The organism is Streptomyces sp. NTD91 (assembly GCF_059510455.1).
The window spans coordinates 55,370-110,189 of sequence record NZ_JCAJZW010000026.1; the positions used below are offsets into that span (position 1 = coordinate 55,370).

A 54,820-nucleotide genomic window follows, 5' to 3' on the forward strand; every position below is an offset into this window, starting at 1 on the left:
CCGTACTGCGCGCCCTCGCCGCCGAAGGGCACGCGATCGTGCTGGCGACGCACGACGTGGAGCTGGCGGCGGAGATCGCGCACCGGGTGGTGCTGCTGGCGGAGGGTGAGGTCATCGCCGACGGGCCGACGGCGCAGATCGTCGTCTCCTCGCCGTCCTTCGCCCCGCAGGTGACGAAGATCCTCGCCCCGCAGCGGTGGCTCACCGTGGCCGAGGTCCGCGAGGCCCTGGCATGACCGCGCCCCCGCCCACCGACGGCCACCGTCCGGAGCCCCGCGCCGACGGCCGCAGGCGCACTCCCCGCCTGCACGCCATCCGGCTCGGCCCCCGTTCCCTCGCCGCGCTCCTCGTGGTCGGGGCCGTCGGGGTGGTCGCCTTCGGCTGGCCCTTCCTCGCTCCGCCGGCCTCGCGACTGAGCGCCCACGCCCAGGACGCGCCCTGGCTCTTCGCGGGGCTCCTGGCCCTCCTGGTCGCGGTGGTGGCGGCGACGATCTCCGAGTCCGATCTCGGGCCGAAGGCCGTGGCCATGCTGGGAGTGCTGGCCGCGACGGGCGCAGCACTGCGGCCGCTCGGCGCGGGTACGGCCGGGATCGAGCCGATGTTCTTCCTGATGGTGCTCAGCGGGCGCGTACTGGGCCCCGGCTTCGGCTTCACCCTCGGCTCGGTGACGATGTTCGCGTCCGCCCTGCTCACGGGCGGGGTCGGGCCGTGGCTGCCGTTCCAGATGCTGGCGATGGGCTGGTTCACGATGGGCGCCGGGCTCCTGCCGGGCGCGGTCCGGCTGCGCGGCCGTGCGGAGTCGGCGCTCCTCGCGGTCTACGGCTTCCTCGCCGCCTTCGCCTACGGCACCGTGATGAACCTGGCCGGCTGGCCGTTCCTGGGTGGCGCGGCCTCGAACATCGCCTTCGACGCCCATGCCTCCGTGGCGGCCAACCTGGCCCGTTTCGTCGCGTATTGCCTGGCCACCTCGCTCGGCTGGGACCTGGGCCGGGCCCTGTGCACGGTGGTGCTGACTCTCGCTCTGGGTCCGGCGGTGCTGCGCGCGCTGCGGCGGGCCACCCGGCGGGCCGCATTCGAGACCGCCGTCACATTCGAGGCCCCGGACCGCTCACCCACCGGATAGGCGGCTTCACCCGCTGGAACCGAGAAGGTGAAGCACCCCACATGACGCAGGTCACCTACGATACGAGGCCGTAGTCCTGAATGTCCGATACATCCCTTCGGACACCCGGCCTGACCTGCGGTGTGCGACCCAGGTCACACATTGGGCGATTCATTCCCATCCGGCCACAACTAGTAAAAGGGGTCATTGCGGACGGCTTTTCGGACTGCTTATCTGGACGACGTCGCCGGGCGCCACGGGCCCACACGGGCCGGGCGCCGACGCATGCCGGCCACAGCGCGTGGCCCGCCCCATGCGGGCGATCCCCTGTCCCCGACGCAAGAGGTACTCCGTGTCCGTCTCCTTCATCCGCCGCATCGCTTCCCCGAAGAAGGCCCTCACCACCGCCGCCGTGGCCGCCGCCACCGTCGGTCTGGCTCTGTCCGCGGCGCCCGCTCAGGCCGCGGCTCCCGCATCGGCCTCCTCCGCCCGGGCGATCGCGCACAAGATGATCCCGGACGCCGCGCAGTTCAACGCGTTCAGCAAGATCGTCTCGCACGAGAGCGGTTGGAACCCGTCCGCGACCAACTCCTCGTCCGGGGCCTACGGCCTGGTCCAGGCCCTGCCCGGCTCGAAGATGGGCTCCGCCGGCAGCGACTGGAAGACCAACCCGGCCACCCAGATCAAGTGGGGCCTGGACTACATGAACTCCCGCTACGGCAGCCCGGTCAAGGCCTGGAGCTTCTGGCAGACCAACGGCTGGTACTGAGCCGTCCACCCCTGCGCCCCCCGCAGCGCGGCCCATGGCCGCCGAAGGCGGCGGCCCCCGATCCCCGGGCCGCCGCCTTCGGCGTTCCCGTCCGTCCGCGTGGTCAACTGGGGCGGTGAGCACAGCGGATGACACAGCGCCGGAAGAGACGGACGCCCCGGAGGCACGCGGGCTGCGACTGGTGGTCGTCCTGCTGATCCTGACCGTGGTCAGCGGGATCGTCGACGCCGTCAGCTATCTGGGGCTCGGCCGTGTCTTCACGGCCAACATGACCGGCAACGTGGTCGTCCTGGGCTTCGCGGCGGCCGGCGCGCCCGGCTTCTCGGTGCCCCATACGGCGACCTCGCTCGGCTGCTTCCTGCTGGGCGCGGTGACCGGCGGCCGGCTCGCGGCCCGCGTCGGCACGGGCTCGCGCCGCACCTGGACCCGCCTCACCCTCACGGCGGAGGCCGTCCTGGTGGCCCTGTCGGCGGCGGTCGCCTTCACCTGGCCGCACGCCACCGGCACCGTCTACGCCCTCATCGCCCTCACCGGCTACGCGATGGGCCTGCGCAACGCCACCGTCCGCAAGCTGGGCGTCGCCGACCTCACCACCACCGTGCTGACCATGACCCTGACCGGTCTGGCCTCCGAGTCCCGCATCGGCGACGCCACCGGCCACCGTTCACCGCGCCGCACGGCCTCGGTCCTCGCCATGCTCGCCGGCGCCTGCCTGGGCGCATGGCTGGTCCTCCATCACGGCCTCGGCTTCCCGCTGCTGATCGCGGCGGTGGCGTCGGGCGCCCTGGCGGTCCTGGCCTCGGGCCGCGAGTGAGCGGCACGGACCTCGGGGGAGGCAGGAACAGGGCGTCGGGTGAGGGGTGTTCCTGCCTCCCTCGAGGTGGGCCGACCCGCCCGGGTCAGCCGGTGGTGACCTGAAGCTCCTTGACCCCGTTGATCCAGGCCGAGCGCAGCCGGCGCGGGGCGTCGGCCAGCCTGAGGCCCGGCATCGCGTCGGCGATCGCGTTGAAGATCAGGTCGATCTCCAGGATCGCCAGGGACTTGCCGAGGCAGTAGTGCGGACCGCCACCGCCGAAGCCGAGGTGGGGGTTCGGGTCGCGGGTGATGTCGAAGGAATCGGGATCGGTGAAGACCGCGGGGTCGTGGTTGGCGGAGGCGTAGAACAGTCCCACGCGATCACCCTTCCGGATCTTGGCCCTGCCCAGTTCGGTGTCCTGGGTGGCCGTCCGCTGGAAGGCGTTGACCGGGGTCGCCCAGCGCACGACCTCCTCGGCCGCCGTGGACGGCCGCTCACGTGTGAACAGCTCCCACTGCTCGGGGTGGGTGAGCAACGCGTGCATCCCGTGCGTGATGGCGTTCCGGGTGGTCTCGTTGCCGGCCACCGACAGCATCAGGACGAAGAAACCGAACTCGTCCGGGTCCAGGTTGCCCTCGTCCTCCGCCGCGACCAGGGTCGTGACGATGTCGTGGGCCGGGCACCTCTTCCGCTCGGCGGCCATGTTCATCGCGTAGGCGATGATCTCGGCGGCCGACTCCGCCCCGACCTCCTCGGTGATGGCGTACTCGGGGTCGTCGTAGGCGATCATCCGGTTGGACCAGTCGAAGATCTTGGACCGGTCCTGCTGCGGTACGCCGATCAGCTCCGCGATGGCCTGGAGCGGCAGTTCGCAGGCGACCTCGGTGACGAAGTCGAAGGGCCCGGAGCGTGCGCGGGCGGCCGCGACGATGGCCTCGGCACGCGCCCGGAGCCGTCCCTCGAGGGCACGGATGGAACGTGGCGTGAAGCCGCGCTGCACGATCTGCCGCACCCGCGTATGTTCCGGGGGATCCATGTTGAGCAGGATCAGCCGCTGTGCGTCGATCGCGTCGCGCTCGATGTGCTCGTTGAAGCGGATGATCGCGGTGTTGACGGTGGAGGAGAACAGTTCCGGATGCGTGGAGACGTGCTTGACGTCCGCGTGCCGGGTCACCGCCCAGTAGCCGGCGTCGGCGAAGCCCGCGACGCCGTACGGCTGCGGGATCCAGCGGACCGGCTCGGTACGGCGCAGCTCGGCGAACTCCGGGAGGGGCACGCGGTGGTGCAGCAGATCGGGGTCGGTGAAGTCGAACCCGTCGGGCAGCGCGGGGCAGTGCATCGGCGACTCCCGTCGTCCGGTCATGAGTTCCGTTCTGACGGCCCATCAGCGAGTGCCGTGAAGGTAGTAACGGGTTCTACAAGTAGCAAGGGGTACGGCGGCTCCGATCCGTCGGGAATTCGCGCAGATCGCGACTCCAGCACCTGCAAGACCCTTGCGGTGATGGACGTCGCGTCAGCACACTGCTGGACAGAACTAGAACGCGTACCAGTTCTGGAGGAGAGCCCTCTCGGAGAGGACCCGCACCCATGGCCGCCGAACCCGTGATCGTCGAAGCCGTACGCACCCCCATCGGCAAGCGCGGCGGCGCGCTCGCCAATCTGCACCCCGCCTATCTCCTGGGCGAGACCTACCGTGAACTCCTCGGCCGCGCCGGCATCCCCGCCGACGCGGTCGAGCAGATCGTCGGCGGCACGGTCACCCACGCCGGCGAACAGTCCATGAACCCCACGCGCACGGCCTGGCTGACCATGGGGCTGCCGTACGAGACCGCCGCCACGACCGTCGACTGCCAGTGCGGCTCCTCGCAGCAGGCCTCGCACATGGTGGCCAACATGATCGCGAGCGGCGTGATCGACGTCGGCATCAGCTGCGGTGTGGAGGCGATGAGCCGGGTGCCGCTGGGGTCGGGATCCAAGCACGGCCCGGGGAAGCCCTTCCCCGACGAGTGGAACGTCGACCTGCCCAACCAGTTCGAGGCGGCCGAACGCATCGCCCGTCACCGCGGGTTGACCAGGCCGGACGTGGACGCCCTGGGGCTGAGGTCGCAGGGGCGGGCCGCGCTCGCCTGGGCCGAGGAACGCTTCAAACGGGAGACGTTCGCGGTCCAGGTCCCGACCACCGAGGAGGAGCAGTATGCCGGTCAGGGCATGTGGCGGCTCGTGGACAAGGACGAGGGCCTGCGGGACACGTCCATGGAGGCGCTCGCGGGATTGAAGCCGGTGATGCCGACGGCCGTGCACACAGCGGGCAACTCGTCCCAGATCTCGGACGGGGCGGCGGCCGTCATGTGGGCGTCGAAGCGGATGGCCCGCGCCCTGAGGCTGAAGCCGAGGGCGAGGATCGTCGCCCAGGCGCTGGTCGGCGCCGACCCGCACTTCCATCTCGACGGCCCGATCGACGCGACGCGCGCGGTGCTGGGCAAGGCCGGGATGTCGCTGAAGGACATCGACCTGGTCGAGATCAACGAGGCCTTCGCGTCGGTGGTGTTGAGCTGGGCCCGGGTCTTCGAACAGGACCTGGACAAGGTCAACGTCAACGGCGGTGCGATCGCGTTGGGCCACCCGGTCGGCGCGACGGGCGCCCGCCTGATCACCACGGCCCTGCACGAACTCGAGCGCGCGGACAAGGAGTTCGCGCTCGTCACCATGTGCGCGGGCGGTGGGCTGGCGACCGGGACGATCATCCAGCGGTTGTAGGGGGGTCAGCGGCCTCGACGCGGCGGTCCTCCAGGACGGCGACCGGCAGACGGGCGGTGACCGGGCGGGCCCTCGGCAGGACCCTCACGCATCCGGCCCGACCGTCTCCCCGGCCCGTTCTGCCATCGCCTCGAGAACGGTCCGGCCCGTCGCTCACGCGGCGGGGCCAGTGCCCCGAGGTCCTCATGGGGCTGGGCGGGCGCCGCCCGCAGGGCGATGCTCCGGCCGGCCATCCGCGCCGGCGACTTGGCGCGCGACGAAGACGTCCGGATCGTCCATCCCGGCGGTCACCTCGGGTGGATGGATCTCGGGTCCACGTGGCCGGGGAACGCGTCGCGCAGGGCGAGCAGGACAGTGGTCTGATCGGGGCCGGGCAGGTCCCCGACGAACACGTGGCCGGACGCGGCGCCCGCGGAGACCGCGCGCCGTGCCTTCTCGTCCGTCACATGGCTCAGGACGAAGGCGGCCACGTCGTCGAAGAGGGCGGACGTGGCGAACCGAACGAGGTGCTCCCCGACTCGCCCGGGGGCAGCGACACGAGCTTGGTCACCGCTGCCCCTCCGGCACGGCGAGCGGGGCGGGGGACTCCTGGCGTGCCGCCGTCGCCGTGACGAGTTCGGCTCGCGGGCCCTGGAACAGGTACGACAGCCCGAACCCCGCGCTCACCACCATCGCGCCCCCCACCGCGTCCAGCACCCAGTGGTTGCCGGTGGCGATGATCGCCGAGACGGTGAGGAGAGGGTGCAGGAGGCCGAGGGCCTTCATCCACCGCTTCGGGGCGATGACCGCGACGACCAGTCCGCACCACAGGGCCCAGCCGAAGTGCAGCGAGGGCATCGCCGCGTACTGGTTGGTGAGCGCGGTCAGGGCGCCGTAGTCCGGCTTGGAGAAGTCCTGGACGCCGTGGACGGTGTCGATGATGCCGAGGGTCGGCATCAGGCGCGGCGGGGCCAGCGGGAAGGCCCAGAAGCCGATCAGGGCGAGGAAGGTGGCGAAGCCGAGGGAGGCGCGGGCCCAGCGGTAGTCGACGGGGCGGCGCCAGTAGAGGATGCCGAGGATCGTCAGCGGGACCACGAAGTGGAAGGACTCGTAGTAGAAGTCGAAGAAGTCCCGCAGCCAGCCGACCCGCACCACCGCGTGGTTGGCCCAGTGCTCGATGTCGATGTGCAGGAACCGCTCGGTGTCCAGCACGATGTGCCCGTGGTGCTCGGCGCGGGCCCGGCCGCCGGAGACGGTGCCGCCGGTCGCGGCGAGCCGCACCTGGGAGTAGGCGGCGTACACCACCCGGATCAGCAGCAGCTCCAGGAGGAGGTTGGGGCGGGTGAGGACCCGGCGGAGGAAGGGGAGCAGGGGGACGCGCCGGAAGCGGGCCGGCACCGGTGGCGCGTACTGCGTCGGGATCGGCCGCCGGTAGGTGGGGGACGTCCGGGACAGGAACGGCACGGACGTGGCCGCGGCCAGCGCCGCGAGGAGGACGAGGTTGTCGCGCAGCGGGTGCATCAGCGCCATGTTCGGCAGCATCATCTTCGCCGGGAGGGTCGTCACCAGGATCATCGCGACCGGCCAGACACAGCGGTCGGAGACCCGCCTGCCGACCCGGCCGACCATGGCGAGCAGCACCCACAGCAGCTGGTGCTGCCAGGCGGTCGGGGACACGGCGACGGCGGCGCAGCCGGTGATCGCCACGGCGAGCAGCAGCTGGCCGTCGTGGGCGTAGTGGACGGCGCGGCGCAGGGCGCGGGCGGCGACGACGGCGCCCAGCGAGAGGAAGAGCGCGATCTCCAGCGGGCCGGTCAGACCGAGTCGGAGCAGGGCGCCGTGCAGGGACTGGTTGCCGAGGGCGTCGGCCTTGCCGCCGAGGCCCACCCCGGCCATGTGGTGCACCCAGTAGGTGTACGAGTCGTGCGGCAGCGCCGCCCAGGCGAGCGCGGCACAGGCGGTGAAGGTGACGGCGGTGGCGGCGGTGGCCCGGCGCCGGCCGGTGAACCACAGCAGCGGGGCGAACAGCAGCAGGGCCGGTTGCAGCGCGGCGGCCAGGCCTATGCACACCCCGCTCCCGCGCTCCCCGCGCACGGCGAAGCAGCCGAGCAGGACGAGCAGCACCGGGATGATGCTGGTCTGGCCGAGCCACAGGGCGTTGCGCACCGGCAGGGACAGCATGAGCAGGCCGACCGCGACCGGCGCGGCCAGCAGGGAGGTGCGGCGGCCGACCGGCTGGGGCAGCGCGCGGGCGGCCACCAGGCCGAGGGCGACGACCAGCAGGAGGGTGCCGAAGGTCCAGCCCCAGCCGAGGGCGGCCTCGGCGGAGCGGGTGAGGGGTTTGAGGACCAGTCCGGCGAAGGGCGTGCCGGTGAACCGGGTGGAGTCGTAGAGCGAGCCCTTCACGTGCAGCACGCCGTGCGGACCGACCCAGGTCTCCAGGTCGGTCAGCCGTTCGCCGCTCGGTGTGGTGAGGACCACGGTCAGCTGCCGTACCGCGAGGATCGCGACCACCGCCCACAGGCCGAGCCGGGCCGCGCGCAGTCGCGCCTCCGCCGGGGCCCTGCCGAGGGTGTCCGCAGGTCGCCCGCTGTGCTCCACGTTCGCCACGCCTCGTCGGCCTCCCGCCCCGTCGGTCCCCGGCGCCGCGCACGCCGGGTGCTTCTGAGAACCCTATGAGGGTCCCAGCCTCCGGGAGAAGGACGCAGGCAACCGTGGCTTCACCTGACGTCCGCCCTCCTTTTGTCCGGAAGACGACAGTCAGGAGGGGGGTGGTTGCCCGGCCGCGGCGCGAGAAGGGTCACAGCGTCCGGCCGGATCGGCCGGCCATGAACGGGCGGACGTGCCTGCGTACGCACCGTTTGGATGCCCTGCGCAGCTGAGCGGCTGCGGGACGTGAGGGGCCACCATCCCCCTATGGTCGTTTTTCGGCCCGTTTCCCGGCAGCGCCGCCGCACGGGCCGCGCCCTGTCCCCGACGAAAGGTAGGCGAGCCCCGTTTTGGCGACCGTCACTGCCGTCACCCCGTCCCTGAGGACCCGGCGGGCCGGCACCGCCCGCGACGTCACCGTCACCGACCCCGCGCTGGTCAAGCGCGCCGTGAAGGCGGCCGCGCTCGGCAACGCGATGGAGTGGTTCGACTTCGGTGTCTACAGCTACATCGCCGTCACGCTGGGCAAGGTCTTCTTCCCGTCCGGCGACCCCACCGCGCAGTTGCTGTCGACATTCGGCGCTTTCGCGGCGGCCTTCCTGGTCCGGCCGCTGGGCGGCATGGTCTTCGGCCCGCTGGGCGACCGCGTGGGCCGCCAGAAGGTACTCGCCCTCACCATGATCATGATGGCGGCGGGCACGTTCGCGATCGGTCTGATCCCGTCGTACGGCTCGATCGGCGTCGGCGCGCCGCTGCTGCTGCTCGCCGCCCGGCTGGTGCAGGGCTTCTCGACCGGCGGTGAGTACGCGGGCGCCTCGACCTTCATCGCCGAGTACGCCCCCGACAAGAAGCGTGGTTTCTTCGGCAGTTGGCTGGAGTTCGGCACGCTGGCCGGTTACATCGGCGGCGCGGGTCTGGTCACCCTGATGACCGCGCTGCTGTCGTCGCAGGCTCTGCTGTCCTGGGGCTGGCGGGTCCCGTTCCTGATCGCGGGCCCGATGGGCGTCATCGGCCTGTACCTGCGGATGCGGCTGGAGGAGACCCCGGCGTTCGCGGCGGAGGTGGAGAAGGCGGAGGCCGCCCGGCCGAAGGTGCCGCTGCGCGAGATGGTCGCGGGCCAGTGGAAGGCGCTGCTGCTGTGCATGGGCCTGGTGCTGGTCTTCAACGTCACCGACTACATGCTGCTGTCGTACATGCCGAGCTACCTCACGAGTGAGCTGAGGTACGACGAGACGCACGGGCTGCTGGTCGTGCTGGGCGTGATGGCCCTGATGATGATCGTCCAGCCGTTCGCCGGGGCGCTGACCGACCGGGTCGGCCGCCGTCCGGTGATCGCCGTCGGCTGCGCCGGTTTCCTGTTCCTCTCCGTCCCCGCGCTGCTGCTGGTCCGCCAGGGCAGCCTGCTCGCCGTCGCGCTGGGCATGGGCGCGCTGGGTCTCCTGCTGGTCTGCTTCACGGCGGCCATGCCGGCCGCGCTGCCCGCGCTCTTCCCGACGCGGGTGCGGTACGGGTCGCTGTCCATCGGGTTCAACGTGTCGGTGTCCCTGTTCGGCGGGACGACACCGCTGGTCGTCACCGCGCTGATCGGGGCGACGGGGAACATGATGATGCCCGCCTATTACATGATGGCCGCGGCTGTCGTGGGCGGGTTCGCGGTGTGGCGGATGTCGGAGTCGGCGGGCCGGCCGTTGCCGGGTTCCGCCCCGGCGGTCGAGGGCCGGTAGGCGCCGCGAGGGCTCCTCACCCGAGCCGGGTGCGGGTCCGTCGTGGCCGGTCGCGCCCGCGCGGCGGCAGCCGCACGTCGGACACGGCCCGGCGCCCCCGGGGAGTGGCAGTCGCCGGCGTCGGAAGGCGGCGTGGTCTTCGCAGGCCGCCGCCACTCCCCTGCCGACGCCCTCGGCGCGCAGGCCGCCGGAAGGCCGTAGCCGACCGCCCTCACCCAGCGGTTCCCGACCCGGCCCGCAATTCCGGCGACGACGAGTTGCGCCGGGCGGCGGCCGGCACCCCGGTGCAGCAGGTGGTCCGCGAGGGCCGGCTGCGCGAGATCTGGGCCTCGGTGCCCACCATGGACCGCGCCCTCCCGGCGGCCCGCGCCGTCGCCGAGATGGCTCGTACGGCGCCCCGGCGGGCAGCAATTCCGCCGGTGATCACCCCGTCGGGGCGCCTCGGCTGAGACGATGGCGGGGAAGGGCAGGCACTCGGGAAAGGCAGCAGGACCATGAGCGACTCCCAGCTCTGGGACGACGTCGACGACTACTTCACCAGCCGCCTCGCGCCCGACGACGAGGCACTGCGGGCGGCCCGGCGGGAGAACGACGCGGCCGGGCTGCCGCACATCGCCGTCACGGCGGCACAGGGCAAGTTCCTCCAGCTGCTCGCCCAGGTGCAGGGCGCACGGCACATCCTGGAGATCGGCACACTCGGCGGTTACAGCACGATCTGGCTGGCCCGCGCCCTGCCGGAGGACGGCAGACTCGTGTCGCTCGAGTACAACGCCAAGCACGCCGAGGTGGCCGCCCGCAACATCGCCCGGGCCGGCCTGGACCGGATCGCCGAGGTACGGGTGGGCCCGGCCCTGGAGTCGCTGCCCAAGCTCGCCGACGAGAACCCGGCCCCGTTCGACCTGGTGTTCATCGACGCCGACAAGGCCAACAACGGGCACTACGTGGAGTGGGCGCTGCGGCTCACCCGCACCGGCAGCCTGATCGTCGTGGACAACGTGGTGCGCGGCGGCCGGGTCACCGACGCGGACAGCACCGAGCCCGACGTGGTGGGCACGCGCGCCGCGATCGAGCTGATCGCCACCCATCCGAGGCTGAGCGGCACGGCGATCCAGACGGTCGGCACCAAGGGCCACGACGGCTTCGCGCTGGCCCGCGTGCTGGACTGAGCCCTCCCCGGTGAGGCCCGGCCGGGCCTCAGACCTCGTGATAGAAGCCGACGTTGACGCTGCGCGCCGCGGTGCGGTCCTGGACGACGATCTCGCCGGACCCGCCGCGCGGCAGCGCCACGGTCGCGCCGTAGCCCACGGGCTGCGCGTACTCCCCGACACTCAGCCGTACTTCGGAGGCCGGGTCGGTCTGTGAGCCGCGCAGCCAGGTGAGATGCCAGCCACCGTCGGGAGCGCACGCGAACTCCAGATGGACCCGGGAGACGAACAGCCAGTCATCGGGAGTGACCAGCCGGCACACCGACGCGTCCCGGCCGACCCGGAGCACGGCGCCCGGCTCGCTCGGCGCCTCGGCCATCGTCATGCCGGCGGTGGCGCCCGCGTCCTCCCCGGAGACGGTGGCCATGGTGAGTTCGAGCACGTGCGTTTCCCCCTGTACGACCGACTGCACGACCATCGTGGCACGGCGGCCGGATCGGCGGACCGCCGCCGCATGATAAAACGCCCGGCGGCACCGCGTCCGGCACAATGGACTCATGACCGAGCGAAAGCCACCGGGTGTGCCGTTCGAGTCCTGGGTCGACAGGCAGATCCGCGACGCGCAGGGGCGCGGTGAGTTCGAGCGGCTGCCGGGGGCAGGTGAGCCGCTGCCCGCCGAGCTCGACTCCGCGTATGACGAACTGTGGTGGGTGAAACGGAAGTTGGCGCGCGAGGGACTGTCGGTCCTGCCGCCCTCCCTCGCCCTGCGCAAGGAGGCGGAGGACGCGCTCGCGGCGGCCTGCGCGGCGCCCTCCGAGCGGATCGCACGGAAGATCATCGAGGACGTCAACGTCAAGATCAAGGACATGATGTTCAAGCCGCCGCCCGGCCCCCCGCTGGGCAAGAAGCCCTACGACGTCGAGGAGGTCGTACGCGAGTGGCGGCAGCGCAGGGTTGCCGCCAGGGGGGAGCTGCCGGATCCTGGTGCCGCGTAGGCACGACGGATCCGATGCCGCGCGCGGCGGCGGGTCGGGGCGCCTCACAGGTGCAGCAACCGCCCGGCCAGTTCCCGGTAGTCGCGCAGGGCGAGCCTGAGCTGCTCGGTGTCGGCGTCCGTGCCCGGCCCCCGGTCCTCGGAGGCCTCCCAGGACCGCCGCAGCGTACGGCGGCGCCGCTCCACCGCCTCCTCGAACCGCCCCGCGATCTCCGCGAGCAGGTGATCGGCCTGCTCGACCGCCGTCCGGGGCTCGTCCACGAACCCCGTGGCCAGCCGCCGCATGCGCTGCTCCCACTGCTCGGTCTCCTCGTGCGGCAACAGCGGCGCACCCGCCCCGGAGGGTGCGGGCGCGGGCTCACCGACGGCGTCGGAAACGGCGGCGAAACGGCCGGTGCCGGCTGCGGACGCCGACTCGGGGGCGGTCGGCCCCCCGGCTTCGGCGGCGGGGGCCGTCGCCGCCCGGCCGCCCGGTGCGGTGGGCCAGGCGTCCGGCGCCGGGTACTCGGTCGTGTGCGCCTCGCGCGCGCCCATCTCACCGGAGGACGGCACCCCCAGCCCGTCGTCCGGCATGGGACTCTCGTATCCCGCCCGGCTCCCGGCGGACATCCCGCCCTCGCCCGGCACCGCGCCGTCTCCCGGTGTCCCGCTCCTCTCCGGGGCCGGCTCCATGCCCCGGCGGCGCGGTTGCCCGGTGCCCGCGCCGGTCGCCAGGGACTCCGTGCCCGGCATCAGGCCCTCCGAGCCGGGAGCGGGGGTGCGGTCGTCGGCGCTGAGGCCGTTCGTACCGGGGCCGGTCGAGCCCGGCGGCCGGGACAGCGGCGGCGGTTCGCCGGGGAGGCGGTCCTCCGGGTCCCTCGGGGTGTGGTGGTGCAGCGGCGCGTCCTCGGGGGTCCAGTCCTCGTCGGGCAGCGGCTGCGGGATGCGGCCGGCGCGAGGCGCGTCGCGCTCGTCGCCGGGACCGCTCGTCCTGTCCGTCATGACGCTCAGCTCTCCTTCGGACGGCTCCGGGCGAAGGCACGCGGTGTCTGGGCCGCGCGATGGCGGCCGCTCTCCCGGGCCGGGTGGGTCAGGTCGTCGAAGAGGGCGCGGGCGCCGACGAGCGCGGTGCGCATCTCTTCGGTGCCGGAACCGGCCTCGGTCAGTCCGTGGCTCGGCCCGGCATGCGCCACCCGGTGCACCCGCCGATAGCCGTCGACATGGTCGGCGTGGTGCACGGACAGCGCGGCGAGCTGCTCGTCGTACCGCCCGCCGTCCGGGTAGCCGCGCGCGGCGGCGAGTTCCGCGAGCAGCCGGTCGGCCTCGGCCACCGCCTGCCGCGGCGCGTCGACGAAGTGTTCCTGTACGGCCGTCCAGCGGGCCTCGAACTGCTCCCGCCCGGCCGGGTCCAGTGGCCGTTCCCGCAGGTCGCCGTGGCGTTGGACACGCTCGGTCAGTTCCTGTTCGGCGGCCTTGGTGTCACCGCCGTGCCGCGCGACCGCCCGTTCGTACTCGGGGCCGAAGCGCCGCTTCAGGCCGGGCCCGCCGGCCCGCCCGCGGCTGAACCGGGCCACGGCGAGGGCCGCGCCGACGACCAGGACCGCGACGATCACGATCAACACGATCAGGCCTGTGGACATGGTTGCCTTCCCATCCACGCCGGCCCTCTTGGCCGGCTCTCCTTCCGGGTCACCCGGAAGAACCGTCACAAACGGCGACCGGCCCATCCGAGCGGCGAACGCGGGGTACCCCGTGCCCCTCCCCGACGGCCCGCACCGGCGCCCGGCCGAAATTCGCTCGGCGGTGTCGTCACGGCCGCCGACAATGGGTGGCATGACGTGGACGATCACCCCGGAACCGCACGACTCGCCGGTCGCCGCCGCGCTGTGGCGGGCGTACTACACCGAGGTCAGCGACCGCTGGTACCTGCTGCACGAGGGCCGGCGCACCGACCCGGACGAGCTGGAGCGGGAGATCGCCGCCGGGGCCGGCGCCGGACTCGCCCCGCCGGCCGGGCGGTTGCTCGTGGGGTGGTACGGCGGCGAGCCGGGCGGTTCGGCGGGGGTACGCCTGCTGGAACCGGACACGGCGGAACTGACCCGGGTGTTCGTGCACACGCACCTGCGTGGCAGGGGCGGCGCCGCGCTCCTCGTGGCCGCCGCCGAGGGGGCCGCCCGCGCGCTGGGCGCCCGGCGGCTGATCCTGGACACCCGCGACGACCTGGTCGAGGCCCGCGCCCTGTACGCCCGGCTCGGCTACACCGAGACCGCCCCGCACAACGACGACGTGTACGCGGAGCGCTGGTTCCGCAAGGAACTGGCGGTCAGGCGGGCCTGACCCGCGCGGCCTCGTGCGGGCGTTCGCGGTCGGTGCCGCACAGTTCGGAGGTGAGTTCCGAGACGAGCCGGGTCAGGTCGGTCGAACGGCCGGGCGCCCACCAGTCGCCGAGGAGTTCCGCCAGGGACTCCTCGCGGGCCTTGGCGAGCCGTTCGGCGGCCGTCCGGCCGGATGCGGTCAAGTACAGGTCCAGGCCGTGGCGTTCGGCGAGGTGCCGCTCCTCGACCTGGCGGGCGGCGGCGAGGACGGCGTCGAGCGGTACGGGGCTGCGCTCGGCGAGCACGGCCGGTTCGACCGAGCCGTACTTGCGGACGCGCAGCAGCATCCAGCTGGCTGCGGGCAACAGGTCGTACCCGGCCCGTTCGGTGATCGTCCGGTAGATCTCACGGCGGCCCTCGCGGGTGCCGAGCAGGGACAGGGCCCGCGCGCACTCGTCGTAGGAGGACCGCTCGACCGGGTTGGGCGGGATGGTCTCGGAGGCGTCCGGCGCGGTGACCGAGCCGCGCAGCCGGTCCTCCCTCAGGAACCAGGCCAGCAGGAAGCCGAGGACGGCGACCGGGGCGGCGTAGAGGAAGACGTCGGTGATGGCGGACGCGTAGGCGTGCAGGGCCGCCGGGCGCAGGGCGGGCGGCAGGGCGGCGATGCCCCGTGGGTCGGCCTTGAGCGCGTTCGCGTTCGTGCCGGGCGGCAGACGGGCACCGCGGAAGGCGGCAGTGAGCTTGTCACCGAGACGGCTCGCGAACACCGTGCCGAAGATCGCCACGCCGAAGGAGGCGCCGATGGAGCGGAAGAAGGTCGCGCCGGAGGTGGCGACGCCCAGGTCCTCGTACGACACGGCGTTCTGCACGATGAGGATCAGCACCTGCATGACCAGGCCGAGTCCGAGGCCGAAGACGAAGAAGCAGGTGCTCATCTCCACCGTCGGGCTGTGCTCGTCGAGCCGGTGCAGCAGGAGCAGGCCGACGGCGGTGACGGCGGTGCCGGTGACCGGGAACACCTTCCAGCGGCCGGTACGGCTGACGATCTGCCCGGAGATCGTCGACGACAGCAGCAGACCGACGACCATGGGCAGCATGTGCACACCGGAAAGCGTCGGCGAGATGCCGTGCACGACCTGCAGGAACGTCGGCAGATAGGTCATCGCGCCGAACATGGCGAAGCCGACGATGAAGCTGATGACGGCGGCGAGCGTGAAGGTACGGATGCCGAACAGCTTCAGCGGCAGCACCGGTTCGGCGGCACGCCGCTCGACGGCGACGAACGCCACGGCGAACAGCGCACCCAGCACGGCCGACCCGATGAGCTGCGGTGAGCCCCAGGCCCAGGTGGTGCCGCCGAGGGAGGCGACCAGAACGAGGCAGATGGCGACGGAGGCGATCAGGAGGGTGCCGAGGTAGTCGATGACGTGGTGGGCGGTGCGGCGCGGGATGTGCAGGGCGGTGGCGACCACGGCGAGCGCGACGGCGCCGACGGGCAGATTGACGTAGAACACCCAGCGCCAGCTCAGATGCTGGGTGAGCAGCCCGCCGAGCAGCGGCCCGAGAACGCTGGCCGCCCCGAACACGGCCCCGAACAGCCCCTGGTAGCGGCCGCGTTCGCGCGGCGGCACGATGTCGCCGACGATCGCCATGGACAGCACCATCAGCCCGCCGCCGCCCAGGCCCTGCAGCGCGCGGAACGCGATCAGCTGCGGCATGTTCTGCGCCATGCCGCACAGCGCGGAGCCGATGAGGAAGATGACGATCGCGGTCTGGAAGAGCCGTTTGCGGCCGTACTGGTCGCCGAGTTTGCCCCACAGCGGGGTGGCGGCGGTCGAGGCCAGCAGATAGGCGGTGACCACCCAGGACAGATGCTCCAGACCGCCGAGGTCGCTGACGATGGTGGGCAGCGCGGTCGACACGATCGTCTGGTCGAGCGCGGCGAGCAACAGCCCGAGGAGCAGGGCGCCGATCGAGACGAACACGTTGCCGCAGACGTGCTCGGCGGCCTGTGTCTCCTTCTCCGCGCCGTGCGTGTCCAGGGCCATGGAGACCTCCCGGGGCTCGGGTACACCTCTTCCATCGTGGTCGGTGTCACCCTTTATGGCCTGTTGAGTCCCGCGTTTTTGGCGGCGCATGCGAAGAAGGTGCGCATAAGGTCTGTAGTTCGTGAGGGGAGGGCGAACACGTGACTGATTCCGAGGATTTCCTGGGCCACGCCTGCCCGGAGTGCGGGGCGCCGAGACGCCCGGACCGCAGCCCGTCCTGCGACTGCACCGCACGCGCGGCCGAGGCCCTGCGCGAGACGCGTACGGCCCAGGCGGCAGCGGTGGAGGACTTCGATCCCCTGCGCATACGACCGTACGTGGCCTTCGAGAGCTCCCTTCCGGCACCGAAGGTGACCGGCGCGTCACATGACGTGGAGGGGGCGGCCGAGGGCGCCGCGGGAACCGCGGCCCCCGACGACGGAGCCGAGCACGCGACGGACGGGACGGCCACGACGGCACCGCAGCCGGAGGACAACGCACCGCGCCCGCACCGGGGGAGCGCCCGTCGCGCCGTCCTGCTGTCGGTGGCCGGCGCCGCAGTGGCCGTCGTGGCCGCCGCCGGGCTGGCGAGCGGGCTGCTGTCGTATCACCCGCCGTCCCGGGACCGCGGGGCGCGGGAGGTGAGGGAGAGGGTGCCGGACGTGCGCGGCTCGGCCCCCGCGTCACCGACGGCACCCTTTTCGCCCGCGCCGCCCCGCTCCGCCGCCCCGGCGCGGTCCCCCTCGACCGCTCCGGCGAGCCCGTCGGCGACAGCGTCCGCGTCGCGGACCCCGTCCGCCTCCGCCGGTACGAGCCGCCCGGCCTCCCCCACCGCCTCGGCCACCCCGCGGAGCACCCCCGCCGCCACCCCGGTGCTGCAACTCGGCGACGAGGGCCCCGAGATCACCGAACTCCAGGAACGCCTGAGCCAGTTGAACCTCTACGGCGACGAGATCACCGGTGTCTTCACCCGCCCGCTGGAGGACGCCGTACGCAACTACCAACTGGCACGCGGCATCCGGGGCGACACCCTGGGCGTGTACGGGCCGGCGACACGCAAGAGCCTGGAGGCGGAGACTTCCGAGCCGTAGTCGAGCCCACGGCTCGGCAGAGCCCGGGGACGCAGACGGCGAAGGCCCCGGTGCAGCCCGTCCGGCGTCTGCGGACGAGGCCGTTCGGGCGACCGGGGTCAGGGGGCGGAGCCCGTGGCGGGGCGGGGCGGAGCCCCTGACGGAGGGAGACAGCGGGGGCGAACCGCCCATGACGCCCCCCGTGCCGGCGCGCGACCGGAACCCACGTCAGCCGATACGCGACCGGCACGCCGGCCGACGCCCCACCGCCACGTCAGCCGATGTGCACCCGCATCGCCCCGTCCCCCGTCGCCTCCACGCGCACCCGCGTGAGATCCCGCACCACCACGTCAGGCTCGTGCAGCCCCGCCCGCGGCCCGACACCCACCACGGTCATCCCCGCGGAGCGCCCGGCGGCGATCCCGGCCCCCGAGTCCTCGAAGACCACGCAGTCCGCCGGATCCACCCCCAGTTCGGCCGCGCCCTTCAGGAACCCCTCTGGATCGGGCTTGCTCGCGCCGACCGACTCCGCGGTGATGCGGACGTCCGGCATCGGCAGCCCGGCGGCGTGCATGCGCGCGGTGGACAGCGGCACGTCGGCGGAGGTCACCAGCGCGTGCGGGAGACCCCGCAGGGAGGTGAGGAAGGCAGAGGCGCCGGGGATCTCGACGACGCCCTCGGTGTCGGCGGTCTCCTCGGCGAGCATGCGCGCGTTGTCGGCGAGGTTGTGCTCCACGGGCCGGTCGGGGAGCAGGACTGCCATGGAGGCGTGTCCCTGCCGGCCGTGGACGACCTTCATCACCTCGTCGCCGTCCAGCCCGTGCCGCTCGGCCCAACGGCGCCAGATGCGCTCGACGACGGCGTTCGAGTTGACGAGGGTGCCGTCCATGTCGAGCAGGAGGGCGCGGGCAGTGAGGACGGTGGGCGTGGCGGTGGCCGTCATCGGCAGCTCCAGGAACGAAGAAGGCCCGAAGGGCGGGACGAGCCCGAAGGGGCAAAGGAGCCCCGCCCGCCGGTCAGGGAGAACGGGCGGGAGCCACTTTGTTTCTCCACGGTACAAAATCCGGCCGGATCCCGCCACCGCCTCCGGAAAGGTTTCACCGGGCGTTCAGCTCGGCCGGACTCAGCCGGCCACCGCCTCGTACAGGCCCCACACGCCGAGTCCCAGCATCAGCAGCGCCGCGATCCGCGTGATCAGCCGCAGCGGCACCCTCTTCATCAGCGCCTTCCCACCGACGATGCCGAGTCCGGCGACGGCCCACAGGCCGAGCACCGCGCCGAGCCCGACGGAGAGGGGGGCGTTGTAGCGGGCGGCGAGGTTGGCGGTCATGATCTGGGTGAGATCGCCGAACTCGGCGACGAGGATCAGCGTGAAGCCGGTGCCGGCGACCTTCCAGAAGGACTGGTCGGCCGGCTTCTTGATCTCCTCCTCGTCCTCGTGCTTCTGCAGCAGCAGCATCGCCGCGCCGCCGAGGAAGAGGACGCCGGTGATGGCGTGCACGATCCGCTGGGGCAGCAGGGTCAGCGCGCTGCCGGCCGCGACGGCCAGCACGACGTGCAGCAGGAAGGCGGCGGCGACACCCGCGAAGACGTAGCCGGCGCGGTAGCGGGTGCCGAGGACGAGGCCCGCGAGCGCGGTCTTGTCCGGCAGCTCGGCAAGGAAGATGACGCCGAAGACGAGCGCCGTCACGGTGATGCTGATCAAGGTCCCTCAATCGGTCGGGCTGCCCCGCCGAGAGTGCGGTACGTCGTGCGATGACACCTCGGCACGGCAGCACACTCGGCGCCCGTGCCGCGGGGACACGGGCGTGCACTGCTTGCCGAAGGTCTCGCTGGCGGCCTCGAAGAACTCGATGGCTCCGCCTCCGGGCGCCGGCTCAGGCTGGCTGAGCAGTATGTCGACGGTCCGGCGAAGAGCTACTCCCCTTCTGCGCCCCCCATCGTACGGGATGTGGAGGTTCGGCCGCGAACACCGCCGGATGCCTATGGTGACATGAACGCGTCATGCATGCCCGAGCGCTCGCTCGTCACCCACGCGGCCCTCGCGAGCACGCTCCCGGACCGGACACGGCCCCACACCCCCGGGACGCGGGGGTCAGGAAGCCGGGCGGCGCCGCATCAGGTACCCCGCCGCCGCGCCCGCCGCGCACAGGGCGACGAACGAGACGGCCGTGGCCAGCCAGGTCGCGCCGAGCCACTGGGCGCCGTAGTAGCCGAGGGCCACGCTGTAGGCGGCCCAGGAGAGGCCGGCCAGGGCGGACCAGGGGACGAAGTCGCGGGCGCGGCGGTGGGCGGCGCCCGCACAGAAGGAGACGACCGAGCGGCCGGCGGGGGCGAAGCGGGCGAGGACCACCAGCGCGCCGCCGCCCCGGGTCAGGGCGTCGCCGAGACGTTCCTGCGCGGCGGTCAGCCGCCGGGAGCGCGCTATGGCCCGGTCCAGCCGCTCGCCGCCCCGCCAGGCCAGGCGGTACGCCACCAGATCGCCGAGGACCGAGGCCGTCGCCGCGGAGAGGACCAGGACCAGGAGGTCCGGCACGTTGTGCGGGACCTGGCCGGTCGCCGCGCCCGACCCGGCCGCCGCCGCCGTACCCGCCGTGATGACGAGCACGCCGCTCGGCAGCACCGGCACGAACACGTCGAGCAGTACGGACACGACCACCGCGGCATAGATCCATGGCCCGGCGGCCAGTGACCCCACACTCTCGAACACGACGACTCCCCCGGCTCCCCCGTTGACAGCCGTACAGCGTACGCCGGTGGTGTGGCAGGAGGGCCTCCGGGGGCCGAGGGGGCTACTGAGAGTCGATGCGGTCGCTGCGCCGCGTCACCCGAACGGTGGCGGCTGTGCGGCGCGGCCGTGCCGTGTCCGTGGCAATGGAGACAGACCTGCACGGACCTCAGGCACACATCCGAGAACGGCGCATTGGCGCAGAAAAAGGTGCACATCATGGTGGCAGCCGTTTACGCGGGCGCTCTCGCCGCGGCCCTCATCGCGACCGGAACTTCGAGCACCGCGCATGGTTACTCCCTGGAGGCCTACGGCGCGTTCTCCCCGCCGGGCGGGTCGGCGAAGGCGAACGCGGTGACGTACGACAAGAAGCTCGTCCCGCCCGGCGCCCTGATCCTGGTCCGCCAGAACACGGCGGCGAACGGCGCCACGACCGTCGAGATGCGAGTGGCCGGCGTCAAGCCCAACCACCTCTTCGGGGTCCACGTCCATCAGAAGGCCTGCGGCGCCGACCCGGCCGCCGCAGGCAAGCACTACCAGAACAAGCCCGGCACGGACGCTGCCCACACCACCGAGGACAACGAGATCTGGCTGGACTTCAAGTCCGACGCGAACGGGATCGGCGGCGCCAGGGCCGAGCACTCCTGGTCCTTCCGCAAGGGAGAGGCCGGCTCGGTGCTGATTCACAACGAGCCCGGCATGAAGGGCGCCCGGGTGGCCTGCCTCACCGTGCCGTTCCGCGGGGGGTCGTGAACGGGGACCGGCCGCGGGAAAGGGGCGGCGCCCTTGCCCCCCTGTGGCGGGGAAGGGCGCCGTCGTCGTGTCAGGCGGCTATCGGGGTCTGCTCGGTGGTGGCCCGGCCGTCCGCGACGGCGCGGCGGGCGACGAGCCGGTCGAGCCCGAAGGCGCCGGAGCCGGTGAAGACCAGCAGGAAGAAGGACCAGCAGAACAGCACGGGCAGCTCGCCGCCGTTCTGGATGGGCCACAGCGCGAGGTGCTGGTGCACGTCGAAGTAGGCGTACGCCATCGAGCCCGAGGCGAGCAGCGCGGCCCCCCGGGTCCCGAGACCGAGGAGCACCAGGGCGCCGGCGACCAGCTGGATCACGGCCGCGTACCAGCCCGGCCAGGTGCCGGCCGGGATCGTGCCGCCCCGGGTGCCGACGGCGCCGCCGAGGACGCCGAAGAGGGACGCGGCGCCATGGACGGTGAAGAGCAGGCCCACGACGATGCGGAAGAGCCCGAGGACGTAGGGCTGAGCGGTATGGAGACGTGCGGTCATGAGCGGGGTTCTCCTCTTCGGTGTCGGTCGGGCCGGCCGGGGACGTTCGAGGGCCGGTCGTGGGGGCGGCGGTACCGAATGGAGCACCCAGGTTAGGAGTGCCTAATCAGTGCTTGGAAGTTCAACATTTGGCCATAGGTGAGCCCAAGCGCCGGCCGAGCGGCGCGGACGGGCCCGCAAGGGCCGCGCAGGGCCGTGCAGGTCTGTCAACTGGGCGTATGCGCGGACCAGTTGTCTCATGACGCGGCACCGGGTGCTACGGGGCGCTCCTGACCGACCGCCCCCGCACCTCCAGCCCCCCGAGCAGTTCCGCCGTGGCCTCGGCGACCGCCGCCACCGCACGGTCGAAGACCTCGCGGTTGTGCGCGGCGGGGGCCCTGAAGCCCGAGATCTTCCGCACGTACTGCAGTGCGGCGGCGTGGATGTCCTCCTCCGTGGCCTCACCAGGCAGCACGGGCGGACGCAGGGTCTTGATGCTCCGGCACATGCCCCCCAGTCTCACGCACCTCTGGCCGCGGTGCGATGATCCCGCCGAAGGCGGCCACCGACCCCCGGGGCCGACCGTCGAGAGGAAGAGCCTCATGGCGAACGCCTTGGCGAAAAAGAACACCGTGGCCGTACTCGGACCCGGCGGCGTCGGCGGCCTCCTGGCCGCTGTGCTGTCCCGCTCCGGACACCGGGTGATCTGCCTGGCCCAGGACAGTACGGCCGACACCCTGCGCCGTACCGGAATCACCGTCCGCAGCCCGCAGTTCGGCGTGTTCACCGCCCCCGTCGAGGCGGACACCGAGCTGCGCGAGCCGGTGGACGCCTGCCTGATCGCCGTCAAGCACACCGCGCTGGACGCCGCGCTCACCCGGCTACCGCCCGCCGCGCTGGGCGACGCCCTCGTCGTACCGCTCCTGAACGGCGTCGAACACCCCGCGGGCCTGCGCGCCCGGTACCGTCCCGACCGGGTCGCCCCGGCCGTGATCCGGGTGGAGTCGACGCGGACCGGCCCCGGCATGATCGAACACGGCAGCCCGTTCACGGAGATCGACCTGGCCGGGGACGCCGTACCCCGGCCCCGTCTCGACGAGCTGGCGGCCGCCCTGGCGTCCGCCGGTACGACCGCCCGTGCGGTCGAGGACGAAACGGCGGCCCTGTGGGCCAAGATGGCGTTCCTCGCTCCCTTCGCCCTGCTCACCACCCGGTACGGCCTCCCGCTCGGCGAGGCCCGCACCCGGCACCGGGACGAACTGGAGGCACTGGTGGCCGAGGCCGGCGCGGTCAGCCGCGCCTGCGGCGGCCCGGCGGACCCGGCCCGGGCGATGGCCCGCTACGACGCCTTCCCGCCCGGCGCGAAGTCCTCCATGCAGCGCGACGCCGAGGCGGGTCGGCCGCTCGAACTCGACGCCGTCGGAGGGGCGTTGCTGCGCGCGGCAGACCGGCACCGCGTACCGGTGCCGGTGACGGCCCGGCTGGTGGACGAGCTGCGGGCAGCCGGTCACTGACGACGGCACGGCCCTGCCACGGGTCCGGCGGGCGGGCCCCGCCCGCCGGACCACCCGTTCGGCTGAACCTCCCGCGGACCTCGCGAACGAGCTCGCCCCTCAAAATCGAACAGGCGTAGCATTGGCGTGTGGCTACGACCTATGAATTCCCCAGTGACCTCCTCGCCGGTCAGGAGGAGCTGCATCAGGTCCGGGCCGAGCTGTCGGCCCTGCTCAAGCGTCTGCCCTGGTCGGTCGAGCCGATGGACGGCTTCAGCGACGACACCGGCTGGCGCAAGGTGGAGCGTCCCGCGTCCCCGGGCTGGACGGCGGACGAGCAGGCCGAGGTGGAGAAGCTGCGCCGCCGCGAGCACGAACTCGCGGTGTTCGTCAGCACCCACCGTTTCTGGGCCGAGGTCGCGGCAGCCGACCGCATGGACGCCCGCTCCGTGCTCAAGCACGCCCACGAACAGCCCGACGAGGAGGAATGACGGCGCGATGACGAAAGCCCCCGGCCGCATGGGCCGGGGGCTCGCTGGTGGGCGCGGACGGTTTCGAACCGCCGACATCCTGCTTGTAAGGCAGGCGCTCTACCCCTGAGCTACGCACCCGGACGCCCGAGCACGCGCCCAGGACGATTCGACAGCCTACCTTGCCGGCACCGGTGCGCGGCAAACCCGTCGCGCCGGGTCCGGGGCCGTCCACGGGGGTTGACCCCACCCCCGACCGGGGAGCTGTCCGGATCACCGTTCTCACCTGGATCGTCTACGGTCGTCGCAGACCGTCCCAGGGGGGAGAACTTCTCATGACCCGTTCCGTTTCCGTCCGCGCCGCCTTACTGGCCGTGGGCACCGGGGTGCTCGCCGCCGGACTCAGCGCCTGTGGTGCCTCGGCCGATGACGACAGGCACCCGGCCCACCGTTCCTTCGCCCTCCACGGCCGGACGCTCACCGTCGACTCCGACGACGCGGCGATCGAGCTGGTCGCCTCCCGGAGGCACGAGGCGGGTCCGGTCCGGGTCACGCGGTGGTTCCAAGGATCGGTGGCCATCGGCAGCGGGCCGAAGCTCGGCTGGTCGCTCGACGGCAACCGGCTGGTGCTGCGGGAGCACTGCTCGGGGCTGCTCGCCGACTGCTCGGCCCGCTACCGCATCGAGGTGCCGGCCGGGATCGGCGTCAAGGTGGTCGACGGGAGCGGCAGCGTGCGGGCCAGCGGGTTCACGGCCGCACTCGGCATCCGTACGAGCAACGGCGATGTCCACGTCACCGACTCCACCGGGCCGGTGGACCTGGGATCCGACAACGGCACGGTCCGCGCGGACGTCACCTCCCGCCGGGTACGGGCCGACGTCGGCAACGGCACGGTGGACCTTCGCCTCGGCGCCGTACCCGACACGGTGAACGCCGGCAGCGACAACGGGAGCGTGACGGTCAGCCTGCCCCGCGCCGAGTACCACGTGACGGCCGAGTCGGACAACGGCCCGGTCTCGGTGGGGGTACCGCAGCGCGACCGGAGCCCGCACCGGGTGACCGCGGACTCCGCGAACGGGAAGGTCACGGTCCGTACCGCGAACTGACCGGCCCGTGTGTTCGTCTACAACGGGTGGGAGAATGACACCACCCACGGCGGACCACAGCACGGGAGAGGGATGTGACGGGGACACCGGGCACGCCAGCGACGCGGTCGTACCCGCCGTCGACCGCCGTACGGGCCCGGTCCACGGCCCTGCGCGACACCCTCGCCCTGATCGGCCTTCCGGTGCTGGCCGTGCTCACCCTGCCCGCCGCGTTCGCCGGCGGCGGCACCCGGCGCTGGTTCGGCGGCCGGGAGGGCCAGCGCGCCGAGGCACAGGCCGCGAGGGACGCCGCGGCAGCCGCGTTCTACGAACTCGACACCGCCCAGCGCGACCTGCGGATCTCCGTCGAGACCATCGCGGCCGTGGACGACTCCCCCGCTGCCCGGCGCGCCGCCGCCGACTACGCGGCGCTCGGGCAGCGCATCGACGAGGTCAGCCAGCGCTACATCCAGGCCGTCGACGCCCATGACCTGGACCGGGACGACCTGGAGGCCGCCACGGCGGCGCGGGCGCGCTCGGAGCTGACGTCCGCCAAGGACGAGCTGATCCGGGTCAAGCAGGAGCTGGACCGTTTCGGCAGCTCGCTGGGACCGCTGCTCGACAAGGCCGAGACCCGGCTGGCCCGGCTGGCGCCCGCCGTGGAGCGGGCCCGGCAGGCGCTGCTGGGCGCGAGCAACGCCCTGGACGCCGCACGGGCGAAGGGCCTGCGCGCCGACGACCTCGCCGCCCGGCTCGCCGCCCTGTCGCCCGAACTGACCAAGCTGAACCAGGGCGCCGGGCAGCACGGGGCGCAGCAGACCCTGGAGCGGGCCGAGCGGGTGCAGCGGGAGGCCGGGGCGATCCGCGCCGAGGCCGAGCGACTGCCGCAGAAGGCTGCCGAGATCGACCACCGGCTGGTCAGCCTGCGCACCCGCGCGCAGGCGCTGACCACCAGGGCCGGGCAGGTGGACCCCGTGCTCAGTGAGCTGCGGCGCCGGTTCGCGGCCGCCTGCTGGCAGGACCTGCAGCGCGTGCCCGAGCAGGCCGCGGAGAACGTACGGCAGGCCGAGCTGAAGCTCCGCGAGGCCCAGGCGGCGCGGGACGACCAGCGCTGGCCTGACGCGACCTCGCTGCTGTCGACGGTACGCGCCCTGCTGAACACCACCGACGAGGCCGTGTCGGCCGCGGGTGACCGGCTCCGGCGGCTGAACGAGGTGCAGAAGGATCCGCAGGGGGAGATCGAGCGGACCCGGTTCACGATCCGGGACGCCCAGCGGCTGGCCATGACGGGCCGTACGACCCCCGATCCCCGGCACGCCCGGTCGCTGGACGACGCGGTGGGGCGGTTGGAGCGGGCGATCGGCTCGCTGGAGGGCCGACACCCCGACTACTGGCACTTCCTGACCGAGACGGAGGCCGTCCGCCAGACGGCGGCCCGGGTGGTGGCCCGGATCCGCGAGGAGCGCGGGGGGCACTGAGGGCCGCTCGCGCGGGTGTGTGCCGGCTACCGGTCGCGGGTCGGTGGTCGGCGGCGTGGCGGGCGTGTGTTGCCGGGTGCGGTCGGGCAGGCGGATATTGGATGGACGGATGGCCTCCGCTAGCGCCCGAGGGAGGCGGACATGGCCACACACGCACCTGTGCACGCGAGGCCGCGGCGGCGGATCTCGTTCGACGAGCACCTGCCCGTCGACCACAAGCTGAACACGGTCTACCGGATCGGCGCGGGACTGATCGGCGCGTTCCTGGTCGTCTTCGGCATCCTGGGACTGATCAACCACATCGGCTTCTTCAGCCTCAGCGGTGACCGTGTCGCCGGACTGAACACCAACGGCACGCTGAGCGTGCTGTCGATCGCCGTCGGCGTGATCCTGCTGGCCGGCATGGTGGCGGGCGGGAACGTGGCGTCGACGCTGAACATGGTGTTCGGTGTGCTGTTCCTGCTGAACGGCTTCCTGTTCCTGGCCCTGCTGGACACCGACTACAACTTCCTGGCGTTCAGGATCCCGAACGTGTTCTTCAGCTTCATCGTGGGCCTGCTGCTGATGACCTTCGGCATGTACGGCCGGGTCGGCTCGACCCTCCCGCACGACAACCCGTACTGGCGGGCCCGCCATCCCGATCCGGGCACCGAACCGCCGGGGCGTGAGCACGAGACCGGTACGCCGCCGGTGACGATGCCGCTGCCCGGCGGGGAGCAGGAAGGGCCCGGGTCCGGCGGCGCCGGTTAACCTGTGCGCATGCCTCGCTACGAGTATCGGTGCCGTACCTGCGGCGACACCTTCGAACTGAACCGTCCGATGGCCGAGTCGGCCGCTCCCGCGTCATGCCCCGCGGGGCATGACGACACCGTGAAGCTGCTGTCGACGGTGGCTGTGGGCGGCACGGCCACCGCGGCCCCCGCCAGTGGCGGGGGCGGCGGTGGGAGCTGCTGTGGTGGGGGCTGTTGCGGTTAGGAGGTTGCCGCGCGCGTCGCCCTCAGGAACTCCCGTACGATCCGCTCCCCCGCCAGTACCCCCCGCTCCGGCAGTGCCGCGACGTCCGGGGCTGTCCAGCCCGTGTCGGCCAGTTCGCCGTGGCCGGGGCGCCAGCCTCGGTCGGCGGCGAGGAGGAGGTCGGCGTCCAGGAGGGAATCCCCGGCCGTGAGGGTGAGGTCGGCGCCCGTACGGCGGGCGATCTCACGGACGGCGGCGCTCTTGGTGAGCGGCCGGGGGACGGCGTAGATCTTGCGGCCCTGGAGCGAGACCGTCCAGCCGCGGTTCTCCGCCCACACCGCCAGCTCCTTGACCCACTCCTCGGGCAGCAGCTCGCGCTCGACGACGAGATAGGCGAACAGGTCCTCGGCGGCCCGGTGCTTGCGCAGCCAGGCCGGGTCGGCCGAGCGCAGCAGATGCTCGCCGACCTCGGCCGGCGGCGCGCACTCGGCGGCCAGGCGGGCCCGTACGCCCGCGTGCCAGTCGGCGTCGGTGACGCCGTCGACCAGCAGATGTCCGCCGTTGGCGCAGATCGCGTACTTCGGGGGCGGTCCGGGCAGGTTGATCCGCTGGTACTGCTTGCGCGTGCGGGTGGTCGTCGGCACGAAGACGGCCGCATCGCCGAGCTCGGTCAGCAGCTGGGCCGCCGTCTCCGTCATGTAGGACAGCGGCTTGCTCTCGTGCACCTCGACGCACAGCAGCCGGGGCGCCCGCGCGTCCGGCATGGTCAGGGCGAGGGCCGCCGAGGAGTAGATCAGCGTGCGGTCCAGGTCGCTCGCCACCAGCACCGGCATCAGACGCTCACCGCCTTGCCGTCGGCGCCCGTGGCGCCTCGCGTGTACTCGGGGTGGATCAACCCGACGCAGGTGTAAGGCAGCTCGCCGACCTCCTCGACGGGGACTCCCCTCTGCTCGGCGAGCAGCCGGACGTGGTCGAGGTCGGCGCCGGCTCCCACGCGCGCGAGGATCTTCCACGGCACCCGGCGCAGCAGCACCCGGGTGGTCTCGCCCACGCCGGGCTTGACGAGGTTCACGTCGTGGATGCCGTACTGCTCGCTGATCCGCTCCACCGCCTCCCAGCCGGCCCAGGTCGGGGTGCGGTCCTCGGCCATCAGCTCCTTCACCGCGGTGCCGACGGCGTCGGCGACCTCGGGGAAGCGGACGGAGACGGCGTCGAGGAAGGCCACGGAGACGTCCGCACCGGCGAGTTCGCGGTAGAACTTCGCGCCGTGGAAGTCGTCCGGGCCGACCAGGTCCGCGCGCAGGACGGTGCGGGAGATCAGTCCGGAGACGGTCGAGTTGAGGCACGCGGAGGGTATGAGGAAGTCCTCGCGGGTGCCGTAGGTGCGCACGCACGAGCCCGGGTCGGCGAGCACGGCGATCTCCGGGTCGAACCCGGTGATGCCCTCCTTCGCCTCGAACTCCTCGACGGCCTGGGTGAGTTCGCGGGTGATGGCGCCCTTGCCGGTCCAGCCGTCGACGAACACGACGTCGCGCGGGTCGTGGTGGGCGGCCAGCCAGCGCAGGGCGTTGGCGTCGATGCCCCGGCCGCGCACGATCGACACCGCGTAGTGCGGCAGGTCGAGGCCGTGCCGGAAACGGGCCCAGCGGCGCATCAGGATGCCGACCGGCGTGCCGGCGCGGGCGAGGGAGACCAGTACCGGGCGCGGTGACCGCTCGGCGACGACCGTCTCGGTCACCACGCCGACGGCCTGCGCGATCCGGGCCGCGGAGGCGTCCAGGGCCGCGTGGAACAGCTCCTGGTACTGCTCGCTGGGCTGGTACTCCACCGGCAGCGACTCGGCGTAGTGCGCGCCGCCGCTCTGGATGGCCTCCTCCCGCTCCTCGGTCGGCGCCTCCAGCGTGACGTCGGAGAGGTCCTGGAGCAGCCAGCCGACCTCCTCGGGCACGTAACTGGAGAATGCGGGGCCGCGGAGGGGCTCGGGCAGCATGGCCGGCCTTTCGGGAGCGTGCGGTACGTACGACGGGACGACCGCGAGCAGGACGTGCGGGGTGTGCGCGCCGAGCCGGGCCAGCAGGCCGTCGGGCGCGTGCAGGGCGGGGGTCTCGGCGACGGAGTCCACGACGGCGACGACGGCGTCGAAGCCTGCGCCCGCCACGTTGTAGGCGTAGCGCTCGCCGGGGCCGTCGGCCGGGCCGTCGTGCGCGGGGAAGACCAGCCGGGTGCGGATCGCGTATCCGGGGTCGTCCACGGCGAGGACGGGTGAGCGGGTGGTGGTCGAGAAGCGCACCTCCGCGTTCGTGACCTGCTCCAGCTCTCGGGCGAGGCGCAGGGGTGCGTACATCAGCTCCTCGCAGCCGAGCACGAGGACACGGCGGGCGCCGGGCGGCAGGGCGTCGGACACGCGGGCCGCCATCTTGGGCAGCGCGGCCTCCAGACGGGTCCGGTGGGCGGGCGTGAAACCGTGGCGACCGCCGTCGGGGAGGCCGGAGGGCCAGCGCAGGTCCACACGCACCACGTGCGCCGACCGCAGCGGCGGTTCGCAGGCGGGGGGCTGTGTCCGGTGTGCGGCCACCAGCCGCTGCCCCTTCTCCAGCACACCTTCCGGCAGCCGTACGGCCCCGGAGGCGGTGGCGACGAGATCCACCCGCGCCCCGATCTCCTCGGCGAACCGCTCCATCCGCGCTGCGTCCTCGGGGGAGCGCATGTCGACCAGGGCGACCACCACATACCGCTGCCGCGGGTGCCGCCCGTGCAGGTCCCGGATGGTGTTGAGGACCGTGTTGCCGGTGGAGAACTCGTCGTCGACCAGCACCAGCGGCCCCTGACCGGACAGCAGCTCCGGATCCTCGGGCAGCAGGAGATGCGACGTGGCGTGCGAGTGCGACTCCTCGAAGCCGCCCGCCGGGGCGACCCCGGCCACCGGCCGCCGCGTGGAGTGCAGATACGGCGCCGTACCGAGGCCGTCGGCCACGGCGTGGCCCAGTCCGGTCGCGGTCTCCGCGTACCCCAGGACGACCGCGGCGCGCGCCTCGGCCGCGGAGAGCAGCTCGGCGACCCGGCGGCCGAGCCGGTATCCATGGCCGTAGACGACCGCCGGCGACTGCGGCACATGCTTGCCGAGGACGTTCGACACCAGGAGATGGGCGCGCTTGGGATTGCGGCGCAGCGCGAGCCCCAGCAGGGACCGCAGTGCGTCGTCCCCCACGAGCTCGACCCCGAGCCGCTCGGCGGCCCAGCTGCCGGACCAGACGCCGTCGTTCACTGCGTTGCTCATGCGTTCATTCCCGCGGCGAGCAGCTCCACGAAACCGACGTCCTCGTGGGCGACCCCGAAGACCTCGGCGCGCAGCAGGGTCCGTTCGGCCCAGGCGCGGTGCGGCTTCACCTCGTTCATCTTGTTCGTGTAGGCCGACCGGAGTACGCCCCCGCCGCCGCGTTCCGGTCGGAGAATGTCCTGGGCGTCGCCGTACTCCTCGTGGCTGACCACGGACAGCGCGTGCACGGGCAGCACATGGGTGGGGTGGATGCAGGTCTTGCCCAGCAGGCCGTTGGCCTGGTCGAGGGAGATCTCCCGCAGCAGCCCGTCCATGGCGTGCTCGATCAGCTTCTCGCGCAGCTCGACGGCCTGCACCTCGAGGAAGGGGCTCTGCCTGAGCTGCGGTTTGAACATGCGCTCGGAGAGCCGGAAGTACTCCCAGACGGGCCCGGTCACGGTGAATCCGGTGCCGTCGGCCCGGCCCAGCATGTTCACGACGTCGGCGATCACCGAGGCGACGATCTGGACGTCGTAGGCGGTCATGTCGGGAGCGCGGCGCAGGCCGTAGGAGGAGCAGAAGTCGGTCACGCCGAGGCGCAGCGCCAGCACCCGGTCCCGGTACTTGTCGACCGCGCGGAAGATCCCCTCCAGGGTGTCCACGCGGGACTCGCGGTAGAGCAGTTCCGGGGACTCCAGGACCGGCATGGCGAACAGCCGGCGCCCGCACTCCGCCTCGGCGGCGGTCAGGGCCTCCAGGAAGGGTATGCCGCGCTCCTCGGTGAACTTGGGCAGCACGAATCCGGACAACAGCCGCACGGACGGCCCGAGCCGCCGCGCCAGGTCCGGGATCTGCTCGGGGGCGCGCACGCGGATGAAGAGCAGCGGCGGCTCGACGCCGGGCCGGGCGGCCAGGTCGGCGAACTGCCGGACGAGGTTCTCCTCGCCGGCCACGACGTCCGCGTCGTCGATCGAGTCCTCCAGGCACAGCACCATCGAGACCACGCCGTTCCCGGCCTGCTTGACGATGTCGTCGGCGAGCCGCGGCCGGGTGGCCGGGCTGTACAGGGTGGCGCCGAGGGCGGCGGCGAGCAACCGGGGCGAGGCGTCCGCGGTGAACGCGCACGGCTCCCGGTGGAAGAGGCGCTGCCGCACCTCGGGGGCGATGTGCCCGAAATGACGCATAGAACTCCCCCAGGGCGATGAGCCCGAGTCTCAGTGTTCGGTAAAGGGTGGCCGGTAATAGTACGTAGGGATCCATGTCGGAGGTTCCCCGCGGGCATGAATTTCCGGTGACTCGCCCGTGTCGGCGCTGTTGCGGACACTACCCCCCGCATTGTCGTGGCCAGGACCGAGAAGGCAGGATGACCGCATGACGCACGCGATGCTGAAGGGGTCGAACGTCCCGCTGGAAGCCGAGACGGTCCGCGCCGTGCTGCGCTGGGCGCCGGGGCAGGGAGTCCCGGACGTGGACGCGTCGGCACTGCTGCTGGGTCCCGACGGCCGTGTGCGCTCCGACGAGGACTTCGTCTTCTACAACCAGCCCCGGCACCCCTCCGGGAAGGTGTGGCGGCTGGGCAAGAAGCGGATCGCCGAGGGCCTGACCGACACGGTCCAGACCGACCTGCCCGGTGTCGAGCCGGACGTCGGCCGGATCCTGCTGGTCGCGTCCGCGGACGGCGTCACCTTCGACCGGGTGCCGTCGCTGTGCATCCTGCTGTACGACGCGGCGGTCGCCGACGCCGAGCCACTGGCCGTGTTCGACATCAAGCCGGAGACGGGCGCGGAGACGGCGCTGATCTGCGGTGAGCTGTACCGGCGCGGGGAGGCCTGGAAGTTCCGCGCGCTGGGCGAGGGGTATTCGAACGGGCTGAAGGGGCTGGCGACGGACTTCGGCATCTCGGTGGACGAGTCGGAGGCCGAGGCCCCGGTGGCTCCGCCGGAGCAGCCGACGTCGGCCGTGCCGCAGCAGCCGCCTGCCTACGGCTATCCGCAGCCGGTCTCGGCCCCACCCGCGTACGGATATCCCCAGCCGGTGCCGGCGGCCGTGGGGCCGGTGGATCCGAACTTCCGGCTGCCTCCGCAGGGGCCGCAGTTCATCGGGCAGTGAGGGAGCCGCCTCACCGCTCCACCTTGGTCTTGTAGCCCCGCCCCCACTGCAACCCCCACCCGTACAGCCGGTCCAGCTCGCCCTGGAAGCCGTACACGAACTTCACCTCGCGGCGGACGACCAGTTCGCCCTTCACGTTCTCGATCAGCACCACGGCGCAGGAGCGGGCCTGGGGGTGGCGTTCGTCGAGGCCTATCTCGATGTGGGGGCCGTTGCTCGGGTACAGGGTGACGATGGCGTGGGTGCGGTCGAAGGCCGGGGTCTGGTCGTAGATGTAGACGAAGACCAGCAGGCGCTTGATGGCGTCGCGGTGGTCGAGGTTGACGTACATCGTCTCGCCGGACGCCGAGCCGAACCGGTCGTCGCCGCTGAGCTTGATGTACGGCGGTGCGTTGACGTCGCCGAGATAGCCGCCCAGCGGCTGGACGACGCCCTTCGTGCCGTCGGTCAGTTCGTACAGGCAGCCCAGGTCGAGGTCGACGTTGACCATGCTCTGGCCGTGGCCGAGGACCTCCGGTGGCCTCAGAGCCTTGAAGGGGTGCCGCAGCAGGCTGGTGCGCTGGTTGGCGTCGAAGTCGGAGGTGCGCATCCGCCAGGTGAGGTTGATGCGCAGATGGCCGGTGGCCGCGCCCTGTTTGGTGAGGGACACCGTCTGGCGCCGCCCGGTGAGTTCGATGCTGTTCGTCGAGTTGCCCGCGTCGAAGTCGGCGGCGTTGGCGCCGCGCAGCCCGTCGAAGAAGCCCATTCCCGCCCCTGGTGTCCGTGTGCTCGTCGTCCATGACGCTGTCGGGGCGGCCGACCGCGTCGGCCGCCCCGATCCAGAGCGTTCCTCACCGTGCGGGGCGCCACACCCCGTCACCGCCCGGATCTGTCCCGTAGGGGAAGGGGATCACACCCCTGAGGAGATCTCGGCCTTCTCGTCGGCGCCCTCGCCGGCGGCCGCCAGGGCGCGGTTGCGGCGGACGGAGGACCAGAAGGACCAGGCGATCAGGACGACACCGACGAGACCGGTGACGACCTCGTTGATCTCGTACTGGATGGTGACCATGAGGATCACGGCCAGGGCGCCGATGGCGTAGTGGGCGCCGTGCTCCAGGTACACGTAGTCGTCGAGGGTGCCCTGGCGGACCAGGTAGACCGTGAGGGACCGGACGTACATGGCGCCGATGCCGAGGCCGAGGGCCATCATCACGATGTCGTTGGTGATGGCGAAGGCGCCGATCACACCGTCGAAGGAGAAGGACGCGTCCAGGACCTCCAGGTAGAGGAACATGAAGAACGCGGCCTGGCCGGCCAGGACGACCGCCGAGCGCTTCTTGCCGGTGCGGGCGGCCTCTTCCTCCTCCTCGTGCTCGCGCTCCTCCTCTTCCTCGAGCCGGTCCTCGAAGTAGCCCGAGAGACCTCCGACGATCATGTAGGTGATCAGGCCGGCGATGCCGGCGATCAGGACCGTCTGGGCCTTGTCGGCGTGCGCGCCACCGTGCTGGTGGGCGTGGGTGGCGAAGGTGAAGGAGGTGATCAGCAGGACGATCAGCGAGATGCAGACCGACAGCATGTCGACCTTGCCGAGCTTGGCCAGGGGCCGCTCGATCCAGCGCAGCCACTGGATGTCCCGCTCCTCGAAGATGAAGTCGAGGAAGATCATCAGCAGGAACATGCCGCCGAAGGCGGCGATGGCCGGGTGGGCGTCCGTGACCAGCTGCTGGTAGCGGTCCTTGTCGGTGAGGGCCAGGTGGACCGCGTCGTACGGGTTGAGCTTGGCGGTGATGGCGACGATGACGACGGGGAAGACCAGCCGCATGCCGAAGACCGCGATGAGAACGCCGACCGTGAGGAAGATCTTCTGCCAGAAGGCGTTCATCTTCTTCAGGATGCCGGCGTTGACCACGGCGTTGTCGAACGACAGGGAGATCTCGAGGACGGCCAGGATCGCGACGACCCCGAAGGCCTCCCACCCCCCGTAGAAGACCGCGGCGACCAGGCCGAGCGCGGTCACCGCGAACGACCAGCCGAAGGTTTTCAGAAGCACTGGCTACCCAATCGTGTGAGGGGGGCGCGCCTCCCCGCGAAATCCAGGAAGGGTCTCCCCCGCGCCGCACTCGGCTTTGCTAAACGTTGACCCGAGTCTAGAGGTGCACCCTACCGGCGGTACCACCGGCTACGAAACGTTCACCCCGAAGTCCAGGGCGATGCCGCGCAGGCCCGACGCGTAGCCCTGCCCGACCGCCCGGAACTTCCATTCGCCCTGGTAGCGGTAGAGCTCGCCGAAGATCATGGCGGTCTCGGTGGAGGCGTCCTCGCTCAGGTCGTAACGGGCCAGCTCCTGGCCGTCGGCCTGGTTCACGACGCGGATGAAGGCGTTGGAGACCTGGCCGAAGGTCTGGCCGCGCTCGTCGGCCATGTGGATGGAGACCGGGAAGACGATCTTCTCGCAGTGCGCGGGGACCTTGGCGAGGTCGACCAGGATCGTCTCGTCGTCGCCCTCGCCCTCACCGGTGAGGTTGTCACCCGTGTGCTCGACCGAGCCGTCGGGGCTCTTGAGCTGGTTGTAGAAGACGAACCACTCGTCGCCCAGCACCCGGTTGTTCGCGCCGCACAGCAGCGCGCTCGCGTCCAGGTCGAAGGGGGCGCCGGTGGTGGAACGCGCGTCCCAGCCGAGCCCGATCATGACGTTGGTGAGGTTCGGTGCGGCCTTGGAGAGGGAGACGTTGCCTCCCTTGGCGAGCGTGACGCCCATGATGCTGGTCCTCCCCTAATGGTGCTTCCCTGGTTGTCCTGCGCGTCCGGCGCCGCCCGTAAACGGTGCGGCGCCGGACGTGACAGGTGTCGGACCCCTGCCGGGATCAGACGTTGACGCCGAAGTCCTGGGCGATGCCGCGCAGGCCGGAGGCGTACCCCTGGCCGATGGCGCGGAACTTCCACTCCGCGCCGTGCCGGTACAGCTCGCCGAAGACCATGGCGGTCTCGGTGGAGGCGTCCTCGCTCAGGTCGTAGCGGGCGATCTCCTGCTGGTTGGCCTGGTTCACGACGCGGATGAAGGCGTTGCGGACCTGACCGAAGGACTGCTGGCGGTTCTCCGCGTCGTAGATCGACACCGGGAAGACGATCTTCTCGATGTCGGCCGGGACGGTGGACAGGCTGACCTTGATCTGCTCGTCGTCGCCCTCGCCCTCACCGGTGAGGTTGTCACCCGTGTGCTCGACCGAGCCGTCGGGGCTCTTGAGGTTGTTGAAAAAAACGAAGTGCTGGTCGCTGGCGACCTTGCCGGAGTTGTTCAGCAGCAGCGCGCTGGCGTCGAGGTCGAAGTCCGTGCCGGTCGTGGTGCGCACGTCCCACCCCAGGCCGACGATGACGGCGGTCAGGCCCGGGGCCTCCTTCGTCAGCGATACGTTGCCGCCCTTGCTGAGGCTGACTCCCACGGGTCCTCCATGTGGTGTCCAGGGGCGGGGAGCCCCGTCGTGCTTCGGATATGGGATCAACGAGCCGATCCTAGTGACGGGTTCCCGCACCCCGCAGGCCCTGGAACCGGAGCAGCGCGGGTGTCGGCCACGGTCGGCCTACAGGGTGTCGAGCGCCTTCACGTAGTCGTTCAGGTCGCGCGCGTCCGGCAGGCCGTTGAGCACGGTCCACCGCACGACGCCTTCCTTGTCGAGGATGAAGGTGCCCCGTACCGCGCACCCCTTGTCCTCGTCGAAGACGCCGTACGCGCGCGAGACGTTGCCGTGCGGCCAGAAGTCGCTGAGCAGCGGGTACTCCAGGCCCTCCTGCTCGGCGAAGACGCGCAGGGTGTGGATGGAGTCGTTGGAGACGGCGAGCACCTGCGTCTCGCGGTCGGAGAACTTCGGCAGGTTGTCGCGCAGCTCGCACAGCTCGCCGGTGCACACACCGGTGAAGGCGAAGGGGTAGAAGAGCAGGACCACGTTCTTCTCGCCGCGGAAGTCCGAGAGCTTCACGGTGCGGCCGTGGTTGTCCTTGAGCTCGAAGTCGGGCGCCTTGTCGCCGACCTGGATCGCCATCGTCGTGCATCCCTTCGGTGGGCTGTTCGGGTGAGCGCACAGCTGACGCTCGGGTCCACCCTACGCAGCGATCACCAGGGAGCTCAGGACGGGCCGGGGCGAAAACCGGCCCGTCCTCTCACACGGAGGAGATCACCTCTTGGACTTGGCGGCCTTCGGCGTGGCCAGGCGGCTTCCGCTCCAGTCCTTGCCCACGCTGACGCTCTTCGACGCCGTCAGGCCGGCCGTCGTGGCCGCGTCCTGGATGTCGCTCGGCTCCACGTACCCCGCACGGCCGGTCTTCGGCGTGAGAAGCAGGATCGCGCCGCCCTCTTCGATGTACGTGGTGGCATCCACCAGCGCATCCGTCAGGTCGCCGTCGTCGTCACGGAACCACAGCACAACGGCGTCGGCCACGTCGTCGAAGTCCTCGTCCATGAGGTCGCCCTCGATGGCTTCCTCGATGGCCTCGCGGAGCTCCTGATCGACGTCGTCGTCGTAGCCGATCTCCTGGACCACCTGCCCGGGCTGGAACCCCAGCCTGGCGGCAGGGTTCGTCCGCTCCTCCGCGTGGTCCGCGGTCGCGCTCACGGGTTGCCTCCTGATCATGTCTTGGTGAATATCTCAGCCACGCGCGTGCGCGAAGCATTGGCCGTAGTCCACACGGGCGGGGCGGATCGCGCAAGTACCCGGCCGTCCGGACCGCCGAAACGGTGACGATCCCGGCCGTGTCGACGCAACTCCTGGCACCGTATCCCGATTCTCGCCGACCCACATCACACCGATGTGCCCGGTTTGCCCTCTTCGAAATCCTCTCGGAATCATCCGGTGATACGCCCATCGAACAACTTTGCCAAGCACGTCACACCCCGGGCGTATCGTTGCGTTTTGACCGCTGGAGACAGTGTCGGGACACCGAGGAGATGACGTACGCCGTCCCGAGGTACACGATGGGGAACGGTGCAGGCACGAGTAAGAAATCGGCCCTCTGACAGGTAAGGAACAGCGTGGGTTCCGGATCCGATCGCAATCCGATCATCATTGGCGGCCTTCCGAGTCAGGTTCCTGACTTCGATCCCGAGGAGACCCAGGAGTGGCTCGCCTCCCTCGACGCCGCCGTCGACGAGCGCGGCCGGGAGCGGGCCCGCTATCTCATGCTGCGGCTGATCGAGCGCGCCCGCGAGCGACGTGTGGCCGTGCCCGAGATGCGCAGCACGGACTACGTCAACACCATCGCCACCAAGGACGAGCCGTTCTTCCCGGGGAACGAGGAGATCGAGCGCAAGATCCTCAACGCCACCCGCTGGAACGCCGCGGTGATGGTGTCACGCGCCCAGCGCCCCGGCGTCGGCGTCGGCGGCCACATCGCCACCTTCGCCTCCTCGGCCTCGCTGTACGACGTCGGGTTCAACCACTTCTTCCGCGGCAAGGACGAGGGCGACGGCGGCGACCAGGTCTTCTTCCAGGGCCACGCCTCCCCGGGCATCTACGCGCGCGCGTACCTGCTCGACCGGCTCACCGAGGACCAGCTGGACGGCTTCCGCCAGGAGAAGTCGAAGCACCCGAACGGCCTGTCCAGCTACCCCCACCCGCGCTCCATGCCGGACTTCTGGGAGTTCCCGACGGTCTCCATGGGCCTCGGCCCGCTCGCCGCGATCTTCCAGGCGCGGATGAACCGCTACATGCATGCGCGGGGGATCGCCGACACCGCCAAGTCCCATGTGTGGGCCTTCCTGGGCGACGGCGAGATGGACGAGCCGGAGTCGCTCGGCCAGCTGTCCATCGCCGCGCGGGAGAATCTGGACAACCTGACCTTCGTGGTCAACTGCAATCTGCAGCGGCTCGACGGCCCGGTGCGCGGCAACGGCAAGATCATCCAGGAGCTGGAGTCGATCTTCCGGGGCGCCGGCTGGAACGTGATCAAGCTGATCTGGGACCGCACCTGGGACCCGCTGCTCGCGCAGGACCGCGACGGCGTGCTGGTCAACAAGATGAACACCACGCCGGACGGCCAGTTCCAGACGTACGCCACCGAGTCGGGCGCGTACATCCGCGAGCACTTCTTCGGTGACGACGTACGGCTGCGCGCGATGGTCGAGAACATGACCGACCACCAGATCCTGATGCTGGGCCGCGGCGGTCACGACCACCGGAAGATCTACGCGGCGTACAAGGCGGCCCTGGAGCACAAGGGCCAGCCGACGGTCATCCTGGCCAAGACGGTCAAGGGCTGGACGCTGGGCCCGAACTTCGAGGGCCGCAACGCCACGCACCAGATGAAGAAGCTGACGGTCGACGACCTCAAGCGCTTCCGGGACCGGCTGCACCTGCCGATCTCCGACAAGGAGCTGGAGTCCGGCCTCCCGCCGTACTACCACCCGGGCCGCGGCACCGAAGAGATCCAGTACATGCACGACATGCGCAAGGCGTGCGACGGGTACGTCCCCACCCGCGTCGTGCGCTCGAAGCCGCTCGCACTGCCGGACGACAAGGCGTACGCGACGGTGAAGAAGGGCACGGGCCAGCAGTCCATCGCCACGACGATGGCATTCGTCCGGCTCCTGAAGGACCTCATGCGGGACAAGGAGATCGGCAAGCGGTTCGTGCTGATCGCGCCGGACGAGTACCGCACGTTCGGCATGGACTCCTTCTTCCCGAGCGCGAAGATCTACAACCCGCTCGGCCAGCAGTACGAGGCGGTCGACCGCGATCTGCTGCTCGCCTACAAGGAGTCGCCGACGGGCCAGATGCTGCACGACGGCATCTCCGAGGCGGGCTGCACGGCCTCCCTGATCGCCGCCGGCTCGGCCTACGCCACGCACGGCGAGCCGCTGATCCCGGTCTACGTCTTCTACTCGATGTTCGGTTTCCAGCGCACCGGCGACCAGTTCTGGCAGATGGCCGACCAGCTGGCGCGCGGTTTCGTCCTGGGCGCGACCGCCGGCCGTACGACCCTGACCGGCGAGGGTCTGCAGCACGCGGACGGCCACTCCCAGCTGCTCGCCTCCACCAATCCGGCGTGCGTGGCGTACGACCCGGCGTACGCGTACGAGATCGCGCACATCGTCAAGGACGGTCTGCGCCGCATGTACGGCGGCGACGCCGAGCACCCCCACGGCGAGGACGTCTTCTACTACCTGACCGTCTACAACGAGCCCATCCAGCACCCGGCCGAGCCGGCGAACGTGGACGTCGAGGGCATCCTCAAGGGCGTCCACAAGCTGAGCGACGGCACGACCGGCTCGATCCCGGCGCAGATCATGGCGTCGGGCGTCGCGGTGCCCTGGGCGCTGGAGGCGCAGCGCATCCTCGCCGACGACTGGAACGTGCGTGCCGACGTCTGGTCGGCCACCTCCTGGAACGAACTGCGCCGCGAGGCGGTGGCGTGCGAGGAGCACAATCTGCTGCACCCCGAGGAGGAGCAGCGGGTGCCGTACGTGACGCGCAAGCTCAGCGGCGCCGAGGGTCCGTTCGTGGCCGTGTCCGACTGGATGCGCTCGGTTCCGGACCAGATCGCACGTTGGGTGCCGGGCACCTACCAGTCGCTCGGCGCGGACGGCTTCGGCTTCGCCGACACGCGCGGTGCGGCGCGCCGCTTCTTCCACATCGACGCCCAGTCGATCGTGGTCGCGGTGCTGACCGAGTTGGCCCGTGAGGGCAAGGTCGACCGCTCGGTGCTGAAGCAGGCCATCGACCGGTACCGGCTGCTGGACGTGTCGGCGGCGCATCCGGGGGCGGCGGGCGGCGACGCCTAGAACCTGGCTGACCATGCGCGTCGTTGCCCGAAGGGCGGCCGCGCGGCGTCAGGTGGGTGCTCTCCGCGTGCCGGCCCCAGGCCCTCGTACTCGACGTACTCGGGTCCGGGGCCGGTGCGGCGAGTGGGGGCACCTCCCGCGCCCTTGAGGCAGTGGGGGAGCGTGCATGACGCCGCGCGGCAGACGGGAATCGTCGGACAGGCCCTGGGGCGTGTTTCGAAAGTCCCGTCTGGTCCGCGACGCCTGGCACGGCACCTCGCCGCGTTGTCGGGATCGTCCACGTACGCCCGGTACGAGGACGACCCTCCGCCCTGCGATGCACCGCACCAGACGCCGCGGACCCCGCCCTCCGGGCGGACGACGCCACTTTCGAAACACGCCCTAGAGAAGTCCGTGGCTCCACGTTGCCGCGCCCGCCAGGGCGACGATGGCCAGGAGCGTGTCTATCGCGCCCAGGACCAGCGCCACCAGGGCCGGGATGTCGCGGCCGTTGGACCAGGTGCGGCCCATGGACTGCCAGCCGCAGAACACCGCCACCGGGCCGAGGACGATGCCCAGGGCGAAGAAACCGGCCACGGCACAGATCGTGCCGATGATTCCGAGCGTCGCACGGTCCGGCCCGGTCCGGTGCCACGTCCGGCCACGTGACCGGGGGTACCCGCGCGTTCCGTGCCCGAAGCCTGCCATCATCAACTCCCTGCGGCCGTATGGACAGTTCGGCTTCGATGTGCGGGTACCCCGGTTCGCCGTCGGCAGACCTGCGCGCGCTGCCCCCCTCCTGGCAGCGCGCGACGCGGCCCGGCGTCCCCCCATGCCCTGCGGAGGACTTGACCCACTGTGACCCGCGGCGCGCGCCGGTGCGAGCGATCTTCAGCGGAGTCACCCTGATAGGGGAACTCCGCCCAAAGACCGCGGACGGCGCGGGAGGCAGCCGTCAGACGTGGCCCACGCCCACGCCCGCCTCCGCGTTCGCGCCTCGCTTGGTGAGCAGCGCGACGAAGACGGCGACCGCCGCCACGCCCGCCGCGACCAGGGAGGCGAGGCTCATGCCGGAGGTGAAGGTGTGGTGGGCGACCTCGGTGATCTTCGCGGCGATCTGCTCCGGCACGCCCTTCGGCACCGGGGCGACACCGACCTGCACCGCCTCGGAGGCCTGGTCCAGCTGACCGGGCGTCAGCCCGGGCAGACCCGCGCCCGTCCAGTTGCCCGGCAGGTCGCTGTCCACCTTGGAGGCCATCACGGCGCCCAGCACGGCCGTACCGAGGCTGCCGCCGATCTGCATGGCCGCCTGCTGGAGGCCGCCGGCGACACCGGACAGTTCCATGGGGGCGTTGCCGACGATGACCTCCGTCGCGCCGACCATGACCGGCGCGAGGCCGAGGCCGAGGAGCGCGAACCAGACGGACATCACACCGCTGCCGGTGTCGGCCTTGAGCGTCGACATGCCGTACATGGCGATCGCGGTCGCGGCCATGCCGCCGGCCAGCGGGATGCGCGGGCCGAGCTTGGTGATCGCGGCACCGGCGAGCGGCGAGCCGACGATCATCATGCCGGTGAGCGGCAGCAGGTGCAGGCCCGCGTCGATGGGGCTCATGCCGTGCACGTTCTGCAGGTAGAACGTGACGAAGAACAGGCCGCCCATGAACGCGATGGCCATGAGGACCATCAGGACGACCCCGGCCGAGAGCGGGACCGAGCGGAACAGGCCCAGCGGGATCAGCGGCTCCTCGACCCTGGTCTCCCAGAACGCGAACACGGCGAAGAGCACCACGGACGCGCCGATGAACAGCCACGTCTTCCCGTCGCCCCAGCCCCAGGTCGGTGCCTTGATCAGGGCCCACACCAGGCAGAACATCGCGCCCGAGAGCAGCGCGATGCCGAGGAGGTCGAAGGAGCGCGGGGCGTTCTCCGCGCGGTGGTCGAGCAGGATCAGCACCCCCAGGATCAGGGCGAGCGCTCCCACCGGCACGTTGATGAAGAACACCGACTGCCAGTCGACGTGCTCGACGAGGACGCCGCCGAGGATCGGGCCGCCGGCGGTGGACGCGCCGATCACCATGCCCCAGATGCCGATGGCCATGTTGAGCTTCTCGGCCGGGAAGGTGGCCCGCAGCAGGCCGAGCGCGGCCGGCATCAGCAGCGCGCCGAACAGGCCCTGGAAGACGCGGAACGTCACGACCGCGGCAATGCTGTGGGACAGGCCGATGGCGCCGGAGGCGGAGGCGAAGCCGGTGACGCCGATGAGGAAGGTCTGCCGGTGGCCGAAGCGGTCACCGAGCTTGCCCGCGGTGATCAGGGAGACCGCGAGGGCGAGGAAGTAGCCGTTGGTGATCCACTGCACCTGGGCGAAGGTGGCCCCCAGGTCCTTCTGGATGGCCGGGTTGGCGATGGCCACGATAGTGCCGTCGAGGGCCACCATCATGACGCCGACGGCGACGGTGATCAGGGTGAGCCAGGGATGGCCGCGCAGCCCCGCGGCCGGAGGCGACTCGAGCGGGGCTTTGGGCGCCGCGTCCCCCGGCCCCGTCGCATCGATGGTGGTCTGACTAGTCATACCTTCGAGGCTAGTGACAGCCTCTGACAATTGACAAATGATTTCATCCGACAGTAACTGACACGTATGGAAACACTGCGCGAACGCAAGAAACAGCGCACCCGGGAAGCGTTGTTGCGCGCCGCCCTCGAACTGTTCACGACCCAGGGGTACGAGCACACGACCGTCGACGAGATCGCCGAGGCCGTCGACGTCTCGCAGCGCACCTTCTTCCGCTACTTCGCCGGCAAGGAGGACGTGGCGTTCGCGGTCCAGGACATGACGGAGGCGCGCTTCGTCGACGCCGTACGCGCGCGTCCGCCGCACGAGGCGCCGCTGGAGGCGCTGCGGCAGGCGGTCCTGGAGGGCTGGGACGCGATCCGGGAGACCGTGGAGTCGGCCGTCCCGGTCGAGCTGTATCTGCGCATGTACCGCACGATCGAGTCGACGCCCGCGCTGCTCGCCGCGCACTTGCGCCGCTCGGCGGCGACGGAGGAGACGATCGCCCGGCTGCTGGCCGAGCGCGAGGGCGTGGACGTGGACGCCGACCCGCGGCCGCGGCTGGCCGTGGCCGTGTTCGGCGGCGTGATAAGGGTCACGGAGCGGCAGTGGTGCACGGGCGACGACTTCAGCCTGGACGCCATGCGTCAACTCACCGCGTCCTACCTCGATCGGGTGGGTTCGGCGCTCACCGGGAACTGGCGCGCGGAACGAGATCGTTGACGACCCGTTCGATCCCTGACGAAACGTGATACCGGTCACTCGGTTACCCCGAGACCCTCCCGTTCTCCTAGTGTGTCCTCCCAGTGACTTCCTTCGACACCTCCCCGCAACTGAACGTCTGGCGCGCAATGCTGGCGCTGGCCGTGGTGTTCGTGATGCTCGCGACCACCGGCTGGACCGCCCTGCGCAGCCACCGCGCGTCGACCGCACTGCAGGCCTCGCTCGCCGAGTGGGAGCACGGCAGCATCCACGGCCTCCATCTGCCGGACCCGCACGCCGCACCGGCCGCACTCAGCCGCTTCTTCGCCTCCCTCACGCCGGAGGACCAGAGCCGTCTCGCCCGCCGCTACCCGCTCGCGGTCGGCAACATGAACGGCGCCCCCGTCACCCTGCGCTACCGCGCGAACCACATCGCGCTGGAGCAGCAGCGCCGGGTCGAGCGCAAACGCATGCACGACAGCCGGCTCAGCGCGGCCGGCCAGCAGGACGCGGGCCGCCGTATGCACCGCTACGAGTCGCTGCTGACCCCCGGTCGGCACATCCTGGCCTTCGACCCCGAGGGCTCGGGCCGGATCGCGGAGGTGTTCGGGAACCTCGACGAGGCCGAGCGGATCTCCGTCGTCGTCCCCGGCGTCGACACCGATCTGCTCACCTTCCAGCGGACCGACCGGCAGTACACCGCCCCGGTCGGCATGGCCAAGGCGCTGTACGCGGCGGAGCGCGCGCAGAGCCCCGCGGCCCGGACGGCCGTGATCGCCTGGGCCGACTACACCGCTCCCGACGGACTCGGCGTGGACGCGGCCACCGGCCTGCGCGCCGAGGAGGGCGCCGTACGGCTGAACGCCCTGCTGGACGGTCTGCCCGGGCGGGCCCCGGTGGCGATGGTCTGCCACAGCTACGGCTCGGTGGTCTGCGGTGTCGCGGCGCACGAGATGCCCCGCCGGGTGACCGACATAGCGGTGGCGGCGAGCCCCGGCATGCGGGTCTCCAGCGCCTCCCACCTGGACACCGGCGCCCGGGTGTGGGCCATGCGCGACGCGACCGACTGGATCCAGGACGTGCCGTATCTGGAGCTCGGCGGGCTCGGGCACGGCGCCGATCCGGTGTCCTCCGCGTTCGGCGCGCGGGTGCTGTCCGCGCGGGACGCGCGGGGTCACGCCGGCTATTTCCAGCCGGGCACGGACAGTCTGCGCAACCTGGCCGACGTGGCCGTCGGGGCGTACGACGCGGTGACGTGTGCCCATGAGAACGACGTGTGCCGAGCCGGTCTGTCCGGCGCGTCTGATGCCGGACGCGCGTAGAAGCAGCAGGAAGTGCGGTCTGCGCGGGTGGCGACGGAGGAGCACGTGCCGCATACGATGAGCCGCATGGGTGACGTACTGGCGGGATTTCATGCCGTCTGGGAGTTCGGGTCCGACTCCGTGCTCATCCGTTACGAACGGGGGATTCGGACACCGAAGCTGTTCCAGGCGCTCGGGGAGCGGCGGGTCCCGCTGCCCGCGGTCGAGGGCGTGACGATCAGCCCGGGCAGGCGCGGCACGGTCGTGCTGCGGCTGCTGCCGCGGCCCGGCGCGGATCCGCTCATGGAGGCGGCGGCCGGGCAGCTGAAGGAGGGCTCCGATCCGTACCGGCTGGTGCTGCCGGCCGAGCGGGAGACGCTCGCCGAGTACTACGCGGACGAACTGAAGGGGCTGCTGACCGAGTCCGGCCCCGTGGAACACCACCTGGTGCCCGCGCCCGAAGTGCCGCTGTCCTTCAAGGCGTACGACGGGAAGGCGAGCTTCGACGGTACGGCCGTGCAGTTCCGCTGGTCCTGGACGGGGGCATCGTCGACGAAGTGGAAGGCCGGCGACCAGAGTTTTCCGGTCACGGAGCTGAGCGGGGTGGAGTGGCGGTCGCCGGAGGTGTTCGAGGGGCACCTCAGACTGCTGAGCAGGTCGGCCGACGCGACGGCGCGCGTGCCGGCCGACCAGGATCCGGCGGCGGTGGTGTTCGGACTGGGATACGGGCCGGTGCACGAGTCGCTGCCGTTCGCGGCGGCCGTCCTCGCCGCCGTACGCTCCAGGGGGCCGGTGCCCGTGGCACCGGCCCCGTCACGACGCGACCCGGCGGACATCGCGGAACGGATCCGCCATCTCGGTGAGCTGCACCGGTCCGGGCTGCTCACCGACGAGGAGTTCTCCGCCAAGAAGGCGGATTTGCTGGCGGAGTTGTGAGCTATTCGCGGCCCGCGGAAGTGAACGCCATGTCCGCGTAGCGCTCGCCCGCCACCCTGCCCGCGATCGGCTCCAGCCGGGCCAGTTCCTCGTCGGTCAGGGTGAGGCCCGTCGCCGCCACGTTCTCCTCCACCCGGTGCGGCTTGCGGGTGCCCGGGATGGGCACCACGGGAAGGGCGTCGACCGTCGCCCGCTGCTGCACCCAGGCCAGGGCGACCTGGCCGGGGGTGGCGCCGTGGGCCTCGGCGACGGCGCGGACCGGCTCCAGCAGGGCCGCGTTGGCGGTCGCGTTGGCGCCGGTGAAGCGGGGCTGCTGACGGCGGAAGTCGTCGGCGCTCAGTTCCTGTTCGGCGTGCGTGAAGGAGCCGGTGAGGAAGCCGCGGCCGAGCGGCGAGTAGGGCACCAGGGCGACCCCCAGGTCCCGCGCGGCCGGTACGACCCTCGCCTCGATGTCCCGGCTGAACAGCGACCACTCCGACTGCACGGCCGCGATCGGGTGCACGGCGTGCGCGGCGCGCAGTTCGTCGGCGGTGACCTCGCTCAGCCCGAGATGCCTGACCTTGCCCTCGCGGACCAGCTCCGCCATCGTGCCGACGGTCTCCTCGATCGGGACCCGCGGATCGCGGCGGTGCATGTAGTACACGTCGATCACGTCGACGCCGAGCCGCTTCAGACTCGCCTCGACGGCCTGGCGGATGTACGGCGCGTCGTTGCGGATGATCCGCTTGGTCGGGTCGTCGTCGGGGATCGACAGCGCGAACTTGGTGGCGATGACCACCTCGTCCCGGTGCGCCTTGAAGAAGGGCGAGAGGAAGCGCTCGTTGTCGCCCGCGCCGTAGGCGTCCGCCGTGTCGTACAGCGTCACGCCCAGCTCCAGCGCCCGCTCCAGCGCGGCGCGCGCCTGGCCGGCGTCCGTGGGGCCGTACGCGAAGCTCATGCCCATGCAGCCGAGGCCCTGGACACCCACCTCCGGTCCGCCCTCGCCGAGTCGTACCGTCGGAATCCTGGCGTCGGTCATCGCGTGGTCCCCTCCATCGCGTAGAAACTGATCTTGCGGTCGAGCACGGCGAGCGTGTCCCGCAACTCCTCGATACGGTTCAGCACGTCCCGGCGGGTCGACTCCAGCAGCTCCCGGCGTTCCCCGTAGGTGCTCTCGCCCTCCCGGACCAGCTCCGCGTACCGGACCATGTCCGCCACCGGCATGCCGGTCAGCCGCAGCTTGGTCACGAAGTCCAGCCAGTCCAGGTCGCGGTTGCTGTAGCGCCGCTGGCCGGTGTGCGAGCGGTCGACGTGCGGCATCAGGCCGATCCGCTCGTACCAGCGCAGGGTGTGCGCGGTCAGGCCGGTGAACGCGACGACCTCGCTGATCGTGTAGCGGTCCTGGCCGTCGGGGCGTGGATGGCGCCTGGGCGGCGCGGAGCAGATGTCGGCGGGGGCCGTTCGCGCGGTGTCCGCTGGCGTGGTCTGCATCACCGTCATGACCACCACGCTATGGGGTTGGAGTGCGCTCGAAGCAAGCGGATCCGGTAAGAAATCCCCAGGACCCGGGCCACGCCGCGGCACTAGCGTGCGGCACATGAGTCTTGTACGCCGGGCCGTGCCCGAGGATGCCACGGAAGTGCTGCGACTGCGCCAGGTCATGATCGATTCCATGTTCGAGGCCGGGGGCGGGCCGACCGACTGGCACGCCGAGTCCCTGCCGGTGCTGCGGGAGCGACTGGCGGACGCGGACGGGGACTTCGTGGCGTTCGTCGTCGATCACCCGGACCGGCCGGGCGCGCTGGCCGCCCTGGTGTGCGGGGCGCTCGAATACCGCATCGGCCGTGCCGGGAACCCGCGCGGGCGGGTCGGGCACGTCTTCAGCGTCGCCACCGACCCGGACGCCCGGCGGCGCGGTTACGCGCGCGCGTGCATGGAGGAACTGCTGCAGTGGTTCCGGGAGCGGGGTGCCGGGCAGGTCGACCTGAACGCGTCCGCGCAGGCCGAGCCGCTGTACGCGTCCCTCGGTTTCGTGCGCAAGCCGGACCCCTCGATGCGGCTGGCCCTGTGAGCCGCATAGGCTCGCCGGCATGTCGTTGCAGAGCCTGGCGCTGATCGAGAACTGGCCCGTCCCCACCGCCGCGGCGGGCGTCGTACGAGCCGACGGGACCGTCCTCGGGACGCACGGCCCCGTCGGACACCGCTTCGCGCTGGCCTCGGTCACCAAGCCGCTGGCCGCGTACGCGGCGCTGGTCGCGTACGAGGAGGGTGCCATCGAGCTGGACGAGCCGGCCGGACCGCCCGGGTCGACCGTCCGCCACCTTCTGGCCCACACCTCCGGGCTGGCCTTCGACGAGCACCGGGTGACGGCGCCCCCCGGTGAGCGGCGTCTCTACTCCAACGCCGGGTTCGAGCAGCTCGGCGACCACATCGCCGCGGCGACGGAGATTCCGTTCACCGATTATCTGCGGCAGGCGGTGCTGGAACCGCTGGGGATGACGTCGACGTCACTGGAGGGCTCCCCGGCGAAGGACGGCGTGTCCACCGTCTCGGACCTCCTGCGGTTCGCGGCCGAGGTGCAGGCGCCGCGGCTGCTGGACCCGCGGACGGTGGCGGAGGCGATGAGCGTGCAGTACCCGGGGACGAAGGGGGTGCTGCCGGGATACGGGCACCAGAACCCGAACGACTGGGGGCTGGGCTTCGAGATCCGCGACTCCAAGTCCCCCCACTGGACCGGGACTTCTTCGTCACCACGAACGTTTGGGCATTTCGGGCAGTCCGGTACGTTCCTGTGGGTCGACCCGGACGCGGGGGCGGCCGGGGTTGCCCTGACGGACAGGGCCTTCGGTCCCTGGGCGGTCGAGGCGTGGCCGGTGTTCACGGACGCGGTGCTGGCGGAGCTGCGCAACTGAGGCCGGCCGCGACCGCCGCGGCTATGACATCTCCCACAGCAGCACCTCGGCCGAGGTGACCGCCACCGCCTCCAGGCCCTCCGCCCCGGTGATCCGTGCCGAGTCGCCCGCGCCCAGGCGCTCCTCCCCCAGCCCGACGGTGCCGCGGACCACGTGGACGTACACGTGCGCCGCGTCCGGGACCGCCGTTCGCCCGGCCGGTGACAGGCGGCGCACGTGGAGCATCGCGCCGGCCTCGGGGACGGCGTAAGGGGTGGCGTCGGCGATGCCGGGAACGATCTCGTAGGAGGGGTCGCCGCCCGGTTCCAGGGGGGCCAGCCACATCTGGACGAAGGTGAGGGGTGCCGGGCCGTCGTTGCGTTCCACGTGCCGGACGCCCGCCGCCGCACTGAGCCGCTGGACGTCGCCGGGGCGGACCTTGGTCTCGTGGCCGGTGGAGTCGCGGTGGGTCAGCTCGCCCTCGGCGACCCACGTGACGATCTCGGTGTGACTGTGCGGGTGTTCGTCGAACCCGGCGCCGGGCGCGAGCCGTTCCTCGTTGCAGGCGATGATCGCGCCGAAGCGGAGGTTGCCGGGGTCGTAGTGCGGCCCGAAGGAGAAGGCGTGCCACGACTCGATCCCGGCCTCGGGATCCCCCCCGGGGTAGCGCTCACCGGCACGCCGTACGTCCATCACGCGCACCACGGTAGCCGCACGGGGCACGGGACCGGCGCCCGCTGCTCCCGGACCACCGGCCGCCAGGCCGCCGCAGGGGGCACCTCGACACCGTCCTGAGGAGCCCCCGAAGGCGACCGGGCCGTCAAGCACAGCCCCGGCGGCACACCGTCCCAGCCCGATAAGGCAGTCTTGTCCCGTGCCCGAACCCGAATCCCGCAGCAGCGATCCGCACGTACACGACGTCCACCCGCACGCCGCGACCCTCAAGCGGCTGGAGAAGTCCTCAGGTTCTCTCGCCGCTCAGGCCATCGCACGCATGGACGAGACCCTGCCGTGGTATCGGGCCATGCCCCCGGAGAACCGTTCGTGGATCGGGCTGGTCGCCCAGGCGGGCATCGCGGCCTTCACCGAGTGGTTCCGGCACCCGGACGCGCCCCAGGCGATCTCCACGGACGTGTTCGGCACCGCGCCGCGCGAGCTGACCCGGGCCATCACACTGCGGCAGACCGTGGAGATGGTGCGCACCACCATCGAGGTCATGGAGAGCGCGATCGACGAGGTCGCGGCGCCCGGGGACGAGAGCGTGCTGCGCGAGGCACTGCTCGTGTACGCCCGCGAGATCGCCTTCGCCACCGCGCAGGTCTACGCCCAGGCCGCGGAGGCACGCGGTGCCTGGGACGCGCGGCTGGAGTCGCTGGTGGTCAACGCCGTGCTGAGCGGGGAGGCCGACGAGGGGGCGGTGAGCCGGGCGGCCGCGCTCGGGTGGAACTCGCCGGAGCATGTGTGTGTGGTGCTGGGGACCGCGCCGGACGGGGACAGCGAGCTGACCGTCGAGGCCATTCGGCGGGCCGCCCGGCACGCCAAGCTCCAGGTGCTCACCGGGGTGCTGGGCGACCGGCTCGTCGTGATCGCCGGCGGCAGCAGCAACCCGCTCGCCGTCGCCAAGTCGCTGATCGGGCCGTTCGCCGCGGGCCCGGTGGTCGCGGGGCCCGTCGTACCGGATCTGCTGGCCGCCACGCGGTCCGCGCAGGCCGCCGCGGCGGGGCTGAAGGCGTGTTCGGCCTGGCAGGACGCGCCACGGCCGGTGCTGGCGGACGATCTCCTGCCGGAGCGCGCGATCGCGGGTGATCCCAGCGCCCGCGAGCAGTTGGTGGAGGAGATCTACAGACCTCTGGAAGAGGCCGGGTCGGCGCTGCTGGAAACCTTGAGTGTCTATCTGGAGCAGGCGAGCAGCCTGGAGGGCGCGGCCCGGATGCTCTTCGTTCACCCGAATACCGTCCGCTACCGGCTCCGACGTGTGACAGACGTCACCGGTTGGTCGCCGTCGGATGTACGATCCGCGTTCACACTGCGGATTGCGCTCATCCTGGGGCGTCTGGCCGACGGCGAACCCCCGGCATAAGGTTTTGTGGGAGATCCACAAAAGCCCTTCGTGTTCTTCGTCCTTGTCCCCACGGGCGGCCTCGGCCGTCCCCAAGAGAGAGTGTGAGAGTGCTCGTACTCGTCGCTCCCGGCCAGGGCGCCCAGACGCCCGGCTTCCTGACTCCCTGGCTCGAACTGCCCGGCGCCGCGGACCGTGTCGCCGCCTGGTCGGACGCCATCGGCCTGGACCTGGTGCACTACGGCACCCAGGCCGACGCCGACGCCATCCGGGACACCGCGGTGGCCCAGCCGCTGCTGGTCGCCGCCGGCATCCTGTCCGCCGCGGCACTCGGTGCCATCCACCCGGGTGCGGTCGCCGGTCACAGCGTCGGTGAGATCACCGCCGCCGCCTTCGCGGGCGTGCTGGACGACACCGCCGCGCTGGGCCTGGTCCGCAAGCGGGGTCTGGCGATGGCCGACGCCGCCGCGATCACCGAGACGGGCATGTCGGCACTGCTCGGCGGCGACCCCGAGACCTCCGTGGCCCACCTGGAGAAGCTGGGCCTGACCCCGGCGAACATCAACGGCGCGGGCCAGATCGTCGCCGCGGGCACGCTGGAGCAGTTGGCCGCGCTGAACGAGGACAGGCCCGAGGGCGTCCGCAAGGTGGTCCCGCTGAAGGTCGCCGGCGCCTTCCACACCCACCACATGGCTCCCGCCGTCGAGACGCTGGCCAAGGCCGCCGCGGAGCTGAACCCGGCCGACCCCGAGGTGACCTACGTCTCCAACAAGGACGGCCAGGCGGTCGCGAGCGGCGCCGAGGTGCTGGAGCGGCTGGTCGGCCAGGTCGCCAATCCCGTGCGCTGGGACCTGTGCATGGAGACCTTCAAGGAGCTGGGCGTCACCGCGCTCATCGAGGTGTGCCCGGGCGGCACGCTCACCGGACTGGCCAAGCGCGCGCTGCCCGGCGTCGCCACGCTGGCCCTGAAGACCCCCGACGACCTCGACGCGGCCCGCGCGCTCCTCGCAGAGCACGCCGGCGCCTAAGGAGCCGTACATGGCGAAGATCAAGCCCAGCAAGGGTGCCCCGTATGCGCGCATCCTCGGTGTCGGCGGCTACCGGCCGACCCGGGTCGTGCCCAACGAGGTGATCCTGGAGAAGATCGACTCGTCCGACGAGTGGATCCGCTCCCGCTCCGGCATCGAGACCCGGCACTGGGCCGGTCCCGAGGAGACCGTGGCCGCGATGTCCGTCGAGGCCGCCGGCAAGGCGATCGCGGACGCCGGCATCGGCGCCGAGCAGATCGGCGCCGTGGTCGTCTCGACGGTCTCGCACTTCAGCCAGACCCCGGCCGTGGCCACCGAGATCGCCGACAAGCTGGGCACGAACAAGGCCGCCGCCTTCGACATCTCGGCGGGCTGCGCGGGCTTCGGCTACGGCCTGACCCTCGCCAAGGGCATGGTGGTGGAAGGTTCCGCCGAGTACGTGCTCGTCATCGGCGTGGAGCGGCTCAGCGACCTCACCGACCTGGAGGACCGGGCCACCGCCTTCCTGTTCGGCGACGGCGCCGGGGCGGTCGTCGTCGGCCCCTCGCAGGAACCGGCCATCGGCCCGACCGTGTGGGGCTCCGAGGGCGACAAGTCGGAGACGATCAAGCAGACCATCCCCTGGACCCGGTTCCGCATCGGTGACGTGTCCGAACTGCCGCTCGACAGCGACGGCAACGTCAAGTTCCCCGCCATCACGCAGGAGGGCCAGGCGGTGTTCCGCTGGGCCGTGTTCGAGATGGCGAAGGTCGCCCAGCAGGCGCTGGACGCGGCCGGGATCAGCCCGCAGGAGCTGGACGTCTTCATCCCGCACCAGGCCAACGTGCGGATCATCGACTCGATGGTGAAGACCCTCAAACTGCCGGAGCACGTCACGGTCGCCCGTGACATCCGCACCACCGGCAACACCTCGGCCGCCTCGATTCCGCTCGCGATGGAGCGGCTCCTGGCGACCGGGGAGGCGAAGAGCGGCGACACCGCGCTCGTCATCGGATTCGGGGCGGGTCTCGTCTACGCCGCCACGGTCGTTACCCTCCCCTAGGCACTCCGTGCCCGATCATGTGATCGGGCACGGCAGAAATCGCCACCAACCGTCTGGAACATCGAAGAAGGAGCGCCTGACATGGCCGCCACTCAGGAAGAGATCGTCGCCGGTCTCGCCGAGATCGTGAACGAGATCGCCGGGATCCCCACCGAGGACGTCCAGCTGGACAAGTCCTTCACCGACGACCTGGACGTCGACTCGCTGTCCATGGTCGAGGTCGTCGTCGCCGCCGAGGAGCGCTTCGACGTGAAGATCCCGGACGAGGACGTCAAGAACCTCAAGACCGTCGGCGACGCGACCGACTACATCCTCAAGCACCAGGCCTGAGTCACCTCTCAGGCCCAGGGCTGAAGGCCCCGCCACCCGGCGGTGGCGCCGTTGATTCCCGCATCCGTTGGAGAAAGAATTCCCGTGAGCCCGACCAATCGCACCGTGGTCGTCACCGGTATCGGCGCAACCACACCGCTGGGTGGCGACGTAGCCTCGTTCTGGAAGGCCCTGGTCGCCGGCACGTCCGGCGTAGGCCCTCTGGAGCAGGAGTGGGCGGCCGACCTGCCGGTCCGCATCGCCGCGCAGATCGCCGTGGAACCCGGCGAGATCATCCCCCGGCCGCAGGCCCGCAGGCTGGACCGCTCGGCGCAGTTCGCGCTGATCGCCGCTCAGGAGGCCTGGAAGGACGCAGGGTTCACCGCCAGGGCCGGCGAGGACGCGTCCGTGAACCCCGACCGCCTCGGTGCGGTCATCGCCTCCGGCATCGGCGGCGTGACGACCCTCCTGGACCAGTACGACGTGCTCAAGGAGAAGGGCGTCCGCCGCGTCTCCCCGCACACCGTGCCGATGCTGATGCCCAACTCCCCGGCCGCCAACGTCGGCATCGAGCTGGGCGCCTGCGCCGGTGTGCACACCCCGGTCTCGGCCTGCGCCTCGGGCGCGGAGGCCATCGGGTACGCGATCGAGATGATCCGCACCGGGCGTGCGGACGTCGTCGTGGCCGGTGGTACCGAGGCCGCCATCCATCCGCTGCCGATCGCCGCGTTCGGCAACATGATGGCGATGTCCAAGAACAACGACGACCCGCAGGGCGCCTCCCGTCCCTACGACGCCGGCCGTGACGGCTTCGTGCTCGGGGAGGGCGCCGGTGTGATCGTCCTGGAGTCCGAGGAGCACGCGAAGGCCCGCGGCGCCCGGATCTACGTCGAGGCGGTCGGTCAGGGCATCTCCGCCGACAGCCACCACATCACACAGCCGGAGCCGTCCGGCAACGGCATCGCACACGCGCTGCAGAACCTGCTCGACAACACGGACCTGAAGCCGGCCGAGGTCGTGCACGTGAACGCGCACGCGACGTCGACGCCGCAGGGCGACGTCGCCGAGATCAAGGCGCTGCGCAAGGTGTTCGGCGACGACGTCGACCACATGGCGATCTCCGCGACGAAGTCGATGACCGGTCATCTGCTGGGTGGCGCGGGTGGTATCGAGACCGTCGCGTCGATCCTGGCGCTGGTCAACCGCACGGCTCCGCCGACGATCAACATCGACGAGCTCGACCCCGAGGTCAACGCGGACATCGTCCGCGGCGAGGCCCGTCAGCTGCCCGAGGGCCGCATCGCCGCGCTGAACGACTCGTTCGGCTTCGGCGGCCACAACGTGGTGCTGGCGTTCCGGACGATCTGAGAACGTGAGTGAGGGCCCCTGCCGAGCGGCAGGGGCCCTCACTCTTGCTCGACCACGGGGAACGGAACCTCAGACCACCTGGTGCAGCCAGCGCACCGGTGCTCCCTCGCCGGCGTATCTGAAGGGCTCGAGTTCGTCGTCCCACGGCTTGCCCAGGAGCTTGGCGATCTCGGCCTCCAGCTCGGTCTCGCCGCGCTGGGAGCGGGTCAGGGCCGCACGGAGGCGGTCCTCGGGGATGAGGATGTCGCCGTGGATGCCGGTGACGGCGTGGAAGATGCCGAGGTCGGGGGTGCAGCTGTAGCGCTCCCCCTCGGCCGTCGGGCAGGGCTCGGCGGTGACCTCGAAGCGCAGCAGGTGCCATCCGCGCAGCGCGGAGGCCAGCTTGGAGGCCGTACCGGCCTCACCCTGCCAGGAGAACTCCGAGCGCCAGGTCCCGGGGGCAGCGGGCTGCCGGATCCAGTCGAGGCCGACGCGCGTGCCGAGCACCCCGGCGACGGCCCACTCGACGTGCGGGCACAGCGCGCGCGGCGCGGAGTGCACGTACAGAACTCCACGTGTCGTCACCGGAACCTCCGGGCAGAGCGGGACATCTTGCGGACTGGCTGGCGGCAGTGGCTCGACGGCCGCGTTGATGGCGAGGCTACCCTGCGGCGGTGCAAGGAGTGTGACGTACCGTCGGTCCCGGCGCCAGGAAACCCCCGCCATTCACCCAGGGGGACGCTTGTGCGGGGGTGCACCGTTCCAGGCCGCCCGCTCGGGAACCCCCGCGCGTTGTCATGGGAGGG

The 54,820-nt window shown here is 71.6% G+C and carries 57 protein-coding genes and 1 tRNA gene (1 of these 58 only partly in view); 30 read left to right on the forward strand and 28 right to left on the reverse strand.

Annotated elements, in window-relative coordinates; translation table 11 throughout:
- The 4 genes from AC5WRT_RS24785 to AC5WRT_RS24800 form a co-directional block, all read left to right on the forward strand.
- Positions 1-236, forward strand: the end of a protein-coding gene (locus AC5WRT_RS24785; protein WP_496096571.1) for an ABC transporter ATP-binding protein. It extends 1,528 nt beyond the left edge of the window; 236 of the gene's 1,764 nt are visible here — the last part of the coding sequence; its start codon lies beyond the left edge, outside the window; its stop codon occupies positions 234-236.
- On the forward strand, positions 233-1,123 hold the full coding sequence (locus tag AC5WRT_RS24790) for an ECF transporter S component (RefSeq protein ID WP_496096572.1): 891 nt from the start codon (positions 233-235) through the stop codon (positions 1,121-1,123). Before AC5WRT_RS24785 ends, AC5WRT_RS24790 begins: the two co-directional genes overlap by 4 nt.
- Positions 1,124-1,454: 331 nt before the next feature.
- Positions 1,455-1,871: a lytic transglycosylase domain-containing protein gene (locus AC5WRT_RS24795; protein ID WP_496100606.1), complete on the forward strand. Its 417-nt coding sequence runs from the start codon at positions 1,455-1,457 to the stop codon at positions 1,869-1,871.
- A 115-nt stretch (positions 1,872-1,986) separates the two neighbouring features.
- Positions 1,987-2,685: a YoaK family protein gene (locus AC5WRT_RS24800; protein ID WP_496096574.1), complete on the forward strand. Its 699-nt coding sequence runs from the start codon at positions 1,987-1,989 to the stop codon at positions 2,683-2,685.
- Positions 2,686-2,770: 85 nt separating this feature from the next.
- On the opposite strand, the gene AC5WRT_RS24805 is transcribed toward AC5WRT_RS24800, so the two are convergent.
- A complete protein-coding gene (locus tag AC5WRT_RS24805) occupies positions 2,771-4,006 on the reverse strand; it encodes a cytochrome P450 (RefSeq protein ID WP_496100615.1) in 1,236 nt (411 codons plus the stop codon).
- 248 nt (positions 4,007-4,254) lie between these two features.
- Here AC5WRT_RS24805 and AC5WRT_RS24810 point away from each other — a divergent pair, with 248 nt between their 5' ends.
- Complete coding sequence (locus AC5WRT_RS24810; RefSeq protein WP_496096575.1) at positions 4,255-5,424, forward strand: steroid 3-ketoacyl-CoA thiolase; 1,170 nt, start codon at positions 4,255-4,257, stop codon at positions 5,422-5,424.
- Positions 5,425-5,711: 287 nt separating this feature from the next.
- Here the strand turns inward: AC5WRT_RS24810 and AC5WRT_RS24815 are convergent, their stop codons facing one another.
- Together AC5WRT_RS24815 and AC5WRT_RS24820 are read right to left on the reverse strand one after the other, a co-directional pair.
- On the reverse strand, positions 5,712-5,894 hold the full coding sequence (locus AC5WRT_RS24815) for a hypothetical protein (RefSeq protein ID WP_496096576.1): 183 nt from the start codon (positions 5,892-5,894) through the stop codon (positions 5,712-5,714).
- 76 nt (positions 5,895-5,970) lie between these two features.
- On the reverse strand, positions 5,971-8,013 hold the full coding sequence (locus AC5WRT_RS24820) for a bifunctional glycosyltransferase 87/phosphatase PAP2 family protein (RefSeq protein WP_496096577.1): 2,043 nt from the start codon (positions 8,011-8,013) through the stop codon (positions 5,971-5,973).
- A 389-nt stretch (positions 8,014-8,402) separates the two neighbouring features.
- On the opposite strand from AC5WRT_RS24820, the gene proP reads away from it, so the two are divergent.
- The 3 genes from proP to AC5WRT_RS24835 all read left to right on the forward strand — a co-directional run bounded on the left by proP (position 8,403) and on the right by AC5WRT_RS24835 (position 10,942).
- On the forward strand, positions 8,403-9,776 hold the full coding sequence (gene proP, locus AC5WRT_RS24825) for a glycine betaine/L-proline transporter ProP (RefSeq protein WP_496096578.1): 1,374 nt from the start codon (positions 8,403-8,405) through the stop codon (positions 9,774-9,776).
- Positions 9,777-10,060: 284 nt separating this feature from the next.
- Positions 10,061-10,225: a hypothetical protein gene (locus AC5WRT_RS24830; RefSeq protein WP_496096579.1), complete on the forward strand. Its 165-nt coding sequence runs from the start codon at positions 10,061-10,063 to the stop codon at positions 10,223-10,225.
- 45 nt (positions 10,226-10,270) lie between these two features.
- Complete coding sequence (locus tag AC5WRT_RS24835) at positions 10,271-10,942, forward strand: O-methyltransferase (protein WP_496096580.1); 672 nt, start codon at positions 10,271-10,273, stop codon at positions 10,940-10,942.
- A gap of 28 nt (positions 10,943-10,970) precedes the next feature.
- On the opposite strand, the gene AC5WRT_RS24840 is transcribed toward AC5WRT_RS24835, so the two are convergent.
- Entirely contained in the window at positions 10,971-11,363 is a 393-nt protein-coding gene (locus AC5WRT_RS24840; RefSeq protein ID WP_496096581.1) for an FHA domain-containing protein, read from the reverse strand.
- Between the two features lie 115 nt (positions 11,364-11,478).
- On the opposite strand from AC5WRT_RS24840, the gene AC5WRT_RS24845 reads away from it, so the two are divergent.
- Complete coding sequence (locus AC5WRT_RS24845) at positions 11,479-11,916, forward strand: DnaJ family domain-containing protein (protein WP_496096582.1); 438 nt, start codon at positions 11,479-11,481, stop codon at positions 11,914-11,916.
- A 44-nt stretch (positions 11,917-11,960) separates the two neighbouring features.
- Here AC5WRT_RS24845 and AC5WRT_RS24850 read toward each other — a convergent pair whose 3' ends face one another.
- Complete coding sequence (locus AC5WRT_RS24850; protein ID WP_496096583.1) at positions 11,961-12,896, reverse strand: hypothetical protein; 936 nt, start codon at positions 12,894-12,896, stop codon at positions 11,961-11,963.
- Between the two features lie 5 nt (positions 12,897-12,901).
- Positions 12,902-13,534, reverse strand: a complete 633-nt coding sequence (locus AC5WRT_RS24855; RefSeq protein WP_496096584.1) for a hypothetical protein — start codon at positions 13,532-13,534, stop codon at positions 12,902-12,904.
- A 193-nt stretch (positions 13,535-13,727) separates the two neighbouring features.
- On the opposite strand from AC5WRT_RS24855, the gene AC5WRT_RS24860 reads away from it, so the two are divergent.
- Positions 13,728-14,231, forward strand: coding sequence for a GNAT family N-acetyltransferase (locus AC5WRT_RS24860; protein ID WP_496096585.1), 504 nt, complete (start codon positions 13,728-13,730; stop codon positions 14,229-14,231).
- Here AC5WRT_RS24860 and AC5WRT_RS24865 read toward each other — a convergent pair.
- Positions 14,218-16,257 (reverse strand): MDR family MFS transporter, encoded by a 2,040-nt coding sequence (locus tag AC5WRT_RS24865; protein ID WP_496100607.1) that lies wholly within the window; start codon positions 16,255-16,257, stop codon positions 14,218-14,220. The genes AC5WRT_RS24860 and AC5WRT_RS24865 overlap by 14 nt on opposite strands.
- Before the next feature lie 140 nt (positions 16,258-16,397).
- On the opposite strand from AC5WRT_RS24865, the gene AC5WRT_RS24870 reads away from it, so the two are divergent.
- Positions 16,398-17,327 carry a peptidoglycan-binding domain-containing protein gene (locus AC5WRT_RS24870; RefSeq protein ID WP_496100608.1) on the forward strand — a complete coding sequence of 310 codons (930 nt, stop codon included), beginning with the start codon at positions 16,398-16,400 and terminating at the stop codon, positions 17,325-17,327.
- Between the two features lie 253 nt (positions 17,328-17,580).
- Here the strand turns inward: AC5WRT_RS24870 and AC5WRT_RS24875 are convergent, their stop codons facing one another.
- The 3 genes from AC5WRT_RS24875 to AC5WRT_RS24885 form a co-directional block, all read right to left on the reverse strand.
- Positions 17,581-18,249: an HAD family hydrolase gene (locus AC5WRT_RS24875; protein WP_496096588.1), complete on the reverse strand. Its 669-nt coding sequence runs from the start codon at positions 18,247-18,249 to the stop codon at positions 17,581-17,583.
- A gap of 180 nt (positions 18,250-18,429) precedes the next feature.
- The gene (locus tag AC5WRT_RS24880) at positions 18,430-19,011 is read right to left on the reverse strand and encodes a TMEM165/GDT1 family protein (protein WP_496096589.1); all 582 of its coding nucleotides are present in this window, start codon (positions 19,009-19,011) and stop codon (positions 18,430-18,432) included.
- A gap of 390 nt (positions 19,012-19,401) precedes the next feature.
- Positions 19,402-20,016, reverse strand: a complete 615-nt coding sequence (locus AC5WRT_RS24885) for a DedA family protein (RefSeq protein ID WP_496096590.1) — start codon at positions 20,014-20,016, stop codon at positions 19,402-19,404.
- A 237-nt stretch (positions 20,017-20,253) separates the two neighbouring features.
- Between AC5WRT_RS24885 and AC5WRT_RS24890 the strand changes: the two genes are divergently transcribed.
- Positions 20,254-20,787, forward strand: coding sequence for a superoxide dismutase family protein (locus tag AC5WRT_RS24890; protein WP_496096591.1), 534 nt, complete (start codon positions 20,254-20,256; stop codon positions 20,785-20,787).
- Between the two features lie 70 nt (positions 20,788-20,857).
- On the opposite strand, the gene AC5WRT_RS24895 is transcribed toward AC5WRT_RS24890, so the two are convergent.
- A complete protein-coding gene (locus AC5WRT_RS24895; RefSeq protein WP_496096592.1) occupies positions 20,858-21,313 on the reverse strand; it encodes a DoxX family protein in 456 nt (151 codons plus the stop codon).
- Positions 21,314-21,569: 256 nt separating this feature from the next.
- Complete coding sequence (locus AC5WRT_RS24900) at positions 21,570-21,800, reverse strand: DUF2277 domain-containing protein (RefSeq protein WP_496096593.1); 231 nt, start codon at positions 21,798-21,800, stop codon at positions 21,570-21,572.
- 94 nt (positions 21,801-21,894) lie between these two features.
- Between AC5WRT_RS24900 and AC5WRT_RS24905 the strand changes: the two genes are divergently transcribed.
- Together AC5WRT_RS24905 and AC5WRT_RS24910 are read left to right on the forward strand one after the other, a co-directional pair.
- Positions 21,895-22,806, forward strand: coding sequence for a ketopantoate reductase family protein (locus tag AC5WRT_RS24905; RefSeq protein WP_496096594.1), 912 nt, complete (start codon positions 21,895-21,897; stop codon positions 22,804-22,806).
- A 128-nt stretch (positions 22,807-22,934) separates the two neighbouring features.
- Positions 22,935-23,276: a DUF8825 domain-containing protein gene (locus AC5WRT_RS24910; RefSeq protein ID WP_496096595.1), complete on the forward strand. Its 342-nt coding sequence runs from the start codon at positions 22,935-22,937 to the stop codon at positions 23,274-23,276.
- A gap of 45 nt (positions 23,277-23,321) precedes the next feature.
- On the opposite strand, the gene AC5WRT_RS24915 is transcribed toward AC5WRT_RS24910, so the two are convergent.
- Positions 23,322-23,396, reverse strand: a tRNA-Val gene (locus AC5WRT_RS24915).
- Between the two features lie 194 nt (positions 23,397-23,590).
- On the opposite strand from AC5WRT_RS24915, the gene AC5WRT_RS24920 reads away from it, so the two are divergent.
- The 4 genes from AC5WRT_RS24920 (at position 23,591) to AC5WRT_RS24935 (ending at position 26,793) form a co-directional block, all read left to right on the forward strand.
- A complete protein-coding gene (locus AC5WRT_RS24920) occupies positions 23,591-24,361 on the forward strand; it encodes a DUF4097 family beta strand repeat-containing protein (protein ID WP_496100609.1) in 771 nt (256 codons plus the stop codon).
- A gap of 74 nt (positions 24,362-24,435) precedes the next feature.
- Positions 24,436-25,818 carry a hypothetical protein gene (locus AC5WRT_RS24925; protein WP_496100610.1) on the forward strand — a complete coding sequence of 461 codons (1,383 nt, stop codon included), beginning with the start codon at positions 24,436-24,438 and terminating at the stop codon, positions 25,816-25,818.
- 141 nt (positions 25,819-25,959) lie between these two features.
- On the forward strand, positions 25,960-26,568 hold the full coding sequence (locus tag AC5WRT_RS24930) for a DUF4383 domain-containing protein (protein ID WP_496096598.1): 609 nt from the start codon (positions 25,960-25,962) through the stop codon (positions 26,566-26,568).
- Between the two features lie 9 nt (positions 26,569-26,577).
- Positions 26,578-26,793, forward strand: a complete 216-nt coding sequence (locus AC5WRT_RS24935) for an FmdB family zinc ribbon protein (protein WP_496096599.1) — start codon at positions 26,578-26,580, stop codon at positions 26,791-26,793.
- Here the strand turns inward: AC5WRT_RS24935 and AC5WRT_RS24940 are convergent.
- The 3 genes from AC5WRT_RS24940 to AC5WRT_RS24950 are packed head-to-tail and all read right to left on the reverse strand — an operon-like array spanning position 26,790 to position 31,212.
- Positions 26,790-27,605 carry an HAD family hydrolase gene (locus AC5WRT_RS24940; RefSeq protein WP_496096600.1) on the reverse strand — a complete coding sequence of 272 codons (816 nt, stop codon included), beginning with the start codon at positions 27,603-27,605 and terminating at the stop codon, positions 26,790-26,792. The two genes, AC5WRT_RS24935 and AC5WRT_RS24940, sit on opposite strands and share 4 nt — an antisense overlap.
- Complete coding sequence (locus tag AC5WRT_RS24945; RefSeq protein WP_496096601.1) at positions 27,605-30,049, reverse strand: phosphoribosyltransferase; 2,445 nt, start codon at positions 30,047-30,049, stop codon at positions 27,605-27,607. Before AC5WRT_RS24945 ends, AC5WRT_RS24940 begins: the two co-directional genes overlap by 1 nt.
- Positions 30,046-31,212, reverse strand: coding sequence for an HpcH/HpaI aldolase/citrate lyase family protein (locus AC5WRT_RS24950; protein ID WP_496096602.1), 1,167 nt, complete (start codon positions 31,210-31,212; stop codon positions 30,046-30,048). The genes AC5WRT_RS24945 and AC5WRT_RS24950 overlap by 4 nt, the downstream gene beginning before the upstream one ends.
- A 187-nt stretch (positions 31,213-31,399) precedes the next feature.
- Between AC5WRT_RS24950 and AC5WRT_RS24955 the strand changes: the two genes are divergently transcribed.
- A complete protein-coding gene (locus tag AC5WRT_RS24955) occupies positions 31,400-32,137 on the forward strand; it encodes a TerD family protein (RefSeq protein WP_496100611.1) in 738 nt (245 codons plus the stop codon).
- A 10-nt stretch (positions 32,138-32,147) separates the two neighbouring features.
- Here AC5WRT_RS24955 and AC5WRT_RS24960 read toward each other — a convergent pair whose 3' ends face one another.
- From AC5WRT_RS24960 to AC5WRT_RS24985, 6 genes are all read right to left on the reverse strand, one after another.
- Entirely contained in the window at positions 32,148-32,882 is a 735-nt protein-coding gene (locus tag AC5WRT_RS24960) for a TerD family protein (protein ID WP_496096604.1), read from the reverse strand.
- A gap of 144 nt (positions 32,883-33,026) precedes the next feature.
- Complete coding sequence (locus tag AC5WRT_RS24965) at positions 33,027-34,166, reverse strand: DUF475 domain-containing protein (RefSeq protein ID WP_496096605.1); 1,140 nt, start codon at positions 34,164-34,166, stop codon at positions 33,027-33,029.
- A 129-nt stretch (positions 34,167-34,295) separates the two neighbouring features.
- Entirely contained in the window at positions 34,296-34,874 is a 579-nt protein-coding gene (locus tag AC5WRT_RS24970; protein ID WP_496096606.1) for a TerD family protein, read from the reverse strand.
- Positions 34,875-34,980: 106 nt separating this feature from the next.
- Positions 34,981-35,556 (reverse strand): TerD family protein, encoded by a 576-nt coding sequence (locus AC5WRT_RS24975; protein ID WP_496096607.1) that lies wholly within the window; start codon positions 35,554-35,556, stop codon positions 34,981-34,983.
- Positions 35,557-35,694: 138 nt separating this feature from the next.
- Positions 35,695-36,153: a peroxiredoxin gene (locus tag AC5WRT_RS24980; protein ID WP_496096608.1), complete on the reverse strand. Its 459-nt coding sequence runs from the start codon at positions 36,151-36,153 to the stop codon at positions 35,695-35,697.
- 132 nt (positions 36,154-36,285) lie between these two features.
- Complete coding sequence (locus AC5WRT_RS24985) at positions 36,286-36,723, reverse strand: DUF3052 domain-containing protein (protein WP_330340350.1); 438 nt, start codon at positions 36,721-36,723, stop codon at positions 36,286-36,288.
- Positions 36,724-37,139: 416 nt separating this feature from the next.
- Here AC5WRT_RS24985 and aceE point away from each other — a divergent pair, with 416 nt between their 5' ends.
- A complete protein-coding gene (gene aceE, locus AC5WRT_RS24990) occupies positions 37,140-39,887 on the forward strand; it encodes a pyruvate dehydrogenase (acetyl-transferring), homodimeric type (RefSeq protein WP_496096609.1) in 2,748 nt (915 codons plus the stop codon).
- 381 nt (positions 39,888-40,268) lie between these two features.
- Here aceE and AC5WRT_RS24995 read toward each other — a convergent pair whose 3' ends face one another.
- Together AC5WRT_RS24995 and AC5WRT_RS25000 are read right to left on the reverse strand one after the other, a co-directional pair.
- Positions 40,269-40,574: a small hydrophobic protein gene (locus AC5WRT_RS24995; protein ID WP_496096628.1), complete on the reverse strand. Its 306-nt coding sequence runs from the start codon at positions 40,572-40,574 to the stop codon at positions 40,269-40,271.
- A 247-nt stretch (positions 40,575-40,821) separates the two neighbouring features.
- The gene (locus tag AC5WRT_RS25000) at positions 40,822-42,441 is read right to left on the reverse strand and encodes an MFS transporter (RefSeq protein WP_496100612.1); all 1,620 of its coding nucleotides are present in this window, start codon (positions 42,439-42,441) and stop codon (positions 40,822-40,824) included.
- Positions 42,442-42,507: 66 nt separating this feature from the next.
- Here AC5WRT_RS25000 and AC5WRT_RS25005 point away from each other — a divergent pair, with 66 nt between their 5' ends.
- The 3 genes from AC5WRT_RS25005 (at position 42,508) to AC5WRT_RS25015 (ending at position 45,359) form a co-directional block, all read left to right on the forward strand.
- A complete protein-coding gene (locus AC5WRT_RS25005) occupies positions 42,508-43,143 on the forward strand; it encodes a TetR family transcriptional regulator (protein ID WP_496096611.1) in 636 nt (211 codons plus the stop codon).
- Positions 43,144-43,226: 83 nt separating this feature from the next.
- Positions 43,227-44,444: an alpha/beta hydrolase gene (locus AC5WRT_RS25010; RefSeq protein ID WP_496100613.1), complete on the forward strand. Its 1,218-nt coding sequence runs from the start codon at positions 43,227-43,229 to the stop codon at positions 44,442-44,444.
- A 66-nt stretch (positions 44,445-44,510) separates the two neighbouring features.
- A complete protein-coding gene (locus AC5WRT_RS25015) occupies positions 44,511-45,359 on the forward strand; it encodes a DUF4429 domain-containing protein (RefSeq protein ID WP_496096613.1) in 849 nt (282 codons plus the stop codon).
- Between the two features lies 1 nt (position 45,360).
- Here the strand turns inward: AC5WRT_RS25015 and AC5WRT_RS25020 are convergent, their stop codons facing one another.
- Together AC5WRT_RS25020 and AC5WRT_RS25025 are read right to left on the reverse strand one after the other, a co-directional pair.
- Positions 45,361-46,377, reverse strand: coding sequence for an aldo/keto reductase (locus AC5WRT_RS25020; protein WP_496096614.1), 1,017 nt, complete (start codon positions 46,375-46,377; stop codon positions 45,361-45,363).
- Entirely contained in the window at positions 46,374-46,838 is a 465-nt protein-coding gene (locus AC5WRT_RS25025; protein ID WP_496096615.1) for a MerR family transcriptional regulator, read from the reverse strand. Before AC5WRT_RS25025 ends, AC5WRT_RS25020 begins: the two co-directional genes overlap by 4 nt.
- 97 nt (positions 46,839-46,935) lie before the next feature.
- Between AC5WRT_RS25025 and AC5WRT_RS25030 the strand changes: the two genes are divergently transcribed.
- Positions 46,936-47,409, forward strand: a complete 474-nt coding sequence (locus AC5WRT_RS25030; RefSeq protein WP_496096616.1) for a GNAT family N-acetyltransferase — start codon at positions 46,936-46,938, stop codon at positions 47,407-47,409.
- A gap of 19 nt (positions 47,410-47,428) precedes the next feature.
- Positions 47,429-48,250 carry a serine hydrolase domain-containing protein gene (locus tag AC5WRT_RS25035; protein ID WP_496096617.1) on the forward strand — a complete coding sequence of 274 codons (822 nt, stop codon included), beginning with the start codon at positions 47,429-47,431 and terminating at the stop codon, positions 48,248-48,250.
- Between the two features lie 21 nt (positions 48,251-48,271).
- Here AC5WRT_RS25035 and AC5WRT_RS25040 read toward each other — a convergent pair whose 3' ends face one another.
- Entirely contained in the window at positions 48,272-48,922 is a 651-nt protein-coding gene (locus tag AC5WRT_RS25040) for a pirin family protein (RefSeq protein ID WP_496096629.1), read from the reverse strand.
- Positions 48,923-49,103: 181 nt separating this feature from the next.
- On the opposite strand from AC5WRT_RS25040, the gene fasR reads away from it, so the two are divergent.
- The 5 genes from fasR (at position 49,104) to fabF (ending at position 54,035) form a co-directional block, all read left to right on the forward strand.
- Entirely contained in the window at positions 49,104-50,309 is a 1,206-nt protein-coding gene (gene fasR / locus AC5WRT_RS25045) for a fatty acid biosynthesis transcriptional regulator FasR (protein ID WP_496096618.1), read from the forward strand.
- 89 nt (positions 50,310-50,398) lie between these two features.
- Entirely contained in the window at positions 50,399-51,316 is a 918-nt protein-coding gene (locus tag AC5WRT_RS25050) for an ACP S-malonyltransferase (protein ID WP_496096619.1), read from the forward strand.
- A 10-nt stretch (positions 51,317-51,326) separates the two neighbouring features.
- Positions 51,327-52,358: a ketoacyl-ACP synthase III gene (locus AC5WRT_RS25055; protein ID WP_496096620.1), complete on the forward strand. Its 1,032-nt coding sequence runs from the start codon at positions 51,327-51,329 to the stop codon at positions 52,356-52,358.
- Positions 52,359-52,439: 81 nt separating this feature from the next.
- Positions 52,440-52,688 carry an acyl carrier protein gene (locus AC5WRT_RS25060; protein WP_018545314.1) on the forward strand — a complete coding sequence of 83 codons (249 nt, stop codon included), beginning with the start codon at positions 52,440-52,442 and terminating at the stop codon, positions 52,686-52,688.
- Positions 52,689-52,772: 84 nt separating this feature from the next.
- Entirely contained in the window at positions 52,773-54,035 is a 1,263-nt protein-coding gene (gene fabF, locus AC5WRT_RS25065; RefSeq protein ID WP_496096621.1) for a beta-ketoacyl-ACP synthase II, read from the forward strand.
- A 69-nt stretch (positions 54,036-54,104) separates the two neighbouring features.
- Here the strand turns inward: fabF and AC5WRT_RS25070 are convergent, their stop codons facing one another.
- Complete coding sequence (locus AC5WRT_RS25070; RefSeq protein WP_496096622.1) at positions 54,105-54,599, reverse strand: DUF3145 domain-containing protein; 495 nt, start codon at positions 54,597-54,599, stop codon at positions 54,105-54,107.
- Positions 54,600-54,820 lie beyond the last annotated feature (221 nt).

Bases quoted from the DNA above. Each gene is read 5' to 3' on its own strand.
- AC5WRT_RS24790 (WP_496096572.1), top strand. From the start codon at position 233: ATGACCGCGCCCCCGCCCACCGACGGCCACCGTCCGGAGCCCCGCGCC.
- AC5WRT_RS24805 (WP_496100615.1), bottom strand. From the start codon at position 4,006: ATGCACTGCCCCGCGCTGCCCGACGGGTTCGACTTCACCGACCCCGAT.
- AC5WRT_RS24810 (WP_496096575.1), top strand. From the start codon at position 4,255: ATGGCCGCCGAACCCGTGATCGTCGAAGCCGTACGCACCCCCATCGGC.
- AC5WRT_RS24835 (WP_496096580.1), top strand. From the start codon at position 10,271: ATGAGCGACTCCCAGCTCTGGGACGACGTCGACGACTACTTCACCAGC.
- AC5WRT_RS24845 (WP_496096582.1), top strand. From the start codon at position 11,479: ATGACCGAGCGAAAGCCACCGGGTGTGCCGTTCGAGTCCTGGGTCGAC.
- AC5WRT_RS24850 (WP_496096583.1), bottom strand. From the start codon at position 12,896: ATGACGGACAGGACGAGCGGTCCCGGCGACGAGCGCGACGCGCCTCGC.
- AC5WRT_RS24855 (WP_496096584.1), bottom strand. From the start codon at position 13,534: ATGTCCACAGGCCTGATCGTGTTGATCGTGATCGTCGCGGTCCTGGTC.
- AC5WRT_RS24860 (WP_496096585.1), top strand. From the start codon at position 13,728: ATGACGTGGACGATCACCCCGGAACCGCACGACTCGCCGGTCGCCGCC.
- AC5WRT_RS24865 (WP_496100607.1), bottom strand. From the start codon at position 16,257: ATGGCCCTGGACACGCACGGCGCGGAGAAGGAGACACAGGCCGCCGAG.
- AC5WRT_RS24875 (WP_496096588.1), bottom strand. From the start codon at position 18,249: ATGACGGCCACCGCCACGCCCACCGTCCTCACTGCCCGCGCCCTCCTG.
- AC5WRT_RS24890 (WP_496096591.1), top strand. From the start codon at position 20,254: ATGGTGGCAGCCGTTTACGCGGGCGCTCTCGCCGCGGCCCTCATCGCG.
- AC5WRT_RS24895 (WP_496096592.1), bottom strand. From the start codon at position 21,313: ATGACCGCACGTCTCCATACCGCTCAGCCCTACGTCCTCGGGCTCTTC.
- AC5WRT_RS24900 (WP_496096593.1), bottom strand. From the start codon at position 21,800: ATGTGCCGGAGCATCAAGACCCTGCGTCCGCCCGTGCTGCCTGGTGAG.
- AC5WRT_RS24905 (WP_496096594.1), top strand. From the start codon at position 21,895: ATGGCGAACGCCTTGGCGAAAAAGAACACCGTGGCCGTACTCGGACCC.
- AC5WRT_RS24920 (WP_496100609.1), top strand. From the start codon at position 23,591: ATGACCCGTTCCGTTTCCGTCCGCGCCGCCTTACTGGCCGTGGGCACC.
- AC5WRT_RS24930 (WP_496096598.1), top strand. From the start codon at position 25,960: ATGGCCACACACGCACCTGTGCACGCGAGGCCGCGGCGGCGGATCTCG.
- AC5WRT_RS24935 (WP_496096599.1), top strand. From the start codon at position 26,578: ATGCCTCGCTACGAGTATCGGTGCCGTACCTGCGGCGACACCTTCGAA.
- AC5WRT_RS24940 (WP_496096600.1), bottom strand. From the start codon at position 27,605: ATGCCGGTGCTGGTGGCGAGCGACCTGGACCGCACGCTGATCTACTCC.
- AC5WRT_RS24945 (WP_496096601.1), bottom strand. From the start codon at position 30,049: ATGAGCAACGCAGTGAACGACGGCGTCTGGTCCGGCAGCTGGGCCGCC.
- AC5WRT_RS24950 (WP_496096602.1), bottom strand. From the start codon at position 31,212: ATGCGTCATTTCGGGCACATCGCCCCCGAGGTGCGGCAGCGCCTCTTC.
- AC5WRT_RS24955 (WP_496100611.1), top strand. From the start codon at position 31,400: ATGACGCACGCGATGCTGAAGGGGTCGAACGTCCCGCTGGAAGCCGAG.
- AC5WRT_RS24960 (WP_496096604.1), bottom strand. From the start codon at position 32,882: ATGGGCTTCTTCGACGGGCTGCGCGGCGCCAACGCCGCCGACTTCGAC.
- AC5WRT_RS24970 (WP_496096606.1), bottom strand. From the start codon at position 34,874: ATGGGCGTCACGCTCGCCAAGGGAGGCAACGTCTCCCTCTCCAAGGCC.
- AC5WRT_RS24980 (WP_496096608.1), bottom strand. From the start codon at position 36,153: ATGGCGATCCAGGTCGGCGACAAGGCGCCCGACTTCGAGCTCAAGGAC.
- AC5WRT_RS24995 (WP_496096628.1), bottom strand. From the start codon at position 40,574: ATGGCAGGCTTCGGGCACGGAACGCGCGGGTACCCCCGGTCACGTGGC.
- AC5WRT_RS25000 (WP_496100612.1), bottom strand. From the start codon at position 42,441: ATGACTAGTCAGACCACCATCGATGCGACGGGGCCGGGGGACGCGGCG.
- AC5WRT_RS25005 (WP_496096611.1), top strand. From the start codon at position 42,508: ATGGAAACACTGCGCGAACGCAAGAAACAGCGCACCCGGGAAGCGTTG.
- AC5WRT_RS25015 (WP_496096613.1), top strand. From the start codon at position 44,511: ATGGGTGACGTACTGGCGGGATTTCATGCCGTCTGGGAGTTCGGGTCC.
- AC5WRT_RS25020 (WP_496096614.1), bottom strand. From the start codon at position 46,377: ATGACCGACGCCAGGATTCCGACGGTACGACTCGGCGAGGGCGGACCG.
- AC5WRT_RS25025 (WP_496096615.1), bottom strand. From the start codon at position 46,838: ATGACGGTGATGCAGACCACGCCAGCGGACACCGCGCGAACGGCCCCC.
- AC5WRT_RS25030 (WP_496096616.1), top strand. From the start codon at position 46,936: ATGAGTCTTGTACGCCGGGCCGTGCCCGAGGATGCCACGGAAGTGCTG.
- AC5WRT_RS25035 (WP_496096617.1), top strand. From the start codon at position 47,429: ATGTCGTTGCAGAGCCTGGCGCTGATCGAGAACTGGCCCGTCCCCACC.
- AC5WRT_RS25040 (WP_496096629.1), bottom strand. From the start codon at position 48,922: ATGGACGTACGGCGTGCCGGTGAGCGCTACCCCGGGGGGGATCCCGAG.
- AC5WRT_RS25055 (WP_496096620.1), top strand. From the start codon at position 51,327: ATGGCGAAGATCAAGCCCAGCAAGGGTGCCCCGTATGCGCGCATCCTC.
- AC5WRT_RS25060 (WP_018545314.1), top strand. From the start codon at position 52,440: ATGGCCGCCACTCAGGAAGAGATCGTCGCCGGTCTCGCCGAGATCGTG.